This is a genomic window from Variovorax ginsengisoli, assembly GCF_030811835.1.
In the GTDB taxonomy this organism is placed as follows: domain Bacteria; phylum Pseudomonadota; class Gammaproteobacteria; order Burkholderiales; family Burkholderiaceae_C; genus Variovorax; species Variovorax ginsengisoli_C.
On the sequence record NZ_JAUSRO010000001.1, the window covers coordinates 57,672 to 112,778 of the forward strand.

The window sequence follows — 55,107 nt, forward strand, 5'->3', positions numbered from 1 at the left end:
CCGCTGCTGCGACTGGGCGAGGGCGAGGCCAAGTCGGGCGGCCCGAACCGGCCGTCCATCCTCGCCGACGCGCTGGAAGCCGTGATCGGTGCTGTCTACCTCGACGCGGGCTATGCGGCCGCGCAGGACCTGGTGCATCGCCTCTACGAAGCGGTGGAAATCAATCCCCGCATGGATGCCGCCTCCAAGGACCCGAAGACGGAATTGCAGGAATGGCTGCAGGGCCACAAAATGAAGCTGCCGGTCTACCGCGTGGCCGGCACGCTCGGTGCGGCCCACAAGCAGACCTTCGAAGTCGAATGCGAAGTCCCTGAACTGGGCCTCAGCGAGCGGGGCATCGGCGGCTCGCGGCGCGCCGGCGAGCAGGCCGCGGCCGCGGCCATGCTGATTCGCCTCAAGTCACGTCGCGCCTGAGTGTCGCGCTGAAAGAACCCATGAACGATAACGTCAACGCCCCCGCAGCACCCGAAGACGGCCCGAGCGCTGTCCCCCCTGCGGCCGATGCGGCCGCCACGACCGGCGCGCGGCACTGCGGTCTGATCGCCATCGTCGGCAAGCCGAACGTCGGCAAGTCGACCTTGCTCAATGCGCTGGTCGGCCAGAAGATCAGCATCACCTCGCGCAAGGCACAGACCACACGCCACCGCATCACCGGCATGCGCACCATCGACGCGACGCAGTTCGTTTTCGTCGACACGCCCGGCTTCCAGACGCTGCATGGCAATGCGCTCAACAAGTCGCTCAACAAGGCGGTGCAGGGTGCGGTCGGCGACGTCGACCTGATCCTGTTCGTGGTCGAGGCCGGCAGCTTCACGCCGGCCGACGCGCGCGTGCTGGCGTTGCTGAGCAAGGGCATCCCGATCGTGCTGCTGGCCAACAAGCTGGACAACATCCATCGTCGCGGCGACGTGGCGCCCTGGCTGCAGACGATGCAGGAAAAGCATCCGTTCGCCGAGATCGTGCCGATGTCGGCCAAGAGCGCCAAGGACGTCGAGCGCATGTTCGCGATCTGCGCGAAGTACCTGCCCGAGCAGCCCTGGTTCTACGAGGAAGACGAGCTCACCGATCGCAGCGAGAAGTTCCTCGCGGGTGAACTGGTGCGCGAAAAGCTGTTCCGCCTGACCGGTGACGAACTGCCCTACACCTCGACGGTGATCATCGACAAGTTCGAGGAAGAGCCGCCGCAGAAAAAGGGCCAGAAGCGCCTGCTGCGCATTGCCGCGACCATCGTCGTGGAGCGCGATTCGCACAAGGCGATGGTGATCGGCGACAAGGGCGAACGCATCAAGCGCATCGGCATGGAGACCCGCGTCGAGCTGGAGAAGCTGGCCGATGCCAAGGTCTTCATCGAGCTGTGGGTCAAGGTGCGTTCGGGCTGGGCGGACGATGAAGCCCGCGTGCGGTCCTTCGGCTACGAGTAATCGGCGAACCTCCAGGTTTGCTCGCTTCGGTAGCCGCCCATCCCCTTGCAGGGGACACCGCCAGCGGCCTTGCAAAGCCGCTTGCGCACTGACATGTCCACCCACCGCGTTTCCCACGAACCGGCCTATGTGCTCCATCGTTACGACTGGAGCGAATCGAGCCTGATCCTGGAGGTCTTTACCCGCCACCACGGGCGCATCGCGCTGGTGGCCAAAGGCGCGAAGCGGCCCAGCTCCAATTTCCGTCCGGTGCTGCTGCCGCTGCAGCCGCTGCAGCTCAACTATGGCGGCGACGCAGAGATCCGTACGCTCAAGGGCGCCGAATGGATGGGCGGCCATGTGATGCCGACCGGCGAGGCGCTGCTGTCGGGTTACTACCTCAACGAACTCCTGCTGCGCCTGCTGGCGCGCGACGACCCGCACCAGGCGCTGTTCGATGCCTATGCGGGCGTGGTGCAGGTGCTCGCCGGCGACCATGGCAAGGCGCAGGCGACGACGCAGGCCGCGTCGCTGCGCGCCTTCGAGCTGCTGCTGATGCGCGAGACCGGCCTGCTGCCCGGGCTGGAGGCCGAGACGCTCACGCTGCATCCGCTCGCACGGACCACGCGCTATACGCTGGTGGCCGAGGCCGGCCTGCGCCAGGCGTTGGAGGGTGAAGCGGGCCTGACCGGGCGCCACTGGGCGGTGTTGCAGGCTGCGCTCGACGACCCCACACCTTTCACCGCCACACTGCGCGCGGTGGCGACCCTGAGCGCCGGCACCAACAGCGCACTGCGCAGCCAGCTGCGCGTGCTGCTCAACTACCATTGCGGCGTCACAACGCTGCGCACTCGGCAGATGATGAGAGAACTGCAGGCCCTATGAGCACCACCGGCACCCCGTCCCTATCCGTCAACCTCAACAAGGTCGCCTTGGTGCGCAACACGCGCCACCTCGGCATTCCCAGCGTTACGCGGGCCGCCACGCTGTGCCTGGCGGCGGGCGCCCAAGGCATCACCGTGCATCCGCGGCCCGACGAGCGGCACATCCGCGCGCACGATGTGCACGATCTGTCGATGCTGCTCGCCAGGGACTGGCCGGGTGTCGAGTTCAACATCGAGGGCAATCCGTTGCAGAACCTGATGAGCTTCGTGCGCGCACTGCGCCCGCACCAGGCGACCTTCGTGCCAGACAGCGAAACGCAGTCGACCAGCGACCATGGCTGGACCTTCCCGGACGATGCCGAGCGCCTGCGCCCGCTGATCGCCGAGGCACAGGCGCTGGGGGTGCGCGTGAGCCTGTTCATGGACCCGGAGCCGTCGATGATGGCTGCGGTCAAGGCTGTGGGCGCCGACCGCGTGGAGCTCTACACCGAGGGCTACGCCGCTTCTCGCGGCACGCCTGAAGCCACGGCCGTGCTGCAGCGTTACATCGACACGGCCCGCGCCGCGCAAGCGGTCGGGCTCGAAGTCAACGCCGGCCATGACCTGAGCCGCGACAACCTGACCGAATTCCTGCGCGCCGTCCCCGGCGTGCTCGAAGTCTCGATCGGCCATGCCTTCGTGGCCGACGCGCTGGAACTGGGCTACGCGGCAACCACGGCCGACTATCTGCGCTGCATCCGCGAAGCCGCCTGAAGCATCGCGCATGATCTACGGCATCGGCACCGACATCTGTGACCTGCGGCGCATCGCGGCCACCTACGAGCGCCAGGGCGAACGCTTTGCGCGCAAGGTGCTCGCCGACGCCGAATTCGCCGTTTGGCAAGCGCGCAGCGCCCGCTGGCCCCAGCGCGGGCTGAGCTACCTCGCCACGCGCTTTTCAGCCAAGGAAGCGTTCAGCAAGGCCGTCGGACTGGGCATGCGCATGCCCATGAGCTGGCGCCTGTGCGAAATCGCCAACCTCCCGAGCGGCAAGCCGGTCATCGTGCTGCACGGTGCACTCAAGGAATGGTTCGAGGCGCAGGGCCTCAGCGCCCACGTCACGGTGACCGACGAAACCGAATACGCCGCGAGCTTCGTGGTGGTCGAGAAGAACTGAAATCCTGGCATGACCTTTTCCCCGCCCAGCCCCGACGGCCTGCACGCGCCGCTGATCATCGATGTCGCAGGCACCGAACTCACCGCGGACGACCGCCGCCGCATTGCCGACCCCCGGGTCGGCGGCGTCATCCACTTCGCGCGCAACTGGCAAGACCGCGCGCAGATGCAGGCGCTCAACGCCGAGCTCAAGGCGCTGCGGCCCGACCTGCTCATCAGTGTCGACCAGGAGGGCGGGCGCGTTCAGCGCTTTCGCACCGATGGCTTCACGCGCTTGCCGTCGATGCGCCTGTTGGGCGAGCACTGGATGCGCTCACCGATGCAGGCGACGCGGGCCGCCACGGCCGTCGGTTTCGTGCTCGCGAGCGAGTTGCGCGCCTGCGGCGTCGACTTCAGCTTCACGCCCGTGCTCGACCTGGACCATGGCGAGAGCAGTGTGATCGGTGACCGCAGCTTCCACCGCGACCCGCGTGTGGTGTCGCTGCTGGCCAAGAGCCTGTCGCACGGCCTGTTGCGCGCCGGCATGGCCAACTGCGGCAAGCACTTTCCAGGACATGGCTTCGTCAAGGCCGATTCGCATGTGGCGGTGCCGGTCGACCGGCGTGGCCTCAAGGCGATCCTGGCGGACGATGCACAGCCCTACGACTGGCTCGGCGGCGCGCTGGCTGCCGTGATGCCGGCCCACGTGATCTACAGCAAGGTCGATGCGCTGCCGGCGGGCTTCTCGGCCAAGTGGCTGGGCGGCATCCTGCGCACGCGCCTGGGATTCGAGGGCGCGGTGTTCAGCGACGACCTGAGCATGGAGGCCGCGCGGCGCATCGATCACGTGCTGCTGAGCTACACCGATGCGGCCCTGGCAGCGCTGCAGGCAGGTTGCGACCTCGCGCTGCTGTGCAATCAGAGCATCGGCACGGGCGCGCCGCTTGACGAATTGCTCGCCGGCTTCGACGCGGCGCAGCGAGATGGCCGCTGGCAGCCGCGTGCGGTCAGCGAAGCGCGGCGCCGCGCGCTGCTGCCGCGCGGCGAGGCGCTGTCGTGGGACGCATTGCAGGATTCGCCGGACTACCGGCAGGCGCAGCGCCTGGTGACCGACATCGCGGGAGGCTGAAGGCGCGCTGCGGTCGCGCGGCGGCAGGGGCCATCGGGGCCGGTGTCAGTCTTGCGCGACGGCGCAGGCGGGTGCAGCGCCTGCCACGTCGCCTGCCAGCTCCGGCGCCCACAGCCGTTCGCCGCCGCCATCGCGGTGCGTCAGGTACAGCCGCAGGTCGAACTCGCGCTGGTGGTAGTCCGGGTCCATGTGGGTGCAAAGCGCATAGAAGGCCTTGTCGTGCTCGCGTTCCTTCATGTGGGCGAGTTCATGCACCACGATCATCCGCAGCAGTTCGAGCGGCACCTCCTTGAAAATCGTCGCCACGCGGATCTCGCGCTTGGACTTGAGCTTGCCGCCCTGCACGCGCGACACCGTGGTGTGCGTGCCCAGCGCATGGCGCACCACGTGCAGCTTGCTGTCGAAGGCGACCTTGGCCAACGGTTCGGCGTTGCGCATGAACGCGTTCTTCAGGTCTATCACGTAGGCGTAGAGCGCCCGGTCGGTGCGCACCTCGTGGGCCGTCGGGTAACGTTTTCGCAGCAGGTCGGCGAGCTTGCCGTCTGCGATGAGCTGCCGCACCTGGGCCTGCAGTGCAAGCGGGTAGTGCGCCAGGTACTTCATGCGCCCCGCGCGGAGCGCGCCGTGCGTGCCGAGTAAGCCAATCCCGCGGCCACGCCGCCGAAGAGGTCGCCCTCGACCAGTTTCACACCGGCGAAGCTGCGGCGCAGCGCCTGTTGGAACGGCTCCAGGGCAGAGGAGCCGCCCGTCAGGTAGACCGCGTCCAGGTCGTGGCTGCGCAGGCCGGCACGGCGCACGCACTCATGGGCGCTTGCCACCACCTTGGACAACGCGTCGGCCAGGTGCTGCGCCATGTCGGGCGGCGTGAGCGAGGCGTCCAGGCCGGTTTCGATGAAGGACAGATCGATGGCGACGGGCAGGCCGCTGACCGAGCTGTCGATCTTCGCCTGCTCGACCTCGGCCGCGATGCGGTGCCCGTAGCGCTCCTCGAGCACCGTCATCAGGCGCCGGTGCAGCCGCGCGTCGGCATAGCTCGTGCGCAGCTCCTGGGCCTGCCGTACGGCCTTGGGTGCGTAGAGCCAGTTGATCAGGTGCCACGACGACAGTTCGAAGAACACCTTGCTGGGCACCTCGCGGCCGCGCGCGTCGTGGTGCCGAAAGCCCAGCGTGGGCATCACGCACTCCAGATTCAGGCGTTGGTCGAAATCGGTGCCGCCGATGTGCACGCCGCTGGTGGCGAGCACGTCGCTCGTGCGGTCGACCAGGGTCATGCGTTCGGGGCCCAGGCGCACCACGGTGAAGTCCGACGTGCCGCCGCCAATGTCCACGATCAGGATCAACGACTCCCGGGTCACGCGCTGTTCGTAATCGAAGGCCGCGGCAATCGGCTCGAACTGGAACGCGACGTCGCGGTAGCCGGCCGAACGTGCAGCTTCGCGCAGGCTGTCTTCGGCCTGCCGGTCACGCTTGGCGTCGTCATCGACGAAATGCACCGGCCGGCCGATCACCACGCGGTCGGGCCGCGTGCCCAGCGTCTGCTCGGCGCGGGTGGCGAGCTCGTGCAGGAAGCGCGCGATGATGTCCTGGAAACTCACCAGCCCATCGTAGACGGCGGTGGTGTCCTGCATGAGCGAGCTGCCCAGCAGGCTCTTGAGCGAGCGCATCAGGCGTCCCTCGACGCCCGCCAGGTAGAGTGCGACGGCTTCGCGCCCGAAGTGCGTGCTGCGGTCTTCGGCGTTGTAGAAGATCGCGGTCGGCATCGTCGTCGCTTCGCCTTCGAGCGGCAGCGACTGCGCAAGGCCGCCTTCGGGCGCCCAGGCGATCGCTGAATTTGAAGTGCCGAAATCAATACCGATCATGAATTTCCAAATGCATTCGATCCGTGAACACCGCGGAGCCGGCTTTGCCGGGCCGCTGGTGTTGCCCCCGGTAGGGGGTGGGAGCCCGACACGAAGTGCGGGCGACCTGGGGGCGAGTCAAGCCTCGCGGCGCAGTGCCGGGAACAGGATCACGTCGCGGATGCTCGGCGAATCCGTCAGCAGCATCATGAATCGGTCGATGCCGATGCCGCAGCCGCCGGTGGGCGGCATGCCGTATTCGAGCGCGCGCACGAAGTCGTGGTCGTAGAACATCGCTTCGTCGTCGCCCGAGTCCTTGGCGGCCACCTGAGCGTTGAAGCGCGCGGCCTGGTCCTCGGCGTCGTTCAGCTCGCTGAAGCCGTTGCCGAATTCCCGACCGGTGATGTAGAGCTCGAAGCGCTCGGTCACTTCCGGCCGGTCGTCGTTGGCGCGCGCCAGCGGCGAGATCTCGGTCGGGTGTTCCATGATGAAGGTCGGCTGCCAGAGCTTCTCTTCAACGGTTTCCTCGAAGTACATGACCTGCAGGCTGGCCAGGCTGCGTTGCGACAGCTTGTCCTTTTCTTCGGACAGGCCGATCTTGCGCAGGGCGTTGACGAGCCACGCGGTGTCGTCGACGTTCACGCCGGCATCGGTGTGCTTGAGGATGGCCTCGCGGATCGTCAGCCGCTCGAAGGGCTGGCTCAGGTCGACCGGCTTGCCGCCGTACGTGAGCTGCTCGCTGCCGACCGTCTTCTTGGCGATCGTGCGGATGATCATCTCGGTGAAGTCCATCAGGTCCTGGTAGTTCCAGTACGCCGCATAGAACTCCATCATCGTGAACTCGGGGTTGTGCCGCACCGAGATGCCCTCGTTGCGGTAGCTCCGGTTGATCTCGAACACGCGCTCGAAGCCGCCGACGATCAGGCGCTTCAAGTACAACTCGGGCGCGATGCGCAGGAACATCTCCTGGTCGAGCGCGTTGTGGTGCGTCTTGAAGGGCTTGGCGTTGGCACCGCCCGGAATGGGGTGCAGCATCGGCGTCTCGACTTCGAGGAAGTCGTTGGCCACCATGAATTCGCGCAGGGCGCTCACGGCCTTGCTGCGCGCGGTGAAGCGGGCGCGTGCCGTTTCATCGGTGATCAGGTCGACGTAGCGCTGGCGGTACTTCTGTTCCTGGTCGGCCATGCCGTGGAACTTGTCGGGCAGCGGCCGCAGGCTCTTGGTGAGCAGGCGCAGCTTCGTGACCTTGACCGACAGCTCGCCGGTCTTGGTCTTCATCAGCGTGCCTTCGGCGCCGATGATGTCGCCCAGGTCCCAGCGCTTGAAGTCGGCGTAGGCCTCTTCGCCGATCGCATCGCGCGTCACATAGAGCTGGATGCGGCCGGTCGCGTCCTGCACGGTCGCGAAGCTGGCCTTGCCCATCACGCGCTTGAGCATCATGCGGCCGGCCACGCTGACCGCCACGGCCTGTGCTTCCAGCGGCTCGGCCTCGGTTGCGCCATGGGCCGCTGCCAGCGCGGTGGCACGGTGCTGCGGCTTGAAGTCGTTCGGGAATGCGACGCCCTTGCCTTCGGATTGCGCCGTACGCAGGGACTTGAGCTTCTCGCGGCGCTCGGCGATCAGTTGGTTGTCGTCGATCGCAGGCGCAGGGGAGGTCGTAGGTTCGGTCATGAGGGAGGGAAAAACTGGAGGGCGCAGGCGGCGCCGCGCGAAGCCCGCCATTTTAGCCCGCCGATGCCCGGAACGAATCACCTGCCGCAGCGCACCGCGGCTGTGCAGGATGCTATTGAATCAATAGCAAGCTAGTCAACAATGCCGCTGCGTGCGAGCAAGTCGCTCACCAGCTCCAGGCGCATGAGCGGGCTGTCGAGCGCCATGAGGCGTTGCTTGAGTGGGGCATCCAGCGGCAGCAGCTCGCACCAGCGGTTGGAAACCCAGCCGCAATCGTCCAGGCGATAGGGCGCAGCGATGGGCAGACGCAGGCCGTCGGCATGCTCGATGCGGCGCCGTTCCTCCAGTGTGTCGATCAGCCTGCGCAGCGCGGCGGCGGTGTGCTGCAGGTCGTCGGGAATCGCCACGGCCTGGTCGTCGGCCAGCGCTTGGACTTCGGCCGTCCAGAGGCCGTGTTTCTGCTGCTCGCTGGCATGCACGCGAAAGCGCTGCGTGCCGATGCACTCGACCTGCATCAGGCCCGGCTGCGGTGTCTCGCACAGCCGGATCTGCGCCAGGGTACCCACCGCATGGAAGCGCTCGGTGACGGCGCCAGCCACGCGCACCTCGGCGCCCTCGACCAGGCCGACCACCCCGAAGGGCGTGCCGTTGCGTACGCATTTGCCGATCATGTCGAGATAACGCACCTCGAAGATGCGCAGAGGCAGGAGTCCGCCCGGGAACAGAATGCTGCCCAGCGGGAACAGGGGGAGGGTTTGCAGAAGGGGTGGCGTCGTCATCGATGCATCTCTCGTCGCTATCATCGCACTCCCATCACCCGTCACGCGCCATGTTCCAACAGATCCCCTCATTCCTGCTCGACGTACTCGTCGGTCTTGTCGGCGGCGCGTGCCTGCTGCGCCTGTACATGCAGTACCACCGCGTGCCCTTCGGCAACCCGCTCGGGCGTTTCATCTTCGCGGTGACCGACTGGATCGTGCTGCCGCTTCGGCGCATCGTGCCGGCGGCCAAACGATGGGACCTGGCCAGCCTGATCGCGGCCTGGCTGCTGGTGATGCTGAAATTCCTGCTGCTCTGGCTCTTGAGCGGCAGCCTGGGCCGCATCGCGCTGCTGCCGCTGGTGTCGCTGATTGCGTTGGTGCAACTGGCCGTGTCGGGCCTGACGGTGCTGCTGATCGTCTACGCGGTGCTGTCGTGGGTGCCGCACGCGTCGCCGTTCATGCATGACCTGCTCGGTCGCCTGGCGGAGCCGCTGGTGCGGCCGCTGCGCCGCATCATCCCGCTGGTGGGTGGCGTCGATCTGTCGCCGCTGGCGGCGATCGTGCTGCTGCAGGTCGTGGGCATCATCCTGGGCAACCTGATGGGTGCGGCCTTCCGCATCTGATCGGTTGCGGATCAGCCGCCTGCGGGCGGCGTGATCAGCGTCTGGTTGATCACGCGGCCCAGGCGCTCGAACACCTTGCCGGCTGCTTTCTGTTCGTCCAGGTCGGCGGTGCAGGCGGCGACGACGATGCCGTTGGCGCCCCGGTTCTGCGGATGGATCACGCCCATGTGGCAGGCGCGTTGGTACTGGGTTCCGGTTTTGTGGATGAAGTGGGCCGATCGCGCAAACCCTGCCTGCAGCCGGTAGCCCGTGTAGATGTCGAACTTCATCGCCTTGTACATGCGCTCGGTGCTCGCGGGCTCCAGCAGTTCGCCGCGCACCAGTTTTTCCAGCATGTCGCCGTAGGCCACCAGCGTGGCGGCGTTCGCGCCGGTCTTGTAGTAGTGCGCGTAGGCTTCATCGATGGTCTTGGCGCGCAGGTCGGCGGTCTTCAGGTTCAGCGCGCGGCGCACGGCGTCGACCCGCTGCGGGCCCATCGGCGACGAGGCGATGCGCACCAGCTGGTCATTGCTCAGCTTGCGGGCGTCGGGATGGATCTCGGCGTACACGTCGTAGCGCACCTGCGCGAGCGACGTCAGGCGCTCGAAGCCGCTGGTGCCCAGCGCCGCGCTGGCGCTCCGGTTGAGTTGCTCTTCACCCACCGCGCGCACCAGCATGTTGGCCGCGGTGTTGTCGCTGTCGCCGAGCATGCGGGTGAGCAGAAAGTCGATGGTGAACGGCGTTCCAGGCTGCCGCCAGACCAGTTGGCCTGCCTCGATCCTGTCCGTGGGCTCGAGCTTCATCGTGTCGGAAAGTTTGAGCTTCTTCGCGTCGACCTGCTGGAGCACGGCGATGGCGATCGGTACCTTGGCCGTCGAGCCCAGGTACCAACGCTGGTCTGCGCCATAGGAAAAGGTTTCGCCTCCGTTCATGCGCTTGACGTAGACGCCGAGCGCACCAGGCGTTTCACGGTCGATGCGCTCGACCTCACGCTGGAGCGTGTCGTTCCAATCGGCGGCCTGGGCGGTCTCAGCGCTCGCTATCGTCAGCAGCGACAGCAGGCACAGGGTGAGTGCGGGTGTGTGCAGGGCAGGTCGTGGCATTGGGAATTCCTTGGGTGATCAGTCCGGATCGGCAGAGGGCCAGGCCCACCTGCATGAGCGCTGCTTCCGAGCGTTGCAGCGACGGCTCGCCGCGCACGCATGCGACCACGACGGCGCGACGCTCGTGGTCGCCCGCCTCCGCCACACGCAGCAGGCCGGCATCGCAGATGCGCGCGCGCTGGGTGCCGGTCTTGTGGGAAAAGCGCAGGCCGCTCGGAAAACCGGCCTTCAGGCGGTTGTTGCCGGTTTCGACTCTCGCCATGATCTGCAGCAGCACGGCGGTTGATGTCGACGTGAGCGCCTGGCCATTGGCAAGCTGTTCGAGCAGACGGCCGTATGCGCTCAGGCTGCCCGAATTCACGCCGGTCGCGTAGTAGGCGCGGTAGGCGGCATCCAGGCTGGGCAGTTTGAAGTCCGCCACGCGCGTTCCGGTGAGGCGGGCCAGCAACTGCAGCCGTTGCACGTCGACGCGCTCGCGCTGCAGCAGAATGAGGTCGCGGCCTGTCAGCTTGGTGGCTTCGGGCGTCAGGTAGCCGTAGAGGGTCCGTCGGATGTCCGACAGCGTGGTGATCGGCGTGAAGCCACCCGGCACCAGCGTCTCGTTCAGCGCGTTCACGTCGGCCAGGCCGACCAGGTCGATCAGGACGTCGGTGGCGGTGTTGTCGCTCCGGATGATCATCTGTTCGAGCAGGAAGCGCACGGTGACCAGCGTGCCCACCGCGATGTTCTTGGTCGGGCCGGCGCCGTCGACATAATCGCCTGCGCGCAGCGTCACCGGCGTTTCCAGCGTGAAATGTCCTCGCTCGACGCCGCGAAAAACGGCCATCGCCACCGGAACCTTGATCATCGAGGCCAGGTACCAGCGTTGGTCGGCACGGTAGGCGGTCTGCTGGCCGGTGTCGAGGTCGCGCACGTAGACGCCCAAACGCCCGCGCGTCTGCGATTCGATGCTGGCGAACTCGGCAACGAGGTGCTCGTTCCACGAGGTTCCCGCCGTCGGAGGGAGGGGGGCGGGTGAGGGCTGTGCCTCCGCCGCGCAGGCCATGCCGAGCGCCAGGGTGGCTGTGCCGATGCGGCCGCGCCGAACCGTGCTGCGCCAGAAGATTCGAACCAGAGATTCAGGGGTCATGCAATGGGAGTGTTCGTGGCGTCGGGAAACGCGCCATTGCGATCCCCTCCGCGTCAACCCCTCATTTGTCGCCGGCCGACTGCAGCACTGTCAGCCGCCTGTATCCGATATGCATGCAGGCGAATGCCCACAATGCGACAGCGAACGCGTCAGCCGACGGCGTCTGCCGGCAGGCGCTGCAGCATCGCGAGGGTGCTGGCGATGGTCTTGCGCAGCTCGCGGCGGTCGCTGATGAAGTCGATCGCTCCCTTGGTCTGGAGGAACTCCGAACGCTGAAAGCCTTCGGGCAGCGTCACACGCACCGTCGACTCGATCACGCGCGGGCCGGCAAAGCCGATCAGCGCCTTGGGCTCGGCGATCACCACATCGCCCACGAAGGCGAAGCCGGCACTCACACCGCCCATGGTCGGGTCGGTCAGCACACTGATGTAGGGCAGGCCCTTCTTGGCGAGGTGGGTGAGCGCTGCGTTGGTCTTGGCCATCTGCATCAGCGAGAGCAGGCCTTCCTGCATGCGCGCGCCGCCCGTGGCGGTGAAGCAGATGAACGGCACCTTCTGCTCGATGGCGGTCTCGACGCCGCGCACGAAGCGCTCGCCGACCACGCTGCCCATGCTGCCGCCCATGAACTCGAACTCGAAGCAGGCCACCACGACGTTGATGCTCAGCACCGAGCCGCCCATCACGATCAGCGAATCGGTCTCGCCGGTGTTCTCCAGGGCTTCCTTGAGCCGCTCGGTGTACTTGCGGCTGTCCTTGAACTTGAGCGCATCGACCGGCAGCACTTCCTGGCCGAGTTCGTAGCGGCCCTCGGCGTCGAGGAAGGCGTCCAGGCGCGCACGCGCGCCGATGCGATGGTGGTGGCCACAGCTCGGGCACACGTTCTGGTTGTGCTCGAGGTCGGTCTTGTAGAGCACCGTGTCGCAGCTCGGGCATTTGATCCAGAGACCTTCGGGCACCTGGCGGCGCTCGCTGGGGTCGGTCTGGGCGATCTTGGCGGGTAGCAGTTTTTCAAGCCAGCTCATGGCATCTCCTGAAGTGGCTGGATTATCGGCCAGTGGCGTCGGATGGGGTAGCGGGTGGCAACGCATCGAGCGCGGCACGGATTCCGCCGAGGAAGTCGCGCACGAGCGGTACCACCTGTTCGCGCGGCTGGCCGTCGATCAGCTGGATGATCCGGGTGCCGATGACGACCGCATCGGCCGACACGCCAACCGCCTGCGCGGTGGCGGCGTCGCGGATGCCGAAGCCCACGCCCACGGGGATGCCCACGTGCGCACGGATGCGCGGGATCATGCGGGCGACCGCGTCGGTGTCGAGGTGGCCGGCACCGGTCACGCCCTTGAGCGACACGTAGTAGACGTAGCCCGACGCAATGCGCGCAACCTGCGCCATGCGCTCTGCGGTGCTGGTGGGCGCCAGCAGGAAGATCAGGTCGATGCCCGCTTCGCGCAGCTGTCCGGCGAAAACCTCGCATTCCTCTGGCGGATAGTCGACCACCAGCAGGCCGTCGACGCCGGCGGCGGCCGCATCGCGGATGAAGCTGCCGGCGCCATGCACCAGGTCGTAGCGTTCGACCGGGTTGGCGTAGCCCATGAGCACGACCGGCGTGCGGTCGTCCGCTTGGCGGAAGGCCGCGACCATGGCCAGCACCTGCTTCATGCCCACGCCCATCGCCAGTGCGGCTTCGCCGGCCTTCTGGATCACCGGGCCGTCGGCCATCGGGTCGGAGAAGGGCACGCCGAGCTCGATCACGTCGGCCCCCGCCTCGACCATGCCGTGCATGAGTTCGGGCGTGATGTCGGCGAAGGGGAAGCCCGCAGTGACGTAAGGGATCAGGGCCTTGCGGCCGTCTTTCTGCAGGGCGGAGAAGGTGGCTGAAATACGGCTCACAGCGAACCTCCCTTCACGCTCAGGCCGCGCATCGAAGGGCGATCGTAGAAATCCACACCCGACAGATCGGCCACCGTGCCGATGTCCTTGTCGCCGCGTCCGGAGAGGTTGACCAGGATCGACTGGTCCGGGCGCATGGTCTTGGCCAGCTGCATGGCGTAAGCCACCGCATGGCTCGATTCGAGCGCGGGAATGATCCCTTCGGTGCGGCACAGGTAGTGGAAGGCTTCGAGCGCTTGCGCGTCGGTCACACCGACGTATTCGGCGCGGCCGATGTCCGCCAGGTAGGCATGTTCGGGGCCGACGCCCGGGTAGTCCAGGCCCGCGCTGATGCTGTGCGTCTCGGTCACCTGGCCATCCTCGTTCTGCAGGAGGTAGGTCCGGTTGCCGTGCAGCACGCCCGGGCTGCCCCGCAGGATCGAGGCCGAATGCTTGCCGCTGTCGAGGCCTTCGCCCGCGGCTTCGACGCCGATCAGGCGCGTGCCGGCGAACGGAATGTACGGGTGGAAGATGCCCATCGCGTTGCTGCCGCCGCCCACGCAGGCGATCACGGCATCGGGCTGCTTGCCTTGGCCGCCCAGCATGTCGGGCATCTGCGCGATGCATTCGGTGCCGATCACGCTCTGGAAGTCGCGCACCATCATCGGGTACGGGTGCGGGCCGGCCACCGTGCCAATGATGTAGAAGGTGTTTTCGACGTTGGTGACCCAGTCGCGCATGGCTTCGTTGAGCGCGTCCTTGAGCGTCTTGCTGCCCGATTCCACCGGCACCACCGTGGCGCCCAGCAGGTTCATGCGGTAGACGTTGGGACTCTGGCGCTTGACGTCCTGGCTGCCCATGTAGACCACGCATTCCAGTCCGTAGCGCGCGCAGATGGTGGCGGTCGCCACGCCGTGCTGCCCCGCGCCGGTTTCGGCGATCACGCGCGGCTTGCCCATGCGCTTGGCGAGCATGGCCTGGCCGATCGTGTTGTTGATCTTGTGCGCGCCGGTGTGGTTGAGGTCTTCGCGCTTGAGGTAGATCTGCGCGCCGCCCACTTCGCTGCTGGTGCGCGCGGCGTGGTAGATCGGCGACGGCCGGCCCACGAAGTGCGCCAGCTCGTAGTTGAATTCGGCGAGGAATTCAGGGTCGTTCTTGTAGCGCTCGTAGGCCTCGCGCAGTTCCTGGATGGCGTGCGTGAGCGTCTCGCTCGCGAAAGTTCCGCCGTAGTTGCCGAAATGGCCGGTGGCGTCGGGCTGTTGGTAGTCGTTCATGGTTCTCGATCGGTGGGCCGCGCGGACGAAGACCGGCGCGGCGGAATCAGGGCGATGAATTCGCTGAAGGGCAACAAGGCGCGCGGCCCGCCGCCTCAAACAGAGGCAACCTGGGCGCCGCGCACGGCTGCGACGAATTCCCGGATCTTGCCAGCGTCCTTGATGCCCTTGGAGGCTTCGACGCCGGAGCTCACGTCAACGGCCAGCGACCTGCATCGCGGCCGGAGCTGGCGAATGCCATCGGCCACGTTTGCAGGTGTGAGTCCACCACTCAAGACGAGGTGAGCGTCGACGGCGGTTGGAAGAAGTGACCAATCGAATGCCTTGCCGCCTCCGCCAAATCCGTCGACATGCGCGTCGAGCAGGATGGCCTGGGCGTGGGAGTAATCGGACGCGTATTTTACGAGGTCGAAGCCTGCCCCTGCCGCACCCAGTGGAATACGGGCGGCGCGCAGGAATCGGTGCGCGCCGTGGCCGCTGGCTTCCAGGCACTGCGCGGGCGATTCGTCGCCGTGGAACTGGGCAACGGCGCCAGGCACGGCGGCCAGCGCCCGCAGCACCGTCGCAGGCGCTTCGTTGACGAACAGCAATACCGGCGTGACGAAGGGCGGCAGACGCGCGGCCAGCGCCGCGGCGCGTTCGATGCCCACCGCGCGCGCGCTTTGGGCGTAGAGCACGAAGCCCATGGCGTCGGCGCCTGCATCGACGGCCGCGTCGACGTCGGCTTCACGTGTGAGGCCGCAGATCTTGATGCGCGTGAAGGCGTTCATGCTGGCAGACAGGGTCGCGGGCGGATTCATGGCGCGCCATCATACGCAGCGCCACTGGCCTGCCAGGTCGCCTCCGCAGGCAGGCCCCAGGCGGCGTCGTAGAGCGGGCCGCGGAAATAAAGGCCGCTGGCCGAAAAAGTCGGCGCGGCAACCTTGCGGCTGCGCGCGGCCAACACCTCGGCGATCCATTGCGGTGACTCGTCGCCATGACCCACGCGCACCAGGCAGCCCATGATGTTGCGGATCATGTGGTGGAGGAAGGCGTCGGCCTCGAACTCGAAATGCCAGCTGCACCGCTCCGGGTCGGGCCCGTCGGCGTGGCGGCTGATGGCGATGCGGCGCACGGTCTTCACGGGCGAGCGCGCCTGGCAGGCCGAGGCACGGAAGGAGCTGAAGTCGTGCTCTCCGATCAGCAGCGCAGCGGCCGCGCGCATGGCATCGCCGTCGAGCGGGCGCATCGACCAGCCCACGCGGCCCGCGTCCAGGCTCGGGCGCACCGGCGACTGCGACAGCACGTAGAGATAGCGCCGCGACAACGCGCTGGCGCGGCAGTGGAAGGCATCGGGCACCGGATGCGCCCACTGGATGGCGATGTCCGGCGGCAGGTAGCGGTTGGTGCCGCGCACCCACGAGAACGGCGTGCGCTCGATGTCGGTGTCGAAGTGGACCACCTGCATCAGGCCGTGCACGCCGGTGTCGGTGCGTCCGGCGCACAGCGTGGAGATGCGCTGCGCGGCAAAGCGCGCGAGCGCAGCTTCAAGCTTGTCCTGCACGGTCTGGCCCGAGCGCTGGCTCTGCCAGCCCTGGTAGGCCTGGCCGTGGTAGCGGACGCCGAGTGCCAGCCTCAAGTTCGCACGACGCTCAGGCTTCGAGCAGGATGCGCAGCATGCGGCGCAGCGGTTCGGCCGCGCCCCACAGCAGCTGGTCGCCGATGGTGAAGGCGCCGACGTATTCCGGGCCCATCGCCAGCTTGCGGATGCGGCCGACCGGAATGTCCATGGTGCCGGTCACGGCCACGGGCGTCAGGTGCTTGACGGTGGCCTCGCGCGTGTTCGGCACGACCTTGGCCCAGGGGTTGTCGGCGGCGATCAGCGCTTCGATGTCGGCCAGCGGCACGTTCTTCTTGAGCTTGAAGGTCAGCGCCTGGCTGTGGCAGCGCATCGCGCCCACGCGCACGCAGAAGCCGTCGACCGGCGTGGCGGCCGTGCCGAAGCCCGCGCCCTGTCCGAGGATCTTGTTGGTTTCGGCGCCGCCCTTCCATTCTTCCTTGGACATGCCCCATTCGGCATCGTCCTGGCTCTTGCCCAGGCCCAGGTCCTTGTCGATCCACGGGATCAACGAACCGCCCAGCGGTGCCCCGAAGTTGGCCGTCTCGACAGTGCTCAGGTTCTGCTGCTTGTGAAGCACCTTGCGGTCGATTTCGAGGATGGCCGACTTGGGGTCGTCCAGCAACGCGCGCACTTCGGCGTTGAGCGTGCCGAACTGGGTGAGCAGCTCGCGCATGTGCTGCGCACCGCCGCCCGAAGCCGCCTGGTAGGTCATGCTGGTCATCCATTCGACCAGGCCGGCCTTGTAGAGCGCGCCCACGCCCATCAACATGCAGCTCACGGTGCAGTTGCCGCCGATCCAGTTCTTGCCGCCCTTGGACAGGGCATTCTGGATCACGGGCAGGTTGACCGGATCGAGCACGATGATCGCGTCGTCGTTCATGCGCAGGGTGGAGGCGGCGTCGATCCAGTGGCCGTTCCAGCCGGCAGCGCGCAGCTTGGGGAAGACGGCGCTGGTGTAGTCGCCGCCTTGGGCGGTGATGATGATGTCGCAGCGCTGGAGGGCGGCAATGTCGTGCGCGTCCTGCAGCGTGCCTTCGTTCTTCGCCATCGCCGGGGCCTTGCCGCCCGCGTTGGAGGTCGAGAAGAACACAGGCTCGATCAGGTCAAAGTCCTTCTCTGCCACCATGCGGTCCATCAGGACCGAACCCACCATGCCGCGCCAGCCGACGAGGCCCACCAACTTGCTCATGTCAACGCCCTTCAATAGATAAATATTCCCGCAATCAGCAACGGCCGAGGGGCCCGGCTCGTCTGGCCGGGAGAGGGCGCACGACGAACCAGGCTGGATCAGCCCTTAATGGTCGTGGTTTTGATGATGGTTGCGCGCACGACCACACCGGCCTGGGCGGCGGATGCTGAGTTCAGGGTGAACGGGCGGGCGGCAAACATGGCACATATTGTAGCGGATGTGCGTCGGATGGTGTATGAACGGTGCTCGTTCGAACAGCACACAGGAGCTTCGCCATGCCCACCGGTACCGTCCGACTCCATCGCATCCTCAAGGCCCCGCCCGACAAGGTCTATCGCGCTTTCATCGATCCCGACGCCATGGCGCGGTGGCTGCCGCCTCATGGCTTTCTCTGCAAGGTCCATCACTTCGAGCCGCGGGTGGGCGGGACGTTCAGGATGTCCTTTCTCAACTTCTCCAGCGGCAACGCGCACGCCTTTGGCGGCGAATACCTGGAGCTCGTCCCCGGCGAACGCATTCGCTACACGGACAAGTTCGAGGACCCGAACCTGCCTGGAGAGATCCAGGTCACGGTGGAACTCAAGGCCGTGTCCTGCGGCACGGAACTGAGCGTCGTGCAGGCCGGCATTCCGGAGGTCATTCCCGTGGAGATGTGCTATCTGGGCTGGCAGGAATCGTTGGCGCAACTCGCGCTGCTGGTGGAGCCTGTCATCCCGGGCTGAGCCCGCATCGGACAAGGAGCAGGGCACCCCCAGCAACCGGGCGCGTGAACCGCCGATCAAAGACTCAGGCCAGCGCCTTGAGCACCGCGTCGCCCATCTCCACCGTGCCGACCTTCGTCGTGCCCGCGCTGTAGATGTCCGGCGTGCGCAGGCCCTGGGCCAGCACCTTCTTCACGGCCGTCTCGATGCGCTGGGCAGCGTCTTCCTGGTTGAGCGAGTAGCGCAGCATCATGGCGGCGCTCAGGATGGTCGCCAGCGGGTTGGCCACGCCTTTGCCCGCAATGTCGGGCGCGCTGCCGTGGCTCGGTTCGTACAGGCCCTGGTTGCTTGCATTGAGCGAGGCCGACGGCAGCATGCCGATCGAGCCGGTGAGCATGGCGGCCTCGTCCGACAGGATGTCGCCGAACATGTTGCCGGTCACGATCACGTCGAACTTCTTGGGCGCCTTCACGAGTTGCATGGCTGCGTTGTCGACATACATGTGGTCGAGCTCAACGTCGGGGTATTCCTTGCCGACCTCGGTCACGATGTCCTTCCAGAACTGGAAGGTCTCCAGCACGTTGGCCTTGTCCACGCTGGTCACGCGCTTGCTGCGCTTGCGGGCGGCCTCGAATGCAACGCGTGCGATGCGCTCGACTTCGGGGCGCGAGTAGCGCATCGTGTCGAAGGCTTCGTCCGCGCCCGGGAAATGCCCGTCGACAGCCGTGCGGCGGCCGCGGGGCTGACCGAAGTAGATGTCGCCGGTCAGCTCGCGGATGATGAGGATGTCCAGGCCGGCGATGAGCTCGGGCTTGAGGCTGGACGCGTCCACCAGCTGCTCGTAGCAGATGGCCGGGCGGAAGTTGGCGAACAGGCCCAGGTTCTTGCGCAGGCCCAGGATGGCCTGCTCAGGGCGCAGCGGCCGGTCGAGCTTGTCGTACTTCCAGTCGCCGACGGCACCGAACAGCACCGCGTCGGCTTCCTTGGCGAGCTTGAGCGTGGCGTCGGGCAGCGGATGGCCGTGCGCCTCGTAGGCGGCGCCGCCGACCAGGGCCGTTTCCATCTCGAAGGGCAGGTCGAGTGCATCCAGCACGCGGATGGCTTGCGCGACGATTTCGGTGCCGATGCCGTCACCCGGGAGAACTGCGATTTTCATTGTGGAGGTCTGTGGATTGGAAGAAAGGAAGGAAGGGGGAGTGCGGCTGCGCCGGTCAGCTCACCATCGTGTGCGCGAGCCAGGGCTTGGTGGCCAGGCGTTCGGCCTCGAAGGCGGTGATCTTGTCCTTGTGGCGCAGCGTCAGGCCGATGTCGTCCAGGCCATTCATCAGGCAGTACTTGCGAAAGGCCTGCACGTCGAAGGCGAACTCGCCGCCGTCAGGCTTGACGACCACCTGGCGCTCCAGGTCGACGGTCAGCTTATAGCCCGCAAAGGCGAAGGTCTCGTCGAACAGTTGGGCCACCTGCGCTTCAGGCAGCACGATGGGCAGCAGGCCGTTCTTGAAGCTGTTGTTGAAGAAGATGTCGGCGTAGCTCGGCGCGATGATGGCGCGAAAGCCGTACTGGTCGAGCGCCCAAGGCGCGTGCTCGCGCGACGAGCCGCAGCCGAAGTTCTTGCGCGCGAGCAGCACCGACGCGCCGGCATAGCGCGGCTGGTTCAGCACGAAGTCGGGGTTGGGCTTGCGGCTGGCCGGGTCCTGGCCCGGAAAGCCGGCGTCGAGGTAGCGCCATTCGTCGAACAGGTTCACGCCGAAGCCGGTCTTCTTGATCGACTTGAGGAACTGCTTGGGGATGATGGCGTCGGTGTCGACGTTCTCGCGGTCCATGGGGGCCACGAGGCCCTGGTGCACGGTGAATTTCTGCATGGTTGTCTTCCAGGAATCAGGCGAAGGTTCGGACGTCGACGAAGTGGCCGTGCACCGCAGCGGCGGCGGCCATGGCCGGGCTCACGAGGTGGGTTCGGCCACCCGCGCCTTGCCGGCCTTCGAAGTTGCGGTTGCTGGTGCTGGCGCAACGCTCGCCGGGTTCCAGCCGGTCGGCGTTCATCGCCAGGCACATCGAGCATCCGGGCTCGCGCCACTCGAAGCCCGCAGCCTTGAAGATCAAGTCGAGGCCTTCACGTTCGGCCTGCTCCTTCACCACGCCCGATCCAGGCACCACCATCGCCAGCTTGACGTTCCTGGCGACCTTCTGGCCCAGCTTCTGCACCACGGCTGCGGCTTCGCGCATGTCCTCGATGCGGCTGTTGGTGCAGGAGCCGATGAACACCTTGTCGATGAAGATGTCGTTCATCGCCTTGTTGGGTTCCAGGCCCATGTAGGTGAGCGCGCGTTCGATCGCACCGCGCTTGTTGGCGTCCTTCTCCTTGTCCGGATCCGGCACGCGCCCGTCCACGGGCAGCACCATCTCGGGCGAGGTGCCCCAGGTGATCTGCGGCTTGATCTGGGTGGCATCGAGCTCGACCACCGCGTCGAAATGCGCGCCGGGGTCGGACTGCAGCGTCTTCCAGTAGCTGACGGCGTGGTCCCACTCGACGCCGGTGGGCGCGAGCGGGCGGCCTTTGACGTAGTCGATGGTCTTCTGGTCGACCGCCACCAGGCCCGCACGCGCGCCTGCCTCGATCGCCATGTTGCAGACGGTCATGCGGCCTTCCATGCTCAGGTCGCGAATGGCCGAGCCTGCGAACTCGATGGTGTAGCCGGTGCCGCCGGCCGTGCCGATGCGCCCGATGATGGCCAGCACGATGTCCTTGGCGGTGCAGCCCAGCGGCAGCTTGCCTTCGACCTTCACCAGCATGTTCCTGGCCTTCTTGCCGAGCAGCGTCTGCGTGGCCATCACGTGCTCGACCTCACTGGTGCCAATGCCATGCGCCAGCGCGCCGAAGGCGCCGTGCGTCGAGGTGTGCGAGTCGCCGCAAACCACCGTCATGCCCGGCAGCGTGGCGCCCGACTCGGGGCCGATCACGTGCACGATGCCTTGGCGCTTGCTCAGGAAGGGGAAGAACGCGGCAGAGCCGAATTCGGCAATGTTGCTGTCCAGCGTGGTGATCTGTTCCTTGCTGGTGGCGTCGGCGATGCCGGCGTAGCCGCGTTCCCAGCCGGTCGTGGGTGTGTTGTGGTCGGCGGTGGCGACCACCGAGCTGATGCGCCAGAGCTTGCGGCCGGCCACGCGCAGACCTTCGAAGGCCTGGGGGCTGGTGACTTCATGCACCAGATGGCGGTCGATGTAGAGGATGGCCGTGCCATCTTCTTCCGTGTGGACGACGTGTTCGTCCCAGAGTTTGTCGTAGAGCGTGCGTGCCATGGTTTTTGGTCTTTCGTGGGGAATCGGAGTGGGAGTGGGTCAGGCGAGCGACGTCGCAATGGCCCTGGGCTCGGCCCGTGTGCGTACTGCTTCGCCGGAAGCCTGCAGGTGGGCCACCAGCGTGCGGGCGGCCACCGGGAGCGTCGAGAAGTCGCGTGCCACCAGGCGGATTTCGCGCTGCGCCCAGTCGTTGGTCAGCGCCACACTGGTGAGCCGGCGGCCGACGCCACCACGCATGAGTTCGAAGGCGCCGCCGGGCATCACGCCGATGCCCAGGCCGTTCTCGATCATGCGGCACATGGCGTCCAGGCCGGTCACATGGATGCGCAGCTTGATGCTGCGGCCTGCAGCCATGGCTGCCTGGCGGGTGGCCACGTAGATCGAGCTGTTGGTGTGCAGGCCGACGTGGTCATGGTCGAGCGAGGCCATGAAATCGAGCGGTCCCTGGTCGGCGAGTGCGTGGCCGGTGGGCACGATCAGCACGAGCCGGTCGTGGCGGTAGACGAGGCTTTGGAGTTCGCTGGCGCCCTCGGCCAGGTGGCAGATGCCCAGATCGGCGGCGCCTTCCTGCACAGCGCGCAGCACCTCGGTGCTCAGGTGCTCCTCCAGGTCGATCTTGATTTCTTCATGGGCGCGCCGGAACACACCCAGGTCTTCCGGCAGGAACTGCACGATGGCCGAGATGTTGGCATGCACCCGCACGTGGCCACGCACACCGTCGGCGTACTCGCTGAGTTCGCCCTGCATCTTCTCCAGGCTGTAGAGCACCGAGCGGGCATGGTGCAACAGGCTTTCGCCCGCGGGTGTCAGGTCGACGCCGCGCGTGTGGCGGTAGAGCAGGGGCGTGCCGAGCGTGGCTTCGAGGTCGGACAGGCGCTTGCTGATGGCCGATGCCGCAATGAACTCGCGCTCCGCCGCCCGACCGATGCTGCCCAGTTCGCAGACTGCGACGAACAACTGCAGCGACGTGAGGTCGATGCGTCGGGCGAAGCTGCGTTCGGTGGTGGTCAGGGCTTTGGACATCGTGAGTCAAGATGTGGGAGGGCTATTGTCCTATGTGTCGCCTCCGTTTGTCATCGTGATCCACGATGGCCCCGCTGCCTTCGCGAGATGAAAAAAGCGGGCCCGTGGCCCGCTCGTTTCCAGGTGAAGAACCGGATCACTTCTTCTTTTCGGCGGCGTTTTCTAGCTTGGAGCCACCCTTCTGGATGTCCTGGCCTGCGCCAGCGACGGTGTTGCAGCCGGCGAGCGAGGCGCCGAAGACGAAAGTGACAGCGATCAGTGCGGCGAGTTTTTTCATGACAGAGCTCCTGCGATGCATAGGTTGTGACGTGATGGAGAAGACCCTCCACAACAAAATTTAACCTTCTGCAGGTCAGTTGCTTGTCAGTCAAGACGCAAAAAAGCTGCCCGAAGGCAGCTTTCATGGAGCCTGATCGCAGGCGGCACGCTCGCGGTGCCGCACCGCCGATCAGCGGGAGGCGATGGGCTTGACGTCGCGTTGCACCGAACCTTCGAACAGCTGGCGCGGACGGCCGATCTTGTATTCCGGATCGCCGATCATTTCGTTGAGCTGCGCGATCCAGCCGACGGTGCGCGCCAGGGCGAACACGGCGGTGAACAGCGGCACCGGAATGCCGATCGCGCGTTGCACGATGCCCGAGTAGAAGTCGACGTTCGGGTAGAGCTTGCGCGACACGAAGTACTCGTCTTCCAGCGCGATCTTCTCGAGCGCCATGGCCAGCTTGAACAGCGGGTCGTTTTCCAGGCCGAGTTCGCCGAGCACTTCCTTGCAGGTTTCCTGCATGAGCTTGGCGCGCGGGTCGTAGTTCTTGTACACGCGGTGGCCGAAGCCCATCAGCTTGACGTTGGAATTCTTGTCCTTGACCTGCTTGATGAACTCGCCGATCTTCTCCACGCCGCCAGCCTTCTGGATGTCGTAGAGCATGTTGAGGGCGGCCTCATTGGCGCCACCGTGCGCGGGGCCCCAGAGGCAGGCCACGCCGGCCGCGATGGCGGCGAACGGGTTGGTGCCCGACGAGCCGCACAGGCGCACGGTCGAGGTCGATGCATTCTGCTCGTGGTCGGCATGGAGGATGAAGATGCGGTCGAGCGCGCGCTCGAGCACCGGGCTCACCTTGTACTCTTCGCACGGCGTCGCGAACATCATGTGCAGGAAGTTGCCCGCATAGCTCAGGTCGTTGCGCGGGTACATGTACGGCTGGCCGATCGTGTACTTGTACGCCATGGCCACCAGCGTGGGCATCTTTGCGATCAGGCGGATCGCGGCGATCTCACGGTGCTTCGGATTGTTGATGTCCGTGCTATCGTGATAGAAGGCCGACAGCGCGCCGACCAGGCCGGTCATGATGGCCATCGGATGCGCGTCGCGACGGAAGCCGCGCAGGAAGAACTGCATCTGCTCGTTGACCATCGTGTGGTTGGTCACGAGCTTGGTGAATTCGTCCTTCTTCGGCTGGTCAGGCAGGTCTCCGTACAGCAGCAGGTGACAGGTTTCCAGGAAGTCGCAGTTGGTCGCAAGCTGCTCGATGGGGTAACCGCGGTACAGCAGCTCGCCCTTGTCGCCGTCGATGTAGGTGATCGTCGACTGGCACGACGCCGTGGACATGAAGCCCGGGTCATACGTGAACATGCCCGTCTGCGCATAGAGCTTGCGGATGTCGATGACGTCCGGGCCGAGCGTGCCCTTGTAGATCGGCAGATCGACATTGTCGCCACCATTGCTGAACGACAGCGTGGCCTTGGTCTCGGAAGCTTTCATTTCGACTTTCTTTCTTCAGATGGATTTTGGGGAACGCGCAGACGCCACGAAGGCATCAGACGCGGATGATGCGCAGCAAATCGACCACGTCCGCCCCGGCCCATGCGGGCTCGGGCTCCTTTCGCTGCAGGAAGAGATCGAGAAGATCGTGGTCTGACAGATCCATCAATGTCCCCATCGCTTCGGCCTGACGCACGGTCAGGCTGGACTCATGGCGCGCGAAGAATCGCTCGATGAACAGATCGTTCTCGAGCAGCCCCCGACGACAGCGCCATTTGAGTTTGCTGAGCGCTCGCTCGCTCAGGCGCTGGTCGAGGTCGGGGGTGGCTTCCATGGCGGTCAGATGGCCCGACGGACCATCAGTTCCTTGATCTTGCCGATGGCCTGGGTCGGATTCAGGTTCTTCGGGCACACGTCCACACAGTTCATGATGGTGTGGCAGCGGAACAGGCGGTACGGGTCTTCGAGGTTGTCCAGGCGCTCGGCGGTCGCTTCGTCACGGCTGTCGGCGATGAAGCGATAGGCTTGCAGCAATCCGGCGGGACCCACGAACTTGTCGGGGTTCCACCAGAAGCTCGGGCAGCTCGTCGAGCAGCTCGCGCACAGGATGCACTCGTACAGGCCGTTGAGCTCGTCGCGTTCCTCCGGCGACTGCAGGCGTTCCTTTTCGGGCGGCACGTTGTCGTTCTGCAGATACGGCTTGATCGAGTTGTACTGCTTGAAGAACTGCGTCATGTCCACGATCAGGTCGCGGATGACGGGCAGACCCGGCAGCGGCTTGAGCACGACAGTGCCCTTGAGCGTGTTCATGTTGGTCAGGCAGGCCAGACCGTTCTTGCCGTTGATGTTCATCGCGTCCGAGCCGCAGACGCCTTCGCGGCAGGAGCGGCGGAACGACAGCGTCGGGTCCTGCGCCTTGAGCTTCATGAGGGCGTCGAGCAGCATGCGTTCGTGGCCATCGAGTTCGATCTCGATGGTCTGCATGTAGGGCTTCGCGTCCTTGTCCGGGTCGTAGCGATAGATTTGGAATGTGCGCTTCATCGTGATGACCTTTGTGTGTTCTTAGAAGGTGCGGACCTTGGGCGGCACCGAGGCGACCGTCAGCGGCTGGAGGTTGACCGGCTTGTAGGAAAGGCGGTTGTCCTCGCTGTACCAGAGCGTGTGCTTCATCCAGTTGGCGTCGTCGCGGCCCAGCGGCGCGACCGGATCGTCCGCCGGACGTTCGTAGTCTTCCACCGTGTGGGCGCCGCGGCATTCGCGGCGCGCTGCAGCCGACACCATCGTGGCCTGCGCCACTTCGATCAGGTTGTCGACTTCGAGTGCCTCGATGCGGGCGGTGTTGAACACCTTCGACTTGTCTTTCAGGCCGATCGCCTTCACGCGCTCACGCACGGCGGCGATCTTGACCACGCCTTCGTCCATCGAGGCTTGCTTGCGGAACACGGCCGCATGTTGCTGCATGACAGCGCGGATCTCACCGGCCACATCTTGCGCATATTCGCCGGCGGTGGTCGATTCGAGGCGGTTCAGGCGCTCCAGCGTACGGTCGGCCGCATCGGCCGGCAGCGGCTTGTGTTCCTTGAGCTTGTCGTTGAACTGGACGATGTGGTTGCCGGCCGCGCGGCCGAACACCAGCAGGTCGAGCAGCGAGTTGGTGCCCAGGCGGTTGGCGCCGTGCACGCTCACGCAGGAGCATTCGCCCACGGCGTACAGGCCATTCACCACGGCGCTGTTCTGGTCGCCCTTTTGAATCACGACCTGGCCGTTGATGCTGGTCGGGATGCCGCCCATCTGGTAATGGATGGTCGGCACGACCGGAATCGGTTCCTTGGTGATGTCGACGTTGGCGAAGTTGACGCCGATTTCATACACCGAAGGCAGGCGCTTGTGGATGGTCTCGGCGCCCAGATGGTCGAGCTTGAGCAGCACATAGTCCTTGTTGGGACCGCAGCCACGACCTTCCTTGATTTCCTGGTCCATCGAGCGCGACACGAAGTCGCGCGGTGCCAGGTCCTTCAGCGTGGGCGCATAACGCTCCATGAAGCGTTCACCATTGCTGTTGAGCAGGATGGCGCCTTCGCCGCGGCAGCCTTCGGTCAGCAGCACGCCCGCACCGGCCACGCCGGTCGGGTGGAATTGCCAGAACTCCATGTCCTGCAGCGGAATGCCCGAGCGCGCCGCCATGCCCAGGCCGTCGCCGGTGTTGATGAAGGCGTTGGTGGATGCCTGGAAGATCCGGCCGGCGCCGCCGGTGGCCAGCAGCACCGTCTTCGCCTGCAGGATGTGCAGGTCGCCGGTTTCCATTTCGAGCGCGGTCACGCCAACCACGTCGCCTTCGTTGTCACGGATGAGGTCGAGCGCCATCCATTCGACGAAGAACTGGGTGCGGGCCTCGACGTTCTTCTGGTAGAGCGTGTGCAGCATCGCGTGGCCGGTGCGGTCGGCTGCGGCGCAGGCACGCTGGACGGGTTTTTCGCCGTAGTTCGCGGTATGGCCGCCGAACGGGCGCTGGTAGATGGTGCCGTCCGGATTGCGGTCGAAGGGCATGCCGAAGTGCTCGAGCTCGTACACAACCTTTGGCGCTTCGCGGCACATGAACTCGATCGCGTCCTGGTCGCCGAGCCAGTCGGAGCCCTTGATCGTGTCGTAGAAGTGGTAGTGCCAATTGTCCTCGCTCATGTTGCCGAGCGAAGCGCCCACGCCGCCTTGTGCGGCCACAGTGTGCGAACGGGTCGGAAACACCTTGGAGAGCACGGCCACATTGAGGCCGGCACGCGCGAGTTGCAGTGAGGCACGCATGCCGGAGCCGCCGGCGCCAACGATGACGACATCGAACTTGCGCTTGGTGATTTGGTCTTTGGTATAGGTCATGGGGTCAAACTCTCCAGAGCACTTGAATGGCCCAACCCGCGCAACCGACAAGCCAGACGATGGTGAAAACTTGCAGTGCAAGGCGGATGCCGACGGGCTGGACGTAGTCCATCCAGATGTCGCGCACGCCGACCCACACGTGATACAGAAGCGCCGCAATGACGGAGAAGGTCAGGACCTTCATCCACTGGGACGAGAAGATGCCCGACCAGGTGTCGTAGCCGATCGGGCCACGCGAGAAGATCACCTGCGCCAGCAGGATGACGGTGAAGAGCGCCATGAGGCCGCCCGTGATGCGCTGGCTGAGCCAGTCACGCATACCGTAATGTGCGCCGACGACGATGCGCTTGGAGCCGTAATTCACAGACATGGTGCGATCCCTTTCAGTACAGGCCGAACAGCTTGGCGCCGAGGATCACGGTCAACGCGATGCTCAGGACCAGCGTTGCAAGCGCGGAGGTCTTGCCGAACTCCTTGGTCACCGCGGCATGGCTCACGTCCATCCAGAGGTGGCGCAGGCCGGCAATGAAGTGGTGCAGGTAGGCCCAGATCAGCGCGAGTGCCACGAGCTTGATGAAGACGCCCGGAACGAAACCAAGGCCGCTGTTGAAGGCGGCCTTGAAGCGTGCAAACGAAATTTCAGAGGAAATCGAGGTGTCGAACATCCAGATGATGAACGGCATCAGGAGAAACATCACCAGACCGCTGATGCGATGCAGGATCGACACGATGCCCGCAGGGGGCAAGCGGTAAGTCGGCAGGTCCTTGAGGAGGTTGATGTTGCGGAACTGGCGCCGCGGTGGACGGGGTGGGGTGGCAAGCTCTGACATGGGGGCTTTCGTTGCTTTTCGGCGGGATGGCTTGTTCTTTGTGGGAATGCAAACAACGCAAAATTCTATTGCAATGCACCATCGGGTGGCGGGCGCTTGAGCGTCAACGCACCGGATTGCTCGGGCACTACGGATTTGATAGCGTCAATCTCTTTGGTGTCATGTCTTCCGGGGCAGGGTTGAGGGAAGCCGGGCATCAGCCCAACTCGTTGCGATAATGATGTGTATCGGTTCGATAGAGGCCGCGGCGCAGCTCCATCGGTACATCGTTGTAGGTGAGGGCGACGCGCTCGACGCTTAAAAGCGGCGTGGCCTGAGTGACGTGGAGCAGCGCAGCCTGCGCTTCGTCGGGCAGCACGGCCCGGATTTTCTCCTCGGCGCGCACCATTCGTGTGCCGAATTCCATCTCGAACATCGCATACATCGGCCCTCGGGAGGCGCGCAACCGCTCGGCCGTGAGGCCCTTGAACGGGATGCCGGGCAGCCAGAGGTCTTCGAGAATGGTCGGCACGCTCGCATAGGCCAGCACGCGTCGCACCTGGAGCACCGGGTCGCCCGTGCGCAGCGCCAGGGCGCGCGCCACGTCGGCGGTGGCGCGCTGCCGACGGCAGTCGACGATGGTGCGTTCGGCCGGACCCTTGGCGGCGAAGTCGCCGCTGTCGGGCACCAGCTTCAAAAAGCGGTACTGCACGTTGTGCTCGGCATGGGTGGCCACGAAGGTTCCCTTGCCCTGGCGCCGTACCACCAGGTTTTCCGCTGCGAGTTCGTCGATGGCCTTGCGCACGGTGCCCTGGCTCACGCGAAACCGGGCGGCGAGCTCCATTTCGCTGGGAATCGGTTCGCCCGGTTTCCATTCGCCCGCCTGCAGGCTCTGCAGGATCAATGCCTTGATCTGCTGGTACAGCGGACTGAACGACGGCGTTCCAGTCTCGGTGTAGGCGTGGAGGGGGGAGTTCATGGGGGCGGTTGAAGCGCACGCCGGGCGTGCGCGCAAGACTATATCTTATATAAGACATAAGACGCCAACCAACGAGAATGCGAATGGGCATAAAATATTGGCCGGTTGCGCGCCCCCGTCATGTCCGCCGCTTTGCGGCCCCCGGCAGCGCCGCATTGCCAACCTCTGTTCACCATCCTTCTGGAGTCTTCCCCATGAGCAAAAAGCCTGTTCGCGTCGCCGTCACCGGCGCCGCCGGCCAAATCGGTTACGCCCTGTTGTTCCGCATCGCTTCCGGCGAAATGCTCGGCAAGGACCAGCCCGTCATCCTGCAACTGCTCGAGATTCCTGACGAGAAGGCCCAGAAGGCACTCAAGGGCGTCATGATGGAACTCGACGACTGCGCATTCCCGCTGCTCGCCGGCATGGAAGCCCATGGCGACCCGATGACCGCCTTCAAGGATGCCGACTACGCACTGCTCGTTGGTTCGCGTCCACGGGGCCCCGGCATGGAACGCGCCGAGCTGCTGGCGGTCAATGGCGCCATCTTCACGGCGCAAGGCAAGGCCCTGAACGCCGTCGCCAGCCGCAATGTCAAGGTGCTGGTGGTCGGCAACCCCGCCAATACCAACGCCTACATCGCCATGAAGAGCGCGCCCGATCTGCCGCGCAAGAACTTCACCGCCATGCTGCGCCTGGACCACAACCGCGCCGCCAGCCAGCTCGCCGCCAAGACCGGCAAGGCCGTGGCCGACATCGAGAAGCTCACCGTCTGGGGCAACCACTCGCCCACGATGTACGCCGACTACCGCTTCGCCACCATCAATGGCGAAAGCGTGGCGAAGATGATCAACGACCAGGAATGGAACGCCAATACCTTCCTGCCGACCGTCGGCAAGCGCGGCGCGGCCATCATCGAGGCGCGTGGTCTGTCGTCGGCTGCTTCGGCCGCCAACGCAGCCATCGACCACATGCGCGACTGGGCCCTGGGCACCAACGGCAAGTGGGTCACGATGGGCATTCCTTCGGACGGCCAGTACGGCATTCCCAAGGACGTCATGTTCGGCTTCCCAGTGACCTGCGAAAACGGTGAATACAAGCTGGTCGAAGGCCTGGAAATCGACGCTTTCAGCCAGGAACGCATCGACAAGACGCTCAAGGAACTGACCGACGAGCAAGCGGGCGTCGCCCACCTGATCTGATCCGGCACCCATGCTCGACTGGAATCCCGCACTCTACAGCCGCTACGAGGACGAGCGCACGCGCCCCGCGCGTGAGTTGCTGGCGCGTGTTCCACTGACCGAGGCCGCCCGCGTGGTCGACCTCGGCTGTGGGCCGGGCAATTCCACCGAGCTGCTGGTGCAGCGCTTTCCACAGGCGCAGGTCATCGGCACCGACAATTCCGAGGCCATGCTGGCAACCGCGCGAGCGCGGTTGCCGCAGGCCCGCTTCCAATCCAGCGACATCGCGCAGTGGACGCCCGATGTCGCTCCCCATCTCATCTACGCCAATGCGTCGCTGCAATGGGTGCCCGATCACGCCACGCTGATCCCGCGCCTGTTCGCCGCCTTGGCGCCCGGCGGCGTGCTGGCCATCCAGATGCCGGACAACCGCAGCGAACCCACCCATCGCCTGATGCGCGAACTCGCAGCCGTCGCCCCGTGGAAAGAGCCCATCGGAGACGCCGACCGGTTGCGCACCGCCTTGCAGCCGCTGGGCGGCTACTACGACCTGCTGGCGCGCGATGCCGAAACGGTCGATGTCTGGCACACGATCTACCAGCACCCGATGGACTCTGCCGCAGCCATCGTCGAATGGGTGCGGGGCACGGGCCTCAGGCCGTTCATTGATCCGTTGCCGGAGGCACTCAAGGCGAGCTTCCTGGCCGAGTACGAGCGCCGTTTGGCCCTCGAATATCCCGCCCGCGCCGACGGCAAGCTGCTGCTCGCCTTCCCGCGCATGTTCATCGTTGCACGACGCCATCCGTGACCGCTGTCGCTTCCCTCCATCCCCGTGACGTTCTGCTGGGCGCGCAGGCCGGTGCCGTGGCGCTGCCCGTGTGCGACCACTACAGCGGCGTCGAGGCGCGCATGCGCAAGAGCCTCGCGTTGCAGGCAGAAATGGCCGAGGAGTTCGGTGCCTGCGTCTTTGACGTCACGCTCGATTGCGAAGATGGTGCGCCCGTGGGCGGCGAGGCCGAGCATGCGGCGCTGGTCTGCGAACTGGCGCGTGCCGCGCTGCCCGGCATGCGGGTGGGCGTGCGGGTGCATCCGGTCGATCATCCGGCCTTCGACGGTGACATGGCGACCATCGCCGGGCAGGTCGCAAGCCGGCTCAGCCACCTGATGGTGCCCAAGGTCGAGTCGACGGCGGATGTCGAACGCGCCGTGGCCGCGCTCGATGCGGCCGGTGCCGGGGAGCTGCCGCTGCATGTCCTGATCGAATCGCCGCGCGCGGTTCGACACGCCTTCGACATTGCTGCGCATCCGCGCGTGCAGTCGTTGAGCTTCGGCCTGATGGACTTCGTGTCGGCGCATGCGAGTGCGATTCCCGCCGACGGCATGGGTGCCACCGGCCAGTTCACGCATCCGTTGGTGGTCCGCGCCAAGCTGGAAATCGCCTCGGCAGCCCACGCATACGGCAAGGTGCCATCGCATTGCGTGGTCACCGAGTTCAGCGACGCCCACGCGATGGGCATGGCTGCCCGCAGGGCTGCGCGCGAGTTTGGTTACCTGCGGATGTGGAGCATCCATCCCAGCCAGATTCGACCCATCCTGCTGGCTTTCTCTCCGGATGAGGAGCAGATTCACATTGCAACAAAAATAATGGATGCAGCGGCCGCCGCAGACTGGGCTCCTCTCAGTTTCGATGGCACATTGCACGACCGCGCGAGCTACCGCCACTTCTGGCAGATTCTCGAGCGAGCCCATGCTACCGGCCGCAGGCTTCCTGAGGAAGCGCGGCGGTGGTTTGTCCCCGTCACCCATTGAACCTATCCCCAAGGTACACCCCTCCATGAAGAAGATCACTCTCATTGCCGCCCTGGTGCTGGCTTTGCCGTTCGCCGCCGGCGCCCAGACCACCGACACCAAACCTGCAGCCCAGGGCACCACCAAGGCGGCCGCGAAACCGGCGACGAAGTCTGCCGCCAAGCCCGCAGCCAAGAGCACCACCACGGCCAAGGGCACCGAAAAGAAGAAGCCCGCCAAGCGCCAGGTCACCGCTCGCGCTGCCAAGGCCGTCGAGGAGGTCACGCCGATCGCCGACGACACCAGCGTCACGCTCACCGATGCCGATCTGGCCGTCGCCCAGCGCGTCTACACCGGCAAGATCCAGTGCGAGCTGGGTGCCGACGTGACCATCACCGCCGACGACAAGCGTGCCGGTTTCTTCACTGTGTCCACCAAGGGCGCGCGCTATCGCATGCATCCGGTGGAGAGCCGCACCGGCGCCATCCGCCTGGAAGACCCGCGCGCGGGGGCGATGTGGCTGCAGATCGCCAACAAGTCGATGCTGATGAACCAGAAGGAAGGCCTGCGTCTGGCCGACGAATGCCAGGCCCCGGCCCAGCTCGCCTTCGCCGACGAAATGAAGAAGAACCCGCCGAAGAGCCTGTTCGAAGGCGCCGACGCACCCAAGAAGTAGTAACCCAGCGGCAGCCCCTGCCCGTGCCCGCTGGCAGGGGCTGCCTGTCGTGTCAGTCCCCCCGGAGAAAAAGATGTTGCAAGCCTACGTTGACCATGTCGCCGAGCGCGCCGCGCTCGGCATCCCGCCCCTCCCGCTCACCGCCAAGCAGACCGGCGAGGTGATCGAGCTGATGAAGACCGCGACGTCGACCGACGGCGAGTTTCTCCTGGACCTGCTCACGCATCGCGTGCCGGCCGGCGTCGACGACGCGGCCAAGGTCAAGGCCAGCTATCTGGCGGCCGTGGCGCATGGCACCGAGAAGAGCACGCTGCTGTCGCGCGCCCGCGCCACCGAATTGCTCGGCACCATGCTGGGCGGCTACAACATCAGCCCGATGATCGATCTGCTCGATGACGCCGAAGTCGGTGCCGTCGCAGCCGAAGGCCTGAAGAAGACCCTGTTGATGTTCGACCAGTTCCACGACGTCAAGGAAAAGGCCGACAAGGGCAATGCGCACGCCAAGGGCGTGCTGCAGAGCTGGGCGGATGCCGAGTGGTTCACCAGCCGGCCCGAAGTCCCGCAAAGCATCACCGTGAGCATCTTCAAGGTGGCGGGCGAAATCAACACCGACGACCTGTCGCCCGCACCCGATGCGACGACCCGTCCCGACATCCCGATGCACGCCCTGGCGATGCACAAGAACGCGCGCCCGGGTATCGTGCCCGAGGAAGACGGCAAGCGCGGCCCGGTGAAGTTCATCGAAGACCTGCGCGCGCGTGGCCACCTGGTGGCCTACGCCGGTGACGTGGTCGGTACCGGTTCCTCGCGCAAGAGCGCGACCAATTCCGTGTTGTGGTTCACCGGCGAAGACATTCCCTTCGTGCCGAACAAGCGTTTCGGTGGCGTGTGCCTGGGCGGCAAGATCGCGCCGATCTTCTACAACACGATGGAAGACTCGGGCGCACTGCCGATCGAACTCGACGTGACGCAGATGAACATGGGCGACGTGGTCGAGCTGCGTCCCTACGAAGGCAAGGCGCTCAAGGACGGCAAGGTCATCGCCGAATTCAGCGTGAAAAGCGATGTGCTGTTCGACGAAGTGCGCGCCGGTGGCCGCATTCCGCTGATCATCGGCCGCGGCCTCACCGCCAAGGCGCGCGAAGCCCTCGGCCTGCCGGCTTCCACGCTGTTCCGCCTGCCGACCAGCCCGGTCGACACCAAGAAGGGCTTCTCGCTCGCGCAGAAGATGGTCGGCCGCGCCTGCGGCCTGCCGGAAGGCCAGGGCGTGCGCCCGGGCACCTATTGCGAACCGAAGATGACCTCGGTCGGCTCGCAAGACACCACCGGCCCGATGACGCGCGACGAGCTCAAGGACCTGGCCTGCCTGGGCTTCTCGGCCGACCTCGTCATGCAGTCGTTCTGCCACACGGCGGCCTATCCGAAGAAGGTCGACGTGAAGATGCACCACGAGTTGCCGGAATTCATGGCCAACCGGGGCGGCGTCTCGCTGCGCCCGGGTGACGGCGTGATCCACAGCTGGCTGAACCGTCTGCTCACGCCCGACACCGTCGGCACGGGCGGCGACAGCCACACGCGCTTTCCGATCGGCATCAGCTTCCCGGCCGGTTCCGGCCTGGTCGCCTTTGCTGCCGCCACCGGCGTGATGCCGCTGGACATGCCCGAATCCGTGCTGGTGCGCTTCAAGGGCAAGATGCAGCCTGGCGTCACTCTGCGCGACCTGGTCAACGCGATCCCGCTGTATGCCATCAAGGACGGCCTGCTGACGGTCGCCAAGCAAGGCAAGAAGAACATCTTCTCGGGCCGCATCCTCGAAATTGAAGGTCTGCCAGACCTGAAGGTCGAGCAGGCTTTCGAGTTGAGCGACGCTTCGGCCGAACGTTCGGCGGCCGGCTGCACCGTGCACCTGAACAAGGAGCCGATCATCGAATACATCAACAGCAACATCACGCTGATGAAGTGGATGATCGCCGAGGGTTACGCCGATGCACGCACACTGGCGCGCCGCATCGCTGCGCAGGAAGCCTGGCTGGCGAATCCGCAATTGCTCAAGGGCGACGACGATGCCGACTATGCCGCCGTCATCGAGATTGACCTGGCCGACATCCACGAGCCGATCGTGGCTTGCCCGAACGACCCCGACGACGTGAAGACGCTGAGCGACGTGGCTGGCGCCAAGATCGACGAAGTGTTCATCGGCTCCTGCATGACCAACATTGGCCACTTCCGCGCAGCCTCCAAGCTGCTCGAGGGCAAGCGCGACATTCCGGTCAAGTTGTGGATTGCGCCGCCGACCAAGATGGACGCGCAGCAGCTCACCGAAGAAGGTCACTACGGCGTGTTCGGCAATGCCGGTGCGCGCACGGAAATGCCGGGCTGCTCGCTGTGCATGGGCAACCAGGCCCAGGTGCGCGAAGGTGCGACGGTCATGTCGACCAGCACGCGCAACTTCCCGAACCGCCTGGGCAAGAACACGTTCGTCTACCTCGGCAGCGCCGAACTGGCTGCCATCTGCTCGCGCCTGGGCCGCATTCCGACGAAGGATGAGTACATGGCCGCAACGGGTGTGCTCGACGCGTCCAGCAGCCAGATCTACCAGTACCTGAACTTCGACAAGATCGACGACTACAAGTCGGTAGCGGACGGCGTTGCCGCGTGAGCTTGTCCTTGATGCCCTGAATTCAGCCCACTTCGGTGGGCTTTTTTCTGGGCGCCGGGTGGGTCAGGCGAGCCCGCTGCGCTGACCCACGGAGCGCGGGTCACGGGCCCAGACCTGCAGCAGGAAGTCGCGCTCCGAATGCAGCACGATGCGGGCCAGTCCAGTGGCGGCGAATGCGCCATGCACAGCGTCGGTGGAAAGCGCCCGCGCCTGAAAGTCGTGCCGCCAGTCGCACGCCACGATCACGCCGTCGGACGCCAGCGAAGCCTCGGCCAGCGCGGCGAGCCGCACCATGGCGCCTGCGTCGAGAAAGTACCCCATCTCACTGACGACCACGAGGTCGAAGGGCTGTTCGCCCACAGGCCAGTCGTCGGGCAGCGTGTGCCGCGCCAACTGCACGTGAGGCAGATGGGCTGTACGGTCACGCGCCAGGGCCAGTGCCTTCTCGCTGAAATCGCTGGCAAGCAGGTGATCACAGCGCGCCGCCAGTTCAACCGTCAACTCGCCTACGCCGCAGCCGGGCTCATAGACATGGCCATAGCGCTGATGCGGCAGGGCGGCCATCACCGCTGCACGCTTGCGCTGTTCGTACCACCGGGTGCGAAGACCGTAGGGGTCGGCACTGTCGCCATACAAGCCGTCGAAATAGTCGAGCCTGTCCTGAACATTCGGGTGGGGTTTGTCGAGTGCATTCATGCGAAAACCAATTCAAAAGGCCTTGCTGCACGCGCCACGGTCGTGTCGCGCAGGATCGGTCCTGCGCCGGTGGATGCGTCGCCGTGCAACTGGCTGCGAAAGGCTTGAACCGCGGCTTGCTTGCGCTGTTGAGCCTGTGCATCCAGCATGAGCCGTTGTGCCCGCGCCCAGGGAAGCCGCGCATCGCCGGGGTGGGCCCAGTGCCAGGCCCAGACGGGCACTTCCACCAGCCGAGCGCCGACCTCCTGCGCGGCGATCGCGCAGGCTTGACCGGTGGCTTCGTGATCGGGATGGCCATCGAGCCGCCACGTGGTGAACACGACATCGTGGGGTCGCAGCACGGTGATCAGGCGATCGGTCAGGCGGTGCTGCAAGGCGTGCAGACCCCCGTCCGGCAGACCGAGCCGCATGGCCTGCAGGCCGGGAAACCCCAGCGCATGCCAAGCCGCCTCGCTCTCCAGCGGGCGTTCGACAGCCAGCCGTTCGGGTGGCCATTCGACAGAGCCTGCATGACTTGCCGTGCCGTCGGTCACGGCGATCAGCAACGGCGTGCGTTGCAATCTGCCGAGCAGTGCCAGCATTCCGCCGACCGACAGCACCTCGTCGTCCGGATGAGGCGCCACCACCACGGCACGCCGGTCGTCCGGCACCAAGGCTGATACAGTAATTTCAGGCAGGTGGGCGAGTTCGGGCCAACCCAGCCACTCGGCCTCGCTGGTCCCCGAACCTTCGATGGCGCGCGTATTCAGAGTGGCCATGGCGTATGGGCCGTGCTGGCGCACTGTGTCCCCAGGCTGGCGAGATCGCGTTGTGCGTGGCTTTGGCGCAGGTAAATCGGCAGATCGGCGAAGGCGCTGGCCAGAAGCGGGTCCTGACACAACGGGCCTGCGCCCAGTGCGCGCGAGGCGTGATGGAGCACCTGCTCCACCGCCGACTCCACCACCAGGCGTGCGCGGACGGCGCGCTGCTGCGCATCCGCTGTCGGATGGGCGTCGATCCATGCCGCGGTTTCGCGCAGCACCGCACCGGCGCCGGCAAGGGCAACGTCGATGGCACCCAGATGCGCCAGACGGTGCGGATCCGCCCGCTGGCCGGCGGCCAGGTGGACGGCGTCTGCGAGACCGGTCGCGCCGCCATACCAGCATGCCGCGATCCCCGCCCCACCGTGCCAGAAGCCGGGACGATTCACATAGTCGTTCGGACCACCAAGAGGCACAGCAGGCACCTGGTCGAAGTGGAGGTGGTAACTGTTCGAGGCCGCCATGCCGACGGCTTGCCAGTGCGAAGTGTCGAAACGCACGCCCGGATGGTCGACTTCCACGATGGCCAGCCGGGGGTGGCCGTCGGCATCCCAGCAACTGACCACCGCGTGGGTGACTTCGTCCGCGCCGGAGCACCAGCCTTTGGTTCCTTGTACGACGAAGGCCGACGCATCGGCACCAGGGATGGGGCGCAACGCGAGTCGGGCGTCTGGAGGCTCGGCGCACCAGGTGCCCCAGAGGCTATCGGCAGGGATGTGTACGTGACCGAGTTCCTGGCATATGGCCAGTGCATCGGTGTGACCTTCGAAAAGCTTCACCAAAGGCAGGCTCTCGGCAGCAATCCCCGCCAAAGCCTGCCACCTCGCCAGCGTGGCGCCGTGCCCCGGCAGCGGTAGGCGGTCAGCGCCAATGCGTGCGAGTTCGGCCAAGCGCTGGCCGACGTCCATTGCCCCAGTTATCAGGACGGTGTCAGAAGTCCGTTCATCGCCAGGCGCGGACATGGAGAGGAGAGCCACTCAGCCGATGTTCAGCTTCTTGTGCTCGCCCATGTCCTTCGGTGGCGTACCCGTGACCGCGGCCTTCATCATCTTGAAGATCTGGACCATCTTGCTGTCGTCGACGTCCCAGTATTCGGCGTGGTCGATGCGAACCGTCATCAGACCGAGATTGGGGTCGGTCGGTCCCTTCGGAAACCAGGCTTCTGCCATCTTGTTGAAGAGTTCTTCCTTCTTGGCCTGATCGTCCAGCAGCGCAGCATGGCCGGAGACCGACACGTAACTGTCGCTGCTCGTGTTGGCGTACGCGACATTCACTGCGTTGTCCTGGGCAATATGGCTGGCGATCTCGCCGTCCTTGGGCACGAAGAAGTACAGCGTCGCGCCTTCGTCTACCGACTTGTTCTGGGTGGTCAGCGGATGGCTGTTGAGCATGCCGTCGCCATGCCGGTGCGTGAACATGCCAAAGCGGGTGTCCTTGATCAGGTCCCAGAGCTTTTCGTGGGCTTGCGAGGTCGATGTGGTGGTTGCGGTCATCTTGGTGTCGGCGCTTGGCCGCCATGAGGAGTGGAGATGCAAACACGCTATCGAGCGGCCCTGCACAGGGGGGCGCAGGATTGACCCGAATTCATGTGGTCCATGGCCGACACCCGGGCGAGGCGGCTTGCCCTCCGACAGCCGGATTCATCGAAGCCTGATATCTTTATGCCGACCCACGAATCTGAAGGAGTTTCCATGGCAGTCGCCTCGACACACGCGTTCGCTTCCACCCTCAAGACCTTCAAGACGGCCGCAGGCCAGGCGGGCAGGTACTGGTCGCTGAAAGAGCTGGCCAAGCAGTATCCGCAGGTCGCTCGCCTGCCCGTTTCGATCCGCATCGTGCTGGAATCGGTGCTTCGCAACTGTGACGGGCAGAAGGTGACCGCGGCGCACGTCGAGCAACTCGCCCGCTGGCTCCCCAATGCCGAACGCACGGACGAGATTCCCTTCGTGGTCACGCGCGTGGTGCTGCAGGATTTCACAGGCGTGCCGCTGCTGGCCGATCTGGCCGCCATGCGGACTGTGGCTGCAGCGCTGGGCAAATCGCCCAAGACCATCGAGCCGCTGGTGCCTGTCGACCTGGTGGTGGACCATTCGGTGATGGTCGACCACTACGGCACCCCCAAGGCGCTCGACCTGAACATGAAGCTGGAGTTCCAGCGCAACAACGAGCGCTACCAGTTCATGAAATGGGGCATGCAGGCCTTCGACACCTTCCGCGTCGTCCCCCCGGGCTTTGGCATCGTCCACCAGGTGAACCTCGAGTACTTCGCGCGCGGCGTCTACAAGGCGCCTGGCGATCAGAGTTCGGTGCCGGTCTGGTACCCGGACTCGCTGGTGGGCACCGACAGCCACACCACGATGATCAACGGCGTGGGCGTGGTCGGTTGGGGCGTGGGTGGCATCGAGGCCGAAGCGGCGATGCTGGGGCAGCCGGTCTACATGCTGACGCCCGACGTGGTCGGCTTCGAACTCAGCGGTCAACTGCGCGAAGGCGTCACGGCCACCGATCTGGTGCTCTACGTGACGCAGATCCTGCGCAGTGAAAAGGTGGTGGGCAAGTTCGTCGAATTCTTCGGTCCCGGGGCGGCGTCGATTCCCGTGCCCGACCGCGCGACCATTGGCAACATGGCACCGGAATACGGCGCGACCATGGGTTTCTTTCCGGTTGACGAAAAGACCATCGCCTACTTCAGGGGGACGGGCCGCACCGAGGAGGAAATCGCGTTGTTCGAGGCGTATTACAAGTCGCAGGGCCTCTTTGGCATGCCCGCGCCAGGTGATATCGACTACACCAAGATCGTCAAGCTCGACCTGGGGACCGTCACGCCCAGCCTGGCCGGCCCCAAGCGGCCGCAGGACCGGATCGATCTCGGCCAGCTTTCGACCAAGTTCTCCGAACTGTTCAGCAAGCCCAACGATGCCAACGGTTTCAACCAGCCAGCCGACAAGCTCAAGCTGCGTTACGGATTGACGTCGCACAGCGCCGGGGGTGACCGCACTGTGACTGAGCCGGTGCCCGCGCCTGGCGCACCCCGCCAGGTCGTCGAAATGGTGGCGAATCGTTCGACCCAGGCTGCGGCCCACGTGAACGCTTCGGCACCCAAGGCGCCCGCCAGCGAAGTGACCATCGGCAATGGCGACGTGCTGATTGCGGCCATCACGTCCTGCACCAACACCTCCAATCCGAGTGTGCTGCTGGCCGCCGGGCTGCTGGCCAAGAAGGCGGTGGAGGCGGGCTTGAAGGTCAAGCCGCATGTCAAGACCTCGCTGGCGCCCGGCTCGCGCATCGTCACCGAATACCTCACGAACGCAGGATTGCTGCCGTATCTGGAAAAGCTGGGCTTCTATCTGGCCGGCTACGGCTGCACGACCTGCATCGGCAATGCCGGCGACCTGGCGCCCGAAATCAACGAGGTGATCACGAAGAACGATCTGGTCGGCGCAGCCGTGCTCTCGGGCAACCGCAATTTCGAGGCGCGAATCCATCCGAACATCAAGGCCAACTTCCTGGCGTCGCCGCCGCTGGTGGTGGCCTTTGCGATCGCCGGCAACGTCACGGTCGACCTCATGACCCAGCCGGTGGGCAAGGGCCACAAGGGCAAGGATGTCTACCTTGGCGACATCTGGCCGTCCGCCCAGGAAATCGACGACCTGCTGCACTTTGCGATGAACGCGAAGGCGTTCCGCAAGAATTACGACCAGATCAAGGACAACCCGGGCAAGCTTTGGAGCAGCATCAAGGGCGTGACAGGTCAGACCTACGACTGGCCGACCTCGACCTACATCGCCGAGCCGCCGTTTTTCGAGGGCTTCAAGATGAAGCCGCATGCCGCCGATCCGGGCTTCAAGGGCGCGCGCGTGATGGCACTGTTCGGCGACTCGATCACCACCGACCACATCTCGCCGGCCGGCTCGATCAAGGAGAGTTCGCCCGCTGGCATCTGGCTCAAGGCCAATGGCGTGCAGAAGGCCGACTTCAACAGCTACGGTTCGCGCCGCGGCAACCACGACGTCATGATGCGTGGCACCTTCGCCAACGTGCGCATCAAGAACCTCATGCTGCCGCCGGACGCCAAGGGCACGCAGGAAGAGGGTGGCCTCACGCTGTTCCAGCCGGGCAACGAGAAGATGTTCATCTACGACGCAGCGATGAAGTACATCGAACAAGGTGTGCCGACGGTGGTCTTCGGCGGCGAGGAATACGGCACCGGCTCCTCGCGCGACTGGGCCGCCAAGGGTACGCAACTGCTGGGCATCAAGGCCGTGATTGCGCGCAGCTTCGAGCGCATCCACCGCGCCAACCTGGTCGGCATGGGCGTGCTGCCGCTGCAGTTCATCGGCGCCGATTCGTGGCAGAGCCTGGGCCTGACGGGCGACGAGAAGATCGACGTGGCGATCGGCGGCGAACTCAAGCCACAGATGGACGTGACGCTGGTCGTGCACCGCCCCGACGGCAGCCACCAGGACGTGAAGGTGCGCCTGCGCATCGACACGCCGATCGAGGTCGACTACTACAAGCACGGCGGCATCCTGCCGTTCGTGCTGCGGCAGTTGCTGGCTGCCTGAAGTACGTATCCTGGTCATCCGGCGATCGAGTTCGACTTTTCTCTCGGATCGAACGACCGCTGGAACCCGGCACTGCCTTCCACGAAGGCCCTCATGAAGTGCATGGGCATAGCACTTAAAATGAGAATCAATCGTATCGATGGGGTAAGCTTGGAAGCTTGCAATCCGGCCATTCGACCGTCCATGCGCCACGCATGCCGTCGGGTGGATCCATTCCAGTTTCCCGATGCTCATCCCCTTTCTCATCATGCTGCGCGAAGGCATCGAAGCCGCGCTCATCGTCGGTATCGTTGCCAGCTATCTCCAACAAAGCGGCCGCCAGTCGCTGATGCCGGCCGTCTGGGTCGGCGTGCTGCTGGCGGTGGCGCTCTCGCTGTTCGCCGGTGCCGGCCTGCAGTTGCTCGCTGCTGAGTTTCCGCAGAAGCAGCAGGAGCTTTTCGAAGGCGTGGTCGGCCTCGTCGCCGTCGTGATGCTCACGTCGATGGTGTTCTGGATGCGCAAGACGGCGCGCTCCATCAAGGGCCAGCTGCACGCGTCGATCGACCGCGCGCTGGTGAGCGCCGACGGGCCTGGCTGGGCGCTGATCGGCATGGTGTTCCTCGCCGTGGCGCGCGAGGGTCTCGAATCCGTCTTCTTCCTGCTGGCCATCTTCCAGCAGAGCCGCGGCTGGGAGGCGCCAGTGGGTGCGCTGGCCGGCATCGCCGTGTCGGTGGCGATCGGCTACGGCCTGTACTCGGGTGGTGTGCGGCTCGACCTGCGGCGCTTCTTCCGGCTCACCGGCCTGTTCATCCTGCTCGTGGCCGCTGGGCTGCTGGCGGGCGTGCTGCGCAAGTTCCACGAAGCCGGCCTGTGGAACCACCTGCAGCAGGTGCTGTTCGATATGGGCGAGACGCTGCCCATGGACAGCCCCGTCGGCGCAGTGCTCTCGGGCCTGCTCGGCTACCAGTCGGCGCCCGTGCTGGGCGAAGGCCTGGTCTACGTGCTGTTCCTCGCTGTCACCGTCTTCCTTTTCTTGCGGCCCATGCCGCCCGCTTCCTTGCAGGCCGCCACCCGCTGATTCCGCTTCCGATGTCCTCTTCCTCCTCTTCTTCACCTCGCATGATGCAGCTCGCCGTCGCAGGCTCCGCCGTGCTCGTGCTGGCCGGCCTGGCGGCCTTCTGGTACGCCTCGGGCATCGCGCGCCAGGCGCCGCCCAAGGGCTCCGACAACGCGGTGACCGTGACCATCCAGGGCAACGTCTGCCAGCCCAACGAGATCACGGTGCCCGCGGGGCGCACCACCTTCACCATCGTCAACCAGTCGCAGCGTGCGCTCGAATGGGAGATTCTCGACGGCGTGATGGTGGTGGAAGAGCGCGAGAACATCGCGCCGGGCTTCTCGCAGACCATGACCGTCAAGCTGCCGCCGGGCGAGTTCGACATCACCTGCGGCCTGTTGAGCAACCCGCGCGGCAAGCTGCGCGTCACGCCCTCGGCCGCCTCCGATGCCGAAGCCGCGCGGCCGTCGCTCGTCAACTACGTCGGCGCGCTGGCCGAGTACAAGGTGTTCCTGGTGCTCGAATCAGGCACGCTCGAAGACGCGACGACCGCACTGGTCGAAGCCATCAACGCCGGCGACCTGAAGCAGGCGCAGGCGCTCTATGCCCCCGCGCACCAGGCGTACAAGCGCATCGAGCCGATGGGCGAACTGTTCGCCGACCTCGATGCACGCATCAACCCGCGCGCCGAGTACCTCGAGAAGCGCGAGGCCGACCCGGCCTTCACCGGTTTCCATCGCATCGAGTACGCGCTGTTCGACCGCCAGAGCACGCAGGGCCTGGCCCCGGTGACGGCCCAGTTGCAGGCCGACATCCAGACGCTGAAGGACCGCGTGCGGGCGTTGAACGTGCCGCCGGAGCGGCTGGCCGGCTCGGCTGCCAAGCTGCTGCAACGCGTCGCCGACAACCTGCCCGCCGGTGGCGAGGACCGCTACGGCCACGGCGAGCTGTCGAACCTGCAGGGCACGCTCGACGGCACGCACAAGATCGCCGACCTGCTGTCGCCGCTGCTCGCGAAGGCGGCGCCCGAGCTGAAGAAGCGCATCGACGAACGGTTTATGGCCTTCGGTGCGGCGCTCGACCCGTTCCGTGACGGCGAAGGCTTCAAGCCGACCACGCTCGACGAGGCACAGCGCAAGGCGCTGTCGGAGCCGGTGCGAGCGCTGGCCGCCGAGATGGGCCAGGTGAACGCGGCGCTGGGTCTCGAATGATGAACAGAAACACGATGGCCTCCGAAGACAAGCCCACCCTCGAACACACCCCGCCGGCATCGCCGGCACGGCGACGCATGCTCGGCGGCCTCGGTGGCGCCGCCATCGCGGGCCTCGCCGTTGGCCGCGCGGCGGCGGCACCGTCAGGGCCGCCCGATTCACCCGATGCCGGCGCGCAGGTCGCCGATGCACCACAGAGCACCCACACGCAGGACCGCGTGCCCTTCCGCGGCCGCCATCAGGCCGGCATCGTCACGCCGAGGCCGACGGCTGGGATGGTCGCGTCCTTCTTCGTGCTGGCGGACAACCGCGCGGACCTCGAACGCCTGTTCCGCACGCTGACCGAGCGCATCGCCTTCCTGACGCAGGGCGGGCCCCAGGCCGATCCCGATCCGCTGCTGCCGCCCGCGGGCTCGGGCATCCTCGGCCCGGTGGTGCAGCCCGATGCACTCACGGTCACGGTGTCGGTCGGCGAATCGCTGTTCGACGAGCGCTTCGGCCTGGCCGCGCACAAGCCGCTGCGGCTCACGCGCATGCAGCGTCACCCGAACGACGCGCTCGACGCCGCGCTTTGCCACGGCGACCTGTCGATCCAGTTCTGCGCGAACACGGCCGACACCAACATCCACGCGCTGCGCGACATCATCAAGAACACGCCCGACCTGCTGGTGCTGCACTGGAAGCAGGAGGGCTCGGTGCCTCCGATCCCTGCTGTCGCCGGCCAGCCGTCGGAAAGCGCGCGCAACTTCCTGGGCTTTCGCGACGGCTCGGCCAACCCCGACTCCGCCGACGACCCGCTGATGGACAAGCTCGTCTGGGTGCGCCCCGGCAGCGGCGAGCCCGACTGGGCCGTGGGCGGCAGCTACCAGGCGGTGCGGATCATCCGCAATTTCGTCGAACGCTGGGACCGCACGCCGCTGCGCGAGCAGGAGGCGATCATGGGCCGCCGCAAGCCCACCGGCGCGCCGCTCGACGGCGGGCGCACCGAGCACGACGTGCCCGACTACACGAAGGACCCGGAGGGCAAGGCGACGCCGATGGACGCGCACATCCGGCTGGCCAACCCGCGCACGCGCGCCTCGGACGCCAACCTCATGCTGCGGCGCCCCTTCAACTATTCGAACGGCGTGACCAAGTCGGGCCAGCTCGAGATGGGGCTGCTCTTCATCTGCTACCAGGCCGATCTGGAGAAGGGCTTCGTCACCGTCCAGAAGCGGCTCGACGGTGAGCCGCTGGAGGAATACATCAAGCCCATCGGCGGCGGCTTCTTCTTCACCCTGCCGGGCGTGCGCGACGAGGCCGACTGGCTCGGCCGCACGCTGCTTGCAGCCTGAAGAGGGCCCGCTCGCTCGATTCACCCGCATCACCGATTTTTCACAGCACTGTACGAAGGAGATCCATGTCCGTGCCCATCCGCCGCCGCTTCCTCGCCACCCTCGTTGCCGGTGTTGCCGGCCTGTACGCCGCCAGCTCGTCGGCGGCGGTGTCGCCGCTCGACCTTGTCGGCCCGATCTCCGAGTACAAGATCTACGTGGCCGAGAACGTGCGCAAGCTGGTGGCCGAGACCCGCGCCTTCACCACCGCCGTGAAGGCGGGCGATATCGAGAAGGCGAAGAAGCTCTATGCGCCGACGCGCACGAACTACGAGCGGATCGAGCCGATCGCCGAACTGTTCAGCGACCTCGACAGCGCGATCGATTCGCGCGCCGACGACCACGAGAAGGCCGAGCAGGACCCGGCCTTCGGCGGCTTCCACCGCATCGAGTACGCGCTGTGGACGCAAAAGAGCACCAAGGACGTGGGCAAGACCGCCGACAAGCTGCTGGCCGACGTGCTGGAGCTCCAGAAGCGCCTGGGCGCGCTGACCTTCCCGCCCGAGAAGGTCGTGGGCGGCGCCGCCGTGCTGATGGAAGAGGTGGCTGCCACCAAGATCTCCGGCGAGGAGAACCGCTACAGCCACACCGACCTGTGGGACTTCCAGGCGAACTTCGAAGGCGCGTACAAGATCGTCGAATTGCTGCGCCCCCTGGTCGTCAAGGAGAACAAGGCCTTCTCCGAGAAGGCCGATGCCAACTTCAAGACGGTGTTCGACACCCTTGCCAAGTACCGTACGGCCGATGGCGGCTTCGAGACCTACTCTAAGCTGAGCGAGCGCGACCGCAAACTGCTCGCGGGGCGGGTGAACACGCTGGCCGAGGACCTGTCCAAGCTGCGGGGCATGCTCGGCCTGAATTGACGCGGATCAGTCTTTCTGCGCACGGCGCCCCCGGTTTGGAGTGCGAATTGTTAGCATTCGGGTTTTGATCCATCGTAGAGCGCTCACGCGCCACGTTATTCCGTGCTTGACAAGAACTCCCACGCGCCTTCGCAGCCTGCGATGCGACTCGACGAACTCCGCACCCACGAGTGGGCGACGGTGCTGGACCTGCAGCGCCCCGAGGCCCAGGAAGACCGCGAATTGGTGTTGCGCCTGACGGAGATCGGCTTCGTGCCGGGCGAGGCGGTGTGCATCGTTGCCAGCGGCGTGCCAGGCCGCGAGCCGCTGGCCGTGCGCCTGGGCCACACGACCTTTGCGCTGCGCCGCTACGAGGCGGCCTTCGTGCATGTCACCCCGGGAGCGCAACACCATGGCTGAAGCAACCATCGCGTTCCATCCCGGCGCGGCGCAACCTGCGGCGCGCTCACCCGACCGCATCGCACTGCTGGGCAATCCCAACTGCGGCAAGACCGCGCTCTTCAACCTGCTGACCGGCAGTCGCCAGAAGGTGGCCAACTATGCGGGCGTCACCGTGGAGCGCAAGGAAGGCGTGCTGCAGACGCCGGCCGGCCGGCGCGTTTTCGTGCTCGACCTCCCCGGTGCTTACAGCCTGAACGCGTTGTCGGCCGACGAGGCCGTGACGCGCGACGTCGTCACCGGCAAGTCCAACGAGTCGATGCCTGACCTGCTGGTCTGCGTGACCGACGCAACCAACCTGCGCCTGAATCTGCGTCTCGTGCTTGAAGCCAAGAAGCTGGGGTTGCCGATGGTCATGGCGTTGAACATGACGGACATGGCGAAGAAGCAGGGCATCGTGGTCGATGCCGACGTGCTGTCGCGCGAGCTCGGCATTCCCGTGATCCAGACGATCGGCGTGCACGCCGGTGGCGCCAACGACCTGCTGGCCGCACTCGACGTGCCGGTGGCCGCTGCCGCGCCCGTGCCTTGGGTGGCGCCGGAGCTCGACGATGTGCTCGCCACGCAGCGCGAAGTGCGCCGCATTCTCGGCCTGGCGGTGGTCGAGCCGGTCGGCAGCCTCGCCACCAGCGACCGCATCGACCGTGTCGTCATGCATCCGCTGTGGGGCATGCTGGTGCTGGCGGTCACGCTGTTCCTGATGTTCCAGGCGGTGTTCAGCTGGGCCAACATACCGATGGACGCCATCAAGGCAGCGACCGAGTGGTTGGGCGAAACCGTCAAGACGGTGGTGCCCGACGGCATGCTGCAGAGCCTGCTGGTCGATGGCGTGGTGGCGGGCCTGGGCGGGGTCATCGTGTTCCTGCCGCAGATCCTGATCCTGTTCCTGTTCATCCTGGCGCTCGAGGATTCGGGCTACCTGCCGCGCGCGGCGTTCCTGCTTGACCGGGTGATGGGCACCGTGGGCCTTTCGGGCCGCTCGTTCATCCCGCTGCTGTCGAGCTTTGCGTGCGCCATTCCCGGCGTGATGGCCACGCGCACCATCAGCAACTGGCGCGACCGGCTCACCACCATCATGATCGCGCCGCTGATGACCTGTTCGGCGCGGCTGCCGGTGTATGCACTGCTCATCGCGGCCTTCATCCCTGAACGGACCGTCGGCGGCCTGTTCAACCTGCAGGGCATCGTGCTCTTCGCGCTCTACGGCTTCGGCATTGTTTCGGCGATGGCCGTGGCGTGGGTGATGAAGCGCTTCCGCGACAACACCTCGCAGTCGCCGTTGCTCATGGAGTTGCCGGCCTACCGGTGGCCCAATCTGCGCAACCTGGCGCTCGGTCTCTACGAGCGCGCGTGGATATTCTTGCAGCGCGTCGGGACGATCATCCTCACGCTGACCATCCTGCTGTGGTTCCTGTCGACCTTTCCGTCGCCGCCTGAGGGCGCGACCGGCCCCGCCATCCAATACAGCCTGGCCGGCATGATCGGCCGTGGGCTGGAGTACATCTTCGCGCCGATCGGCTTCAACTGGCAGATTTCCATCGCCCTCGTGCCTGGCATGGCCGCGCGCGAGGTGGCGGTGGGTGCGCTGGGCACGGTGTATGCGCTTTCGGCCACCGGCGACGAAGCCGCCACAGCCCTGGCCCCGTTGATCGCCGGCAGCTGGTCGCTTGCGACCGCGCTGTCGCTCCTCGTCTGGTACGTGTTCGCGCCGCAGTGCATCTCTACCCTGGCAGCGGTCAGGCGGGAGACCAACTCGTGGAAGTATGTGTGGATCATGGCGGGCTACCTGTTCGCACTGGCGTACATTGCCTGCTTCATCACCTACCGCGTGGCGGTGGCGCTGGGCGCAGGGTGAAGCATCGAGAAAGGTTTTGAAATGACGCAGCAACTGATCGTCGGATTGATCGTCGCGCTGGCCGCCGTCTATGCGGTCTGGCGCTGGATGCCCGGCGGCTGGCGCCGTTCGGCTGCCACACGGCTGGCTGCCGGTTCGCAACGTGCGGGCCTGGTCGATGCGCAGCGTGCCGCAGCCCTGGCGGCGTCGCTCTCCAAGAGCTCCGGCTGTGGATCGTGTGACACCTGCGGCAGCTGTGGCACCGCGGGCAAGCCCGCGATGGGTGCCACGAACGAACGCGCCTCTGCGAGCGGCAACCCGGCTCCCGCCGAACGCTGACGCATGCCCTTGCAGCTCCTGGTCGCTGGCGGCGGCATCGGCGGGCTGGCGAGCGCGTTGGCGCTGGCACAGGCCGGCCACGGCGTGGAAGTGCTCGAGCAGTCGCCCGTCTTCGCCGAAGTCGGGGCCGGCATCCAGCTGGGGCCCAATGCCGTGCGGCGCCTGCAGATGCTCGGGCTGGCCGATGCGCTCGACGCCATCGCTGCTCGGCCCGAGGCCCTGGTGGTGCGATCTGCCCGCAACGACGACGAACTGGCATGTCTGCCGCTGGGAAAGGCGGCGCTGCATCGCTACGGAGCGCCATACTGCTGCGTGCACCGCGCCGACCTGCACGGCGTGCTCCTGGCTGCTGCGCAAGCGCACGCCGGCATCGTCCTGAACCATTCCGCGCGGCTGGCGCAGATCGCGCTTTCGGACGAGGCTGTGGCGGTGGTGACCGACAGTGCCCATGCCTGGGAAGGCGACGCACTGATCGGGGCCGATGGCCTGTGGAGCACCGTGCGCGACAGCCTGCCGGAGGCAGGCGATGCACCGCGGTCCACGGGGCATACGGCCTGGCGCGGCCTCTTGGCGCAGTCCGAACTCCCGGCTGCACAGCGCAGCACGCAGGTGCGCGTGTGGCTGGGGGACCGGTTGCATGCGCTGGTGTATCCATTGCGCGGGGGCGAGTTGCTCAACGTCGTGGTGCTCGCGGAAGCGGCGCCAACGGGCGACGCGCGCGACTGGGACCAATCGACCAGCCTCGGTGCGCTGCAACGCGCGACAGGGCGTTGCTGTGCGACGCTGCAGGGCTACCTGGCTGCCGTGCCGACCTGGCGTGCCTGGACGCTGCATGACCGCAAGCCCCTGACCGGACCGGCGCAGATGGCGCACGAGCGGATCGCGCTGGTCGGCGACGCAGCCCATCCGATGCTGCCGTACCTGGCGCAAGGCGCCGGCATGGCGATCGAGGACGCGGTGGCGCTGGCGGACAGCTTGCGTGACGTCGCATCGGCCGCGGTTGCCGTCGCGCTGCAGCGCTATGCCGCGGCGCGCTGGCAGCGCAACGCGCAGGTGCAGGCGCGCGCTCTCCGCAATGCGGACATCTTCCATGCCGCCGGCCCGCTGCGCCTGGGGCGCGACCTGGCGATGCGGCTGCTGGGTGCGCGCCTGCTCGACCAGCCCTGGCTGTTCAACCACTGAGCGCGCACGGAGGGCGCGAGCGGCGGCTGCCAGCTGACCGGTGGCTCAGAGGTCGGTGCGCAGCGTCCAGATTTCCGGGAACAGCACCACGTCGAGCATCTTGCGCAGGTAGCTGACACCGCCGGTGCCACCGGTGCCGCGCTTGAAACCGATCACGCGTTCGACGGTCGTCACATGGCGGAATCGCCAAAGGCGGAAGGCGTCTTCGATGTCGGTGAGCTTTTCCCCCAGCTGGTACAGGTCCCAGTGCTGGCGCGGGTCGCGGTACACCTGCAGCCAGGCGGCCTGCACCTCGTCGCTGGCCTGGTAAGGCAGCGTCCAGTCGCGCTCCACGTGGTCGGCGGGCACGGGCAAACCACGGCGCGCGAGCAGGCGCAGTGCTTCGTCGTAGAGCGACGGCGCACGCCAGGCGGCCTCCACCTGCGCGAGCAGGTCGGCGCGGTGCGCATGCGGCTTGAGCATGGCCGGGTTCTTGTTGCCCAATGCGAATTCGATGCAGCGGTATTGCGCGCTCTGGAAGCCGCTGGAGCTCGCCAGGTAAGGCCGCATGGCGGTGTATTCGGGGGGCGTCATGGTCGACAGCACGGTCCAGGCGCTCACCAGCTGTTCCATGATCCGGCTCACGCGCGCGAGCATCTTGAACGCGTCGGGCAACTGCTCGGCTGCGACACAGCGCGTGGCAGCGGTCAGCTCGTGCAGCATGAGCTTCATCCACAGCTCGCTGGTCTGGTGCTGCACGATGAAGAGCATTTCGTCGTGGGCGGGCGACAGCGGATGCTGCGCGTTGAGGACCTCGTCGAGGTGCAGGTAGTCGCCGTAACTCATGCTCTGGCTGAAGTCGAGCTGGGCGCGCTCTTCGTGCACGATGGTTTCGGGCAATCGGGGCGAGTCGGGGGCAGGCGCTGGCGTGTGGGCGTGGGGGCACATGGTGTCGATCCTCGGGTCGGTCAGGTCACGGCATGCTGCTGGTTGAATTCGGGGCGTTGCCACTCGGCCCCCGCGAGCACCTGGCGCAGGTGCTCGACCGCGTTCCACACATCCTCGAAGCCGACGTACAGAGGGGTGAAGCCGAAGCGAAGGATGTCCTTGTGCCGGCCCGTGCCGCCGTCGCCCTTGCGGAAGTCGCCGATCACGTTGCGCGCGATCAGCGCCTGCACGATGGCGTAGGCGCCGCTGCCCTGGCCGTCGATGCCTGCGCCTTCGTCGCGCGTCAGGCACACCTGTGAGCCGCGTTGCGCGTGCGCGCGCGGCGTGGCCAGGCCGAGCCCGAACCCGTCGCAGCGTTCTTCCACCAGGCGGATGAAGAGATCGCTCAGCGCGAGCGACTTGGTACGCAGCGCGGCCATGCCGCCCAGCGGTTGCGCTGCATCGAACACGTCGAGGCCGCATTGCAGCGCCGACAGGCTGATCATCGGCTGCGTGCCGCACAGGTAGCGCGTGATGCCTGCGGCAGGCTGGTAGTCGGGCGTGAACTGGAAGGGCGCTGCGTGGCCGAACCAGCCCGACAGCGGTTGCCAGAAGCGGTTGGCGTGGCGCGGATTCACCCAGACGAAGGCCGGTGCGCCCGGACCGCCGTTGAGGTACTTGTAGCCGCAGCCGATCGAAAAGTCCGCATCGGCGCCGCGGAGATCGACCGGCACGGCACCCGCGCTGTGCGCCAGGTCCCAGACGCACAGGATGCCCGCGGCATGCGCCGCCGCCGTGATGGCGGCCATGTCGTGCATGGCGCCGGTGCGGTAGTTCACGTGCGTGAGCATCAGCACGGCCACATCGTCGGTCAGCGCGGCGCCGATGTCCTCGGGCTCGACCAGCACCAGTTCGAGGCCGCGCTCCTTGCACAGGCCTTCGGCGATGTAGAGATCGGTCGGGAAATTGCTGCGCTCGCTGACGACGCGCCGACGCGCCGGGCTGTCTTCGCGCGCGATGCTCAGGGCCGCGCTCAGCACCTTGTAAAGGTTGATGGAGGTGCTGTCGGTGCACACCACTTCGTTCGTTCCGGCGCCGATGAGCGGCGCGAGCTGGTTGCCCAGGCGCTGCGGCATGCTGACCCAGCCCGCGCTGTTCCAGGACTTGATGAGGTCCTGGCCCCATTCACGCGTGACCACGTCGGCCACGCGGGCAGCGGTCGCGCGGGGCAGCACGCCCAGCGAGTTGCCGTCGAGGTAGATCACGCCTTCGGGCAGGCTGAAATGGGCGCGCAGCGGCGCGAGCGGGTCTTGCGCGTCGAGCGCGCGGCAGTCTTGCAGGGTGGTCATGTGGGAAAAGGGCGGTGAATCGAAAGGGGTCAGAGCGCGCGCAGCACGGCGCGTACGGGCGATGCGTCGGCCGTGGTGAGCTTCAGGGGCAGGGCGATGAGTTCGTAGTCGCCCTCGGGCACGTCGTCGAGGACCAGGTTCTCCAGCACGCGCAGGTCGAGGCGGCGGATCACCTGGTGGCTGTCGAGCGTCTTGCTGTCGGCCGGGTCGATGCTGGCGGTGTCGATGCCGACCAGGCGCACGCCGAGCGCGGCCAGGCGTTCGATGGTGGCTGGTGCGTAGGCGGCGAGGGCGCCGTCCCAACGGTCGATGGGTGCCCGCTCGTAGGTGCGCACCAGCACGCGCGCGGGCAGTGCGTCGACCGCATGCGCAATGTGCGCCCACTCGACCAGCGGGCCGCAGCCGATCGCATGGATGACGCGGCAGGGGCCAAGAAAGGGGGTGAGGTCGACGGCGCCGATGGCAGCGCCGGTTGGGTCGTAGTGCAGCGGCGCATCGGCATGGGCGCCGACGTGCGGCGACATCCGGATGTCGCTGACGTTGACCGGGCAACCCGGCGAGATGGTGGCAGCCCAGCGCTGCTGGTAGGGCGTGTCGCCGGGGAAGACCGGCGCGCCTTCATGCACGGGGGGAGAAATGTCCCAGAGACGGGTTGGCGTTGACATGGCGCAAAGTTAGCGCCGCGTCGGGGGTCGTGGTGTCGGTTATTTACAACGCGCGGCGACGAAGTTCGCCATCGCGCGCATTGGCGCTTGCAAAGGAAGGCCCAGATGGGCCGTCTACACGCGACCGATCAGCAGGAATTCCATGAGCGCCTTCTGGGCGTGCAGGCGGTTTTCCGCCTCGTCCCACACCACCGACTGCGGACCGTCGATGACCTCGGCCTCCACTTCCTCGCCGCGGTGTGCCGGCAGGCAGTGCATGAAGAGAGCATCGGGCTGGGCCACGCGCATCATCTCGGTGTCGACGCGCCAGTCGGCGAAGGCGGCCTTGCGGGCTTCGTTCTCGGCCTCGTAGCCCATGCTGGTCCACACGTCGGTGGTCACCAGGTCGGCGCCGGCACAGGCTTCCATCGGGTCCTTGAACACCTGGTAGCTCTCGGCCGAGCGCAGGCCGGCAATCGACTGGTCGACCTCGTAGCCGCTGGGCGTGCTCACGTGCACCTTGAAGCCCAGGATCTCGCTGGCCTGCAGCCACGTGTTGGCCATGTTGTTGCCGTCGCCGACCCAGGCCACCGTCTTGCCCTTGATCGAGCCGCGGTGCTCGATGTAGGTGAAGATGTCCGCGAGGATCTGGCAGGGGTGGAACTCGTTGGTCAGGCCGTTGATGACCGGCACGCGCGAATGCTCGGCGAACAGGTCGATCTTGTCCTGGCCGAAGGTGCGGATCATCACCAGGTCGACCATGCGGCTGATGACCTTGGCACTGTCCTCGATCGGCTCGGCGCGCCCGAGCTGGCTGTCGGCGGTGGTCAGGTGCACGACGCTGCCGCCCAGCTGGTACATGCCTGCCTCGAAGCTCACGCGCGTGCGGGTGCTGGCTTTCTCGAAGATCATGGCCATCGTGCGGTCGACCAGCGGCTGGTGGCGTTCGTACGACTTGAACTTCCGCTTGATGAGCGCGGCGCGCTCGAACAGGTAGCCGTATTCTTCGGCCGACAGGTCCGAGAACTGCAGGTAGTGCTTGATCGCAGGGGTCGTCGGCTGGGTCATGGCGTCGGCTCCGCAAGGAATGTCTTGACGATCGGCGCCAGGATGGCCACGATCTCGTCGGCTTCGGCAATGCTCAGGATGAGCGGTGGCACCAGGCGCACCACGCTGTCGGCCGTCACGCTCAGCAGCAGGCTGGCGGCGCAGGCACGGTTGAGGATGTCGCCGCAGGGGCGGTCGAGCTCGATGCCGAGCATCAGGCCCTCGCCGCGCACTTCCTTCACGCCCGCCAGGCCTTCGAACTCGCGCTGCAGCGCCGCCTTGAGATGTGCGCCGACCGTGGCCGCATTCTCCAGCAGCCGGTCTTTTTCCATGATGCGGATGGTTTCGATGCCCGCGCGCATGGCCAGCGGATTGCCGCCGAAGGTCGTGCCGTGGTTGCCGGGGCCGAAGATGTGCGCGGCCTTGGGACCGGCCACGACCGCGCCGATCGGCACGCCCGAGCCCAGGCCCTTGGCCAGCGGCATCACGTCCGGCTTGATGCCCGCCCACTGGTGCGCGAACCACTTGCCGGTGCGGCCCATGCCGCACTGCACCTCGTCGATCATCATGAGCCAGTCGCGCTCGTCGCACAGGGCGCGCACCTGACGCATGTATTCCAGTGCCATCGGGTGAATGCCGCCTTCGCCCTGGATGGCCTCGAAGAACACGGCCACCACGTTCGGGTTGCCTTCAGTGGCCTTCTTCAGCGCCGCGATGTCGTTGAGCGGCACGCGGATGAAACCCTCGACCAGGGGGCCGAAGCCCTTTTGCACCTTCGGATTGCCGGTGGCCGACAGCGTGGCGATCGAGCGGCCATGGAAGGCGGCTTCGTAGACGACGATCTCGGGGCGTTCGATGCCCTTGTCGTGGCCGAACTTGCGCGCCAGCTTCAGCGCCGCCTCGTTGGCTTCCAGGCCGGTGCTGCAGAAAAAGACATTGGTCAGGCCCGACAGTTCGACCAGCTTGGCCGCCAGGGCCTCCTGGCCGGGCACGTGGTAATAGTTGGAGCTGTGGATCAGCTTGGTCAGCTGGTCCTGCAGGGCCGGCACCAGCTCGGGGTGGTTGTGGCCGAGCGTGTTGACCGCAATGCCACCGAGCCCGTCGAGATAGGCTCGGCCTTCGGTGTCCCAGACTCGGCAGCCCTGGCCGTGCGACATCGCGATCGGCAGGCGGCCGTAGGTGTTCATGACGTGGGGCGAAGTGGGGGCGACAGGGGCACTCATGCGGTTCTCCGGGAAAGGGAAAGCGATTCTAGGCGGGTACTTTGACGGCATCGGTGACGATTGCGCATCACAGCGATGCGCAGGGGAGTACGGCGGCCTGCGGCCCGGATAGAATCGTTGTGCGCCGCAGCACCATGCCCGCGCGGCACTCCAAATCCGATGGTTTCTCCCAACGCCAAAGAAGTTTTCATTCAGGGCATCACGAGTGATGGCCGGACATTCCGCCCCAGCGACTGGGCCGAGCGGTTGGCCGGTGTCATGAGTTCGTTCCGCCCTGGCGGCGCAACGCCGGG

The 55,107-nt window shown here is 66.1% G+C and carries 56 protein-coding genes (2 of these 56 running past the window's edge); 23 read left to right on the forward strand and 33 right to left on the reverse strand.

What is annotated here, in order from left to right:
* The 6 genes from rnc to nagZ form a co-directional block, all read left to right on the forward strand.
* Positions 1-414 carry the 3' portion of a ribonuclease III gene (gene rnc, locus J2W36_RS00215; RefSeq protein WP_370869225.1) on the forward strand. It extends 282 nt beyond the left edge of the window, so 414 of the gene's 696 nt are visible here — the last part of the coding sequence; the start codon falls outside the window, past its left edge; it ends in the stop codon at positions 412-414.
* Between the two features lie 20 nt (positions 415-434).
* Positions 435-1,421: a GTPase Era gene (gene era / locus J2W36_RS00220; protein WP_307687641.1), complete on the forward strand. Its 987-nt coding sequence runs from the start codon at positions 435-437 to the stop codon at positions 1,419-1,421.
* 93 nt (positions 1,422-1,514) lie between these two features.
* Positions 1,515-2,285: a DNA repair protein RecO gene (gene recO / locus J2W36_RS00225; RefSeq protein ID WP_307687642.1), complete on the forward strand. Its 771-nt coding sequence runs from the start codon at positions 1,515-1,517 to the stop codon at positions 2,283-2,285.
* Positions 2,282-3,037 carry a pyridoxine 5'-phosphate synthase gene (locus tag J2W36_RS00230; RefSeq protein ID WP_307687643.1) on the forward strand — a complete coding sequence of 252 codons (756 nt, stop codon included), beginning with the start codon at positions 2,282-2,284 and terminating at the stop codon, positions 3,035-3,037. Before recO ends, J2W36_RS00230 begins: the two co-directional genes overlap by 4 nt.
* Positions 3,038-3,047: 10 nt before the next feature.
* The gene (gene acpS, locus J2W36_RS00235; RefSeq protein ID WP_307687644.1) at positions 3,048-3,440 is read left to right on the forward strand and encodes a holo-ACP synthase; all 393 of its coding nucleotides are present in this window, start codon (positions 3,048-3,050) and stop codon (positions 3,438-3,440) included.
* A 9-nt stretch (positions 3,441-3,449) separates the two neighbouring features.
* A complete protein-coding gene (nagZ, locus tag J2W36_RS00240; protein WP_307687645.1) occupies positions 3,450-4,547 on the forward strand; it encodes a beta-N-acetylhexosaminidase in 1,098 nt (365 codons plus the stop codon).
* Between the two features lie 45 nt (positions 4,548-4,592).
* Here the strand turns inward: nagZ and J2W36_RS00245 are convergent, their stop codons facing one another.
* The 4 genes from J2W36_RS00245 to J2W36_RS00260 form a co-directional block, all read right to left on the reverse strand.
* Positions 4,593-5,150, reverse strand: coding sequence for a M48 metallopeptidase family protein (locus tag J2W36_RS00245; protein ID WP_307687646.1), 558 nt, complete (start codon positions 5,148-5,150; stop codon positions 4,593-4,595).
* Entirely contained in the window at positions 5,147-6,406 is a 1,260-nt protein-coding gene (locus J2W36_RS00250; RefSeq protein ID WP_307687647.1) for an Hsp70 family protein, read from the reverse strand. The genes J2W36_RS00245 and J2W36_RS00250 overlap by 4 nt, the downstream gene beginning before the upstream one ends.
* 117 nt (positions 6,407-6,523) lie before the next feature.
* A complete protein-coding gene (gene lysS, locus J2W36_RS00255) occupies positions 6,524-8,056 on the reverse strand; it encodes a lysine--tRNA ligase (protein WP_370869226.1) in 1,533 nt (510 codons plus the stop codon).
* 131 nt (positions 8,057-8,187) lie between these two features.
* A complete protein-coding gene (locus J2W36_RS00260; protein ID WP_307687648.1) occupies positions 8,188-8,835 on the reverse strand; it encodes an LON peptidase substrate-binding domain-containing protein in 648 nt (215 codons plus the stop codon).
* Positions 8,836-8,885: 50 nt separating this feature from the next.
* On the opposite strand from J2W36_RS00260, the gene J2W36_RS00265 reads away from it, so the two are divergent.
* The gene (locus J2W36_RS00265; protein WP_307687649.1) at positions 8,886-9,440 is read left to right on the forward strand and encodes a YggT family protein; all 555 of its coding nucleotides are present in this window, start codon (positions 8,886-8,888) and stop codon (positions 9,438-9,440) included.
* Positions 9,441-9,451: 11 nt separating this feature from the next.
* On the opposite strand, the gene J2W36_RS00270 is transcribed toward J2W36_RS00265, so the two are convergent.
* The 8 genes from J2W36_RS00270 to asd form a co-directional block, all read right to left on the reverse strand.
* Positions 9,452-10,522 (reverse strand): serine hydrolase, encoded by a 1,071-nt coding sequence (locus J2W36_RS00270; protein WP_307687650.1) that lies wholly within the window; start codon positions 10,520-10,522, stop codon positions 9,452-9,454.
* Complete coding sequence (locus J2W36_RS00275) at positions 10,449-11,651, reverse strand: serine hydrolase (RefSeq protein ID WP_307687651.1); 1,203 nt, start codon at positions 11,649-11,651, stop codon at positions 10,449-10,451. The genes J2W36_RS00270 and J2W36_RS00275 overlap by 74 nt, the downstream gene beginning before the upstream one ends.
* A gap of 149 nt (positions 11,652-11,800) precedes the next feature.
* Positions 11,801-12,673 (reverse strand): acetyl-CoA carboxylase, carboxyltransferase subunit beta, encoded by an 873-nt coding sequence (accD, locus tag J2W36_RS00280; RefSeq protein WP_307687652.1) that lies wholly within the window; start codon positions 12,671-12,673, stop codon positions 11,801-11,803.
* Between the two features lie 22 nt (positions 12,674-12,695).
* Positions 12,696-13,541, reverse strand: a complete 846-nt coding sequence (gene trpA, locus J2W36_RS00285) for a tryptophan synthase subunit alpha (protein WP_307687653.1) — start codon at positions 13,539-13,541, stop codon at positions 12,696-12,698.
* Positions 13,538-14,794 carry a tryptophan synthase subunit beta gene (trpB, locus tag J2W36_RS00290; protein WP_307687654.1) on the reverse strand — a complete coding sequence of 419 codons (1,257 nt, stop codon included), beginning with the start codon at positions 14,792-14,794 and terminating at the stop codon, positions 13,538-13,540. The genes trpA and trpB overlap by 4 nt, the downstream gene beginning before the upstream one ends.
* Before the next feature lie 95 nt (positions 14,795-14,889).
* Complete coding sequence (locus tag J2W36_RS00295; RefSeq protein WP_307687655.1) at positions 14,890-15,594, reverse strand: phosphoribosylanthranilate isomerase; 705 nt, start codon at positions 15,592-15,594, stop codon at positions 14,890-14,892.
* Complete coding sequence (gene truA, locus J2W36_RS00300; protein ID WP_307687656.1) at positions 15,591-16,412, reverse strand: tRNA pseudouridine(38-40) synthase TruA; 822 nt, start codon at positions 16,410-16,412, stop codon at positions 15,591-15,593. The genes J2W36_RS00295 and truA overlap by 4 nt, the downstream gene beginning before the upstream one ends.
* Positions 16,413-16,425: 13 nt before the next feature.
* Positions 16,426-17,583, reverse strand: coding sequence for an aspartate-semialdehyde dehydrogenase (asd, locus tag J2W36_RS00305; protein WP_307687657.1), 1,158 nt, complete (start codon positions 17,581-17,583; stop codon positions 16,426-16,428).
* A 275-nt stretch (positions 17,584-17,858) separates the two neighbouring features.
* Between asd and J2W36_RS00310 the strand changes: the two genes are divergently transcribed.
* Complete coding sequence (locus J2W36_RS00310) at positions 17,859-18,305, forward strand: SRPBCC family protein (RefSeq protein ID WP_307687658.1); 447 nt, start codon at positions 17,859-17,861, stop codon at positions 18,303-18,305.
* 64 nt (positions 18,306-18,369) lie between these two features.
* Here the strand turns inward: J2W36_RS00310 and leuB are convergent, their stop codons facing one another.
* From leuB to J2W36_RS00370, 12 genes are all read right to left on the reverse strand, one after another.
* Positions 18,370-19,440 carry a 3-isopropylmalate dehydrogenase gene (gene leuB, locus J2W36_RS00315; protein ID WP_307687659.1) on the reverse strand — a complete coding sequence of 357 codons (1,071 nt, stop codon included), beginning with the start codon at positions 19,438-19,440 and terminating at the stop codon, positions 18,370-18,372.
* Between the two features lie 55 nt (positions 19,441-19,495).
* Positions 19,496-20,146, reverse strand: a complete 651-nt coding sequence (gene leuD / locus J2W36_RS00320) for a 3-isopropylmalate dehydratase small subunit (protein WP_307687660.1) — start codon at positions 20,144-20,146, stop codon at positions 19,496-19,498.
* 16 nt (positions 20,147-20,162) lie between these two features.
* Positions 20,163-21,584: a 3-isopropylmalate dehydratase large subunit gene (gene leuC / locus J2W36_RS00325; RefSeq protein ID WP_307687661.1), complete on the reverse strand. Its 1,422-nt coding sequence runs from the start codon at positions 21,582-21,584 to the stop codon at positions 20,163-20,165.
* 39 nt (positions 21,585-21,623) lie between these two features.
* Positions 21,624-22,607 (reverse strand): LysR family transcriptional regulator, encoded by a 984-nt coding sequence (locus tag J2W36_RS00330; protein WP_503169901.1) that lies wholly within the window; start codon positions 22,605-22,607, stop codon positions 21,624-21,626.
* Positions 22,608-22,743: 136 nt separating this feature from the next.
* Positions 22,744-22,884 carry an entericidin A/B family lipoprotein gene (locus J2W36_RS00335; protein ID WP_307687662.1) on the reverse strand — a complete coding sequence of 47 codons (141 nt, stop codon included), beginning with the start codon at positions 22,882-22,884 and terminating at the stop codon, positions 22,744-22,746.
* A gap of 171 nt (positions 22,885-23,055) precedes the next feature.
* Positions 23,056-24,366: a citrate synthase gene (gene gltA / locus J2W36_RS00340; protein WP_307687663.1), complete on the reverse strand. Its 1,311-nt coding sequence runs from the start codon at positions 24,364-24,366 to the stop codon at positions 23,056-23,058.
* Between the two features lie 55 nt (positions 24,367-24,421).
* The gene (locus tag J2W36_RS00345) at positions 24,422-24,700 is read right to left on the reverse strand and encodes an FAD assembly factor SdhE (RefSeq protein ID WP_307687664.1); all 279 of its coding nucleotides are present in this window, start codon (positions 24,698-24,700) and stop codon (positions 24,422-24,424) included.
* Positions 24,701-24,705: 5 nt separating this feature from the next.
* A complete protein-coding gene (locus tag J2W36_RS00350; RefSeq protein WP_307687665.1) occupies positions 24,706-25,407 on the reverse strand; it encodes a succinate dehydrogenase iron-sulfur subunit in 702 nt (233 codons plus the stop codon).
* A gap of 21 nt (positions 25,408-25,428) precedes the next feature.
* Complete coding sequence (sdhA, locus tag J2W36_RS00355) at positions 25,429-27,237, reverse strand: succinate dehydrogenase flavoprotein subunit (RefSeq protein WP_307687666.1); 1,809 nt, start codon at positions 27,235-27,237, stop codon at positions 25,429-25,431.
* A gap of 4 nt (positions 27,238-27,241) precedes the next feature.
* On the reverse strand, positions 27,242-27,607 hold the full coding sequence (gene sdhD / locus J2W36_RS00360; protein WP_307687667.1) for a succinate dehydrogenase, hydrophobic membrane anchor protein: 366 nt from the start codon (positions 27,605-27,607) through the stop codon (positions 27,242-27,244).
* 13 nt (positions 27,608-27,620) lie between these two features.
* Complete coding sequence (gene sdhC / locus J2W36_RS00365) at positions 27,621-28,067, reverse strand: succinate dehydrogenase, cytochrome b556 subunit (protein ID WP_307687668.1); 447 nt, start codon at positions 28,065-28,067, stop codon at positions 27,621-27,623.
* Positions 28,068-28,263: 196 nt separating this feature from the next.
* Positions 28,264-29,025 (reverse strand): GntR family transcriptional regulator, encoded by a 762-nt coding sequence (locus J2W36_RS00370; RefSeq protein WP_307687669.1) that lies wholly within the window; start codon positions 29,023-29,025, stop codon positions 28,264-28,266.
* Positions 29,026-29,219: 194 nt separating this feature from the next.
* Between J2W36_RS00370 and J2W36_RS00375 the strand changes: the two genes are divergently transcribed.
* The 5 genes from J2W36_RS00375 to J2W36_RS00395 all read left to right on the forward strand — a co-directional run bounded on the left by J2W36_RS00375 (position 29,220) and on the right by J2W36_RS00395 (position 35,308).
* The gene (locus J2W36_RS00375; RefSeq protein WP_307687670.1) at positions 29,220-30,206 is read left to right on the forward strand and encodes a malate dehydrogenase; all 987 of its coding nucleotides are present in this window, start codon (positions 29,220-29,222) and stop codon (positions 30,204-30,206) included.
* 10 nt (positions 30,207-30,216) lie between these two features.
* Positions 30,217-30,993 carry a trans-aconitate 2-methyltransferase gene (gene tam, locus J2W36_RS00380; protein ID WP_307687671.1) on the forward strand — a complete coding sequence of 259 codons (777 nt, stop codon included), beginning with the start codon at positions 30,217-30,219 and terminating at the stop codon, positions 30,991-30,993.
* Positions 30,990-31,994: an HpcH/HpaI aldolase/citrate lyase family protein gene (locus J2W36_RS00385; protein ID WP_307687672.1), complete on the forward strand. Its 1,005-nt coding sequence runs from the start codon at positions 30,990-30,992 to the stop codon at positions 31,992-31,994. The genes tam and J2W36_RS00385 overlap by 4 nt, the downstream gene beginning before the upstream one ends.
* A gap of 25 nt (positions 31,995-32,019) precedes the next feature.
* Entirely contained in the window at positions 32,020-32,649 is a 630-nt protein-coding gene (locus J2W36_RS00390; RefSeq protein ID WP_307687673.1) for a hypothetical protein, read from the forward strand.
* A 73-nt stretch (positions 32,650-32,722) separates the two neighbouring features.
* Positions 32,723-35,308, forward strand: coding sequence for a bifunctional aconitate hydratase 2/2-methylisocitrate dehydratase (locus J2W36_RS00395; RefSeq protein ID WP_307687674.1), 2,586 nt, complete (start codon positions 32,723-32,725; stop codon positions 35,306-35,308).
* Positions 35,309-35,371: 63 nt separating this feature from the next.
* On the opposite strand, the gene J2W36_RS00400 is transcribed toward J2W36_RS00395, so the two are convergent.
* The 4 genes from J2W36_RS00400 to J2W36_RS00415 form a co-directional block, all read right to left on the reverse strand.
* The gene (locus J2W36_RS00400) at positions 35,372-36,004 is read right to left on the reverse strand and encodes a methyltransferase domain-containing protein (RefSeq protein ID WP_307687675.1); all 633 of its coding nucleotides are present in this window, start codon (positions 36,002-36,004) and stop codon (positions 35,372-35,374) included.
* A complete protein-coding gene (locus tag J2W36_RS00405) occupies positions 36,001-36,762 on the reverse strand; it encodes a PIG-L deacetylase family protein (RefSeq protein ID WP_307687676.1) in 762 nt (253 codons plus the stop codon). The genes J2W36_RS00400 and J2W36_RS00405 overlap by 4 nt, the downstream gene beginning before the upstream one ends.
* A complete protein-coding gene (locus J2W36_RS00410) occupies positions 36,750-37,712 on the reverse strand; it encodes an acyl-CoA dehydrogenase family protein (RefSeq protein ID WP_307687677.1) in 963 nt (320 codons plus the stop codon). Before J2W36_RS00410 ends, J2W36_RS00405 begins: the two co-directional genes overlap by 13 nt.
* A 69-nt stretch (positions 37,713-37,781) precedes the next feature.
* Positions 37,782-38,297: a pyridoxamine 5'-phosphate oxidase family protein gene (locus J2W36_RS00415; RefSeq protein ID WP_307687678.1), complete on the reverse strand. Its 516-nt coding sequence runs from the start codon at positions 38,295-38,297 to the stop codon at positions 37,782-37,784.
* A 198-nt stretch (positions 38,298-38,495) separates the two neighbouring features.
* Between J2W36_RS00415 and J2W36_RS00420 the strand changes: the two genes are divergently transcribed.
* The 9 genes from J2W36_RS00420 to J2W36_RS00460 all read left to right on the forward strand — a co-directional run bounded on the left by J2W36_RS00420 (position 38,496) and on the right by J2W36_RS00460 (position 49,645).
* Positions 38,496-41,369, forward strand: a complete 2,874-nt coding sequence (locus J2W36_RS00420; protein WP_307687679.1) for an aconitate hydratase — start codon at positions 38,496-38,498, stop codon at positions 41,367-41,369.
* A 226-nt stretch (positions 41,370-41,595) separates the two neighbouring features.
* Positions 41,596-42,426, forward strand: coding sequence for an iron uptake transporter permease EfeU (gene efeU, locus J2W36_RS00425; protein ID WP_307687680.1), 831 nt, complete (start codon positions 41,596-41,598; stop codon positions 42,424-42,426).
* 11 nt (positions 42,427-42,437) lie between these two features.
* Positions 42,438-43,616, forward strand: a complete 1,179-nt coding sequence (efeO, locus tag J2W36_RS00430; protein ID WP_307687681.1) for an iron uptake system protein EfeO — start codon at positions 42,438-42,440, stop codon at positions 43,614-43,616.
* Between the two features lie 14 nt (positions 43,617-43,630).
* Positions 43,631-44,950: an iron uptake transporter deferrochelatase/peroxidase subunit gene (efeB, locus tag J2W36_RS00435; RefSeq protein ID WP_307687682.1), complete on the forward strand. Its 1,320-nt coding sequence runs from the start codon at positions 43,631-43,633 to the stop codon at positions 44,948-44,950.
* Between the two features lie 65 nt (positions 44,951-45,015).
* Positions 45,016-45,852: an iron uptake system protein EfeO gene (efeO, locus tag J2W36_RS00440; protein WP_307687683.1), complete on the forward strand. Its 837-nt coding sequence runs from the start codon at positions 45,016-45,018 to the stop codon at positions 45,850-45,852.
* Between the two features lie 102 nt (positions 45,853-45,954).
* On the forward strand, positions 45,955-46,251 hold the full coding sequence (locus J2W36_RS00445; protein ID WP_370869227.1) for a FeoA family protein: 297 nt from the start codon (positions 45,955-45,957) through the stop codon (positions 46,249-46,251).
* The gene (gene feoB, locus J2W36_RS00450; protein WP_307687684.1) at positions 46,244-48,145 is read left to right on the forward strand and encodes a ferrous iron transporter B; all 1,902 of its coding nucleotides are present in this window, start codon (positions 46,244-46,246) and stop codon (positions 48,143-48,145) included. The genes J2W36_RS00445 and feoB overlap by 8 nt, the downstream gene beginning before the upstream one ends.
* A gap of 21 nt (positions 48,146-48,166) precedes the next feature.
* Positions 48,167-48,463 carry a DUF6587 family protein gene (locus J2W36_RS00455; protein ID WP_307687685.1) on the forward strand — a complete coding sequence of 99 codons (297 nt, stop codon included), beginning with the start codon at positions 48,167-48,169 and terminating at the stop codon, positions 48,461-48,463.
* Positions 48,464-48,466: 3 nt separating this feature from the next.
* Positions 48,467-49,645, forward strand: coding sequence for an FAD-dependent monooxygenase (locus J2W36_RS00460; RefSeq protein ID WP_307687686.1), 1,179 nt, complete (start codon positions 48,467-48,469; stop codon positions 49,643-49,645).
* A 45-nt stretch (positions 49,646-49,690) separates the two neighbouring features.
* Here the strand turns inward: J2W36_RS00460 and kynA are convergent, their stop codons facing one another.
* The 5 genes from kynA to J2W36_RS00485 form a co-directional block, all read right to left on the reverse strand.
* Complete coding sequence (gene kynA, locus J2W36_RS00465; RefSeq protein ID WP_307687687.1) at positions 49,691-50,572, reverse strand: tryptophan 2,3-dioxygenase; 882 nt, start codon at positions 50,570-50,572, stop codon at positions 49,691-49,693.
* A 20-nt stretch (positions 50,573-50,592) separates the two neighbouring features.
* Positions 50,593-51,900, reverse strand: a complete 1,308-nt coding sequence (gene kynU, locus J2W36_RS00470; RefSeq protein WP_307687688.1) for a kynureninase — start codon at positions 51,898-51,900, stop codon at positions 50,593-50,595.
* Positions 51,901-51,929: 29 nt separating this feature from the next.
* Positions 51,930-52,565 (reverse strand): arylformamidase, encoded by a 636-nt coding sequence (kynB, locus tag J2W36_RS00475; RefSeq protein WP_307687689.1) that lies wholly within the window; start codon positions 52,563-52,565, stop codon positions 51,930-51,932.
* A 114-nt stretch (positions 52,566-52,679) separates the two neighbouring features.
* Positions 52,680-53,612, reverse strand: coding sequence for an ornithine carbamoyltransferase (gene argF, locus J2W36_RS00480; RefSeq protein WP_307687690.1), 933 nt, complete (start codon positions 53,610-53,612; stop codon positions 52,680-52,682).
* Positions 53,609-54,814, reverse strand: coding sequence for an aspartate aminotransferase family protein (locus tag J2W36_RS00485; RefSeq protein WP_307687691.1), 1,206 nt, complete (start codon positions 54,812-54,814; stop codon positions 53,609-53,611). Before J2W36_RS00485 ends, argF begins: the two co-directional genes overlap by 4 nt.
* Positions 54,815-54,973: 159 nt before the next feature.
* On the opposite strand from J2W36_RS00485, the gene J2W36_RS00490 reads away from it, so the two are divergent.
* Positions 54,974-55,107, forward strand: partial view of a DUF3579 domain-containing protein gene (locus tag J2W36_RS00490; RefSeq protein ID WP_307687692.1) — the start only. The gene runs 193 nt beyond the window's last position; the window shows 134 of its 327 coding nt (coding positions 1-134); its start codon is at positions 54,974-54,976; its stop codon lies off the right edge, out of view.

Bases quoted from the DNA above. Each gene is read 5' to 3' on its own strand.
- era (WP_307687641.1), top strand. From the start codon at position 435: ATGAACGATAACGTCAACGCCCCCGCAGCACCCGAAGACGGCCCGAGC.
- recO (WP_307687642.1), top strand. From the start codon at position 1,515: ATGTCCACCCACCGCGTTTCCCACGAACCGGCCTATGTGCTCCATCGT.
- J2W36_RS00230 (WP_307687643.1), top strand. From the start codon at position 2,282: ATGAGCACCACCGGCACCCCGTCCCTATCCGTCAACCTCAACAAGGTC.
- acpS (WP_307687644.1), top strand. From the start codon at position 3,048: ATGATCTACGGCATCGGCACCGACATCTGTGACCTGCGGCGCATCGCG.
- nagZ (WP_307687645.1), top strand. From the start codon at position 3,450: ATGACCTTTTCCCCGCCCAGCCCCGACGGCCTGCACGCGCCGCTGATC.
- J2W36_RS00245 (WP_307687646.1), bottom strand. From the start codon at position 5,150: ATGAAGTACCTGGCGCACTACCCGCTTGCACTGCAGGCCCAGGTGCGG.
- J2W36_RS00250 (WP_307687647.1), bottom strand. From the start codon at position 6,406: ATGATCGGTATTGATTTCGGCACTTCAAATTCAGCGATCGCCTGGGCG.
- lysS (WP_370869226.1), bottom strand. From the start codon at position 8,056: ATGACCGAACCTACGACCTCCCCTGCGCCTGCGATCGACGACAACCAA.
- J2W36_RS00260 (WP_307687648.1), bottom strand. From the start codon at position 8,835: ATGACGACGCCACCCCTTCTGCAAACCCTCCCCCTGTTCCCGCTGGGC.
- J2W36_RS00265 (WP_307687649.1), top strand. From the start codon at position 8,886: ATGTTCCAACAGATCCCCTCATTCCTGCTCGACGTACTCGTCGGTCTT.
- J2W36_RS00270 (WP_307687650.1), bottom strand. From the start codon at position 10,522: ATGCCACGACCTGCCCTGCACACACCCGCACTCACCCTGTGCCTGCTG.
- J2W36_RS00275 (WP_307687651.1), bottom strand. From the start codon at position 11,651: ATGACCCCTGAATCTCTGGTTCGAATCTTCTGGCGCAGCACGGTTCGG.
- accD (WP_307687652.1), bottom strand. From the start codon at position 12,673: ATGAGCTGGCTTGAAAAACTGCTACCCGCCAAGATCGCCCAGACCGAC.
- trpB (WP_307687654.1), bottom strand. From the start codon at position 14,794: ATGAACGACTACCAACAGCCCGACGCCACCGGCCATTTCGGCAACTAC.
- J2W36_RS00295 (WP_307687655.1), bottom strand. From the start codon at position 15,594: ATGAATCCGCCCGCGACCCTGTCTGCCAGCATGAACGCCTTCACGCGC.
- asd (WP_307687657.1), bottom strand. From the start codon at position 17,583: ATGAGCAAGTTGGTGGGCCTCGTCGGCTGGCGCGGCATGGTGGGTTCG.
- J2W36_RS00310 (WP_307687658.1), top strand. From the start codon at position 17,859: ATGCCCACCGGTACCGTCCGACTCCATCGCATCCTCAAGGCCCCGCCC.
- leuB (WP_307687659.1), bottom strand. From the start codon at position 19,440: ATGAAAATCGCAGTTCTCCCGGGTGACGGCATCGGCACCGAAATCGTC.
- leuD (WP_307687660.1), bottom strand. From the start codon at position 20,146: ATGCAGAAATTCACCGTGCACCAGGGCCTCGTGGCCCCCATGGACCGC.
- leuC (WP_307687661.1), bottom strand. From the start codon at position 21,584: ATGGCACGCACGCTCTACGACAAACTCTGGGACGAACACGTCGTCCAC.
- J2W36_RS00330 (WP_503169901.1), bottom strand. From the start codon at position 22,607: ATGTCCAAAGCCCTGACCACCACCGAACGCAGCTTCGCCCGACGCATC.
- J2W36_RS00335 (WP_307687662.1), bottom strand. From the start codon at position 22,884: ATGAAAAAACTCGCCGCACTGATCGCTGTCACTTTCGTCTTCGGCGCC.
- gltA (WP_307687663.1), bottom strand. From the start codon at position 24,366: ATGAAAGCTTCCGAGACCAAGGCCACGCTGTCGTTCAGCAATGGTGGC.
- J2W36_RS00345 (WP_307687664.1), bottom strand. From the start codon at position 24,700: ATGGAAGCCACCCCCGACCTCGACCAGCGCCTGAGCGAGCGAGCGCTC.
- J2W36_RS00350 (WP_307687665.1), bottom strand. From the start codon at position 25,407: ATGAAGCGCACATTCCAAATCTATCGCTACGACCCGGACAAGGACGCG.
- sdhA (WP_307687666.1), bottom strand. From the start codon at position 27,237: ATGACCTATACCAAAGACCAAATCACCAAGCGCAAGTTCGATGTCGTC.
- sdhD (WP_307687667.1), bottom strand. From the start codon at position 27,607: ATGTCTGTGAATTACGGCTCCAAGCGCATCGTCGTCGGCGCACATTAC.
- sdhC (WP_307687668.1), bottom strand. From the start codon at position 28,067: ATGTCAGAGCTTGCCACCCCACCCCGTCCACCGCGGCGCCAGTTCCGC.
- J2W36_RS00370 (WP_307687669.1), bottom strand. From the start codon at position 29,025: ATGAACTCCCCCCTCCACGCCTACACCGAGACTGGAACGCCGTCGTTC.
- J2W36_RS00375 (WP_307687670.1), top strand. From the start codon at position 29,220: ATGAGCAAAAAGCCTGTTCGCGTCGCCGTCACCGGCGCCGCCGGCCAA.
- tam (WP_307687671.1), top strand. From the start codon at position 30,217: ATGCTCGACTGGAATCCCGCACTCTACAGCCGCTACGAGGACGAGCGC.
- J2W36_RS00390 (WP_307687673.1), top strand. From the start codon at position 32,020: ATGAAGAAGATCACTCTCATTGCCGCCCTGGTGCTGGCTTTGCCGTTC.
- J2W36_RS00395 (WP_307687674.1), top strand. From the start codon at position 32,723: ATGTTGCAAGCCTACGTTGACCATGTCGCCGAGCGCGCCGCGCTCGGC.
- J2W36_RS00400 (WP_307687675.1), bottom strand. From the start codon at position 36,004: ATGAATGCACTCGACAAACCCCACCCGAATGTTCAGGACAGGCTCGAC.
- J2W36_RS00405 (WP_307687676.1), bottom strand. From the start codon at position 36,762: ATGGCCACTCTGAATACGCGCGCCATCGAAGGTTCGGGGACCAGCGAG.
- J2W36_RS00410 (WP_307687677.1), bottom strand. From the start codon at position 37,712: ATGGACGTCGGCCAGCGCTTGGCCGAACTCGCACGCATTGGCGCTGAC.
- J2W36_RS00415 (WP_307687678.1), bottom strand. From the start codon at position 38,297: ATGACCGCAACCACCACATCGACCTCGCAAGCCCACGAAAAGCTCTGG.
- J2W36_RS00420 (WP_307687679.1), top strand. From the start codon at position 38,496: ATGGCAGTCGCCTCGACACACGCGTTCGCTTCCACCCTCAAGACCTTC.
- efeU (WP_307687680.1), top strand. From the start codon at position 41,596: ATGCTCATCCCCTTTCTCATCATGCTGCGCGAAGGCATCGAAGCCGCG.
- efeO (WP_307687681.1), top strand. From the start codon at position 42,438: ATGTCCTCTTCCTCCTCTTCTTCACCTCGCATGATGCAGCTCGCCGTC.
- efeB (WP_307687682.1), top strand. From the start codon at position 43,631: ATGGCCTCCGAAGACAAGCCCACCCTCGAACACACCCCGCCGGCATCG.
- efeO (WP_307687683.1), top strand. From the start codon at position 45,016: ATGTCCGTGCCCATCCGCCGCCGCTTCCTCGCCACCCTCGTTGCCGGT.
- feoB (WP_307687684.1), top strand. From the start codon at position 46,244: ATGGCTGAAGCAACCATCGCGTTCCATCCCGGCGCGGCGCAACCTGCG.
- J2W36_RS00455 (WP_307687685.1), top strand. From the start codon at position 48,167: ATGACGCAGCAACTGATCGTCGGATTGATCGTCGCGCTGGCCGCCGTC.
- J2W36_RS00460 (WP_307687686.1), top strand. From the start codon at position 48,467: ATGCCCTTGCAGCTCCTGGTCGCTGGCGGCGGCATCGGCGGGCTGGCG.
- kynA (WP_307687687.1), bottom strand. From the start codon at position 50,572: ATGTGCCCCCACGCCCACACGCCAGCGCCTGCCCCCGACTCGCCCCGA.
- kynU (WP_307687688.1), bottom strand. From the start codon at position 51,900: ATGACCACCCTGCAAGACTGCCGCGCGCTCGACGCGCAAGACCCGCTC.
- kynB (WP_307687689.1), bottom strand. From the start codon at position 52,565: ATGTCAACGCCAACCCGTCTCTGGGACATTTCTCCCCCCGTGCATGAA.
- argF (WP_307687690.1), bottom strand. From the start codon at position 53,612: ATGACCCAGCCGACGACCCCTGCGATCAAGCACTACCTGCAGTTCTCG.
- J2W36_RS00485 (WP_307687691.1), bottom strand. From the start codon at position 54,814: ATGAGTGCCCCTGTCGCCCCCACTTCGCCCCACGTCATGAACACCTAC.